We start from the raw sequence: 56,339 nt of genomic DNA on the forward strand, positions 1-56,339 counted from the left end.
TAGCCGGTTTTATATACGGACTCACAAAGGGTCCCAGAGGCTGGTCGGCTTTTCTTCACTTCTACTATAAAAAAATAGTAGCACAAACCATGGCCTTGGTTTGTACTACTAATGTTAGTATGTTTTTGGTGCTTGCGGTTCTCGCAGGAGTCGAGCAACCCTTCACTACAATCAACAAGGAGGCACGCAAACAATTTACCCACTAGTTTGAATAAACCGCGCGTGGCTTTCTTTTAATAAATATGAGAATGAGCAATGCTGTAATGCCTTCAGCAACCGGGAAAGTCCACCAAATTGCTTGCGCGCCCCATAATTTAGGTAGCAATAGGAGTGCTGGAATAAATAAAATAATACTGCGTAGTAACATAATCGTTGTTGCAAGACGGATTTTTTCAATTGATTGGAAAAATTCCGCAAGCACCATATTCATACCTAAGAAAACGTAGCCAATTGCAAAATGGACAAAGCCTTGTGTTGCCATTGTGCGAATTTCAATTTTACTATCTCCAAACAGTTCCATTAATTGAGAAGGAAATAGCATCGCAATAATGGCAATGCTTAAACCGAGTATGAGAGCGGTAGCTAAGCCGATCTTCAAAAGCTCGAGTAAACGTTTTTTTAATCTGGCACCGTGGTGGTAACTGACTAGAGGTTGGAGTGCCATACCGATGCCTAAGAACACAGTTAATAATACCGTATGAATATAGTTAACCATTGCATAGGCTGTCACACCGTTTGCTCCTAAATAGTGCAGAAACGACACATTATATAAAATCACGATTAACGCCATAGAGGCTTCTACAATAAAGCTAGGTAAACCGATGGCGAATATTTTTTTCAAATCGGATACGTTGAAAAAAGTAGAGACAAATTTTAATTCAGACTGCTTTCGGAAGAAATGGAGACATAGTACCGACATGCCGATGATAGTAGAAATTGCTGTCGCTAACGCGCAACCCTTTACACCGTAATGGAGTACGAAAATAAATACGTAGTTTAAAAGGATATTTAAAATGGATGTTGTGATTAAACCCATCATGGCAAGCTTTGGGTTTCCATCATTTCGAATGAAAATGCTTAATAAATTTTCGATTGTGTAAAAGACACCGAATAACAAAATGACATGCAAGTATTCTTGGACATAAGGATAAGTCACATCACTTGCCCCAAAAATATAGGCAATTTCCTTTAAATTTAATAAAAGTAGTAGCACTAAAGTTAAAACTACTGCCAGCATCGTTGTAAACGAAAGTGTAAAAAGTTGATGTGCGCGTTTTTTATTACCTTCTCCAAGTGAAATGGAGTACAATGTTGCACCACCCATACCAATCCACAGAGATATGGATAATAAGATGGAGAAAATCGGCACGGCAATATTGACGCCTGCTAGAGCAGTTGGGCCAACGCCATGACTGACAAAAATACCATCGACTAAAATATTTACTGACATCAGTAGCATACCAATCATCGCTGGGAATAAATAAGAAAGAAATAATGGTCTTAAGGGTCTTGTTTCAATTGGATTAATGGTCGTCATGAGTACGTACCTCTCTTACCATTACTTTTTCGCCCTTTTCATCGAGTTCCCCATTAAAGACGAACCCAAATAGTTGATAGAGATGAATGGCTACTTTATTGTTGTCATAAACACTTAAAAATATTTTTTCGCAATTGTATGTTGCCTGTAAAAAATCGATTAGCTGTTGCAAAAAGTATTTTCCGAGCCCTTTATGCTGATAACGTTCATCGATTAAAAAACGGTCAAGCCATACTCGCTGTGACCCATCCTCATGAGGAAACAGACCATACATTGCGAAGCCGACTACGGTATCCTCCCTATATAATCCAACGGGTATAAAGCGTTGGTCAGACGCTGCTTCGTCTAGGCATTGCTGTGTCGTTTCAATAAAGTCCTGCTGATTAGCAGCAATGTGTAATGCTAATACGTTTTCTTTGTTTAAAGCTGTGATGTCACGTATTTCCGTGAACATAATGTCAAAACCTTTCTAAATTTATTGTGGATAGCTACAATCTAAGGTATATGGTAACTATATAGTCAAGGAAGGAAACTTAAAATGCTTAATAAAAATGTAAAATATTTTACAACTGGTGAATTTGCCAAACTGTGTAAGGTTAATAAACAAACACTGATTTACTATGATCAAATCGGTCTTTTATCACCTATTATGAAAGATCATAAAGATTATCGTTATTATACAATTGCCCAGTATGATTTTTTTAGCGTCATCGAATTATTGAAGACAGTCGGTATGTCGTTAAAAGATATTCAAAAGTATATGGCAGATAAATCACCTGAAAATTTTTTAGAGTTAATGCATCAGCAAAAAGCGCTTGTAGCAAAGAAGCGGCAAGAGCTCGAAATGATAGAGAGTATTATAGAAGTGAAAATTGAAACAACAGAGGAAGCCTTGCAGACAGATTTTGATAGTATTACGATTGGTCATTTTCCAGAGGAAACATTGTATTTAAGTAAAAATATCGAAGATGCCACTGAAGAACAGTTTGTTAAGGCGGTCTCGGATTTTATTGATGAATTGGATCGCTCGCAGCTTGATACAGGTTATCCGATTGGTGGCATTACTAGAAGAGAGCAAGTTTTAGCAGGTAACTATGATAATTATTGTTACTTGTATATGGAGCAACCACATCCGCAGGAAGGGCATCCTTATTTTAAGGCGATTGAAGGGGACTTTATTATTGGCTATCATCTCGGGCTATCAACAGAACTTGGACAAACGTACGAACGATTATTTAAGGTTATGGATGAAAGAGGCTATGAGCTGGGGCAGTACGTATATGAGGAATATATTTATGATGCGGTGATTAAAAATCGAGAAGAAGAGTATGTAACAAAAATTATGATGGAAATAACAAAAAAGGCGAACTAGCATAATGGCTGCTTACATAAAAAGAATCTACGACACTGCGGCCGCTGACCCGCAAAGTGAGTAGATTCTTTTTAGATGTAAAAGCGCTTAGCAGTTGCATGCAAGTTTATTTGTAATGGTAAGCGTTAGCTCTTGGATTGTTGCGTTGAATTTTATTAAACCATGCTTCGTCTTTTTCTTCTTGTTTTAAAGTATTAACGATGGTTGAGGCACAGTTAACACAAATTTTAGCTTGTGTAATTTTACCGCAACGTTCACATGGTGCACCGAGATTAGGGAAGATAGATGTTTTTAATTTTCCTGTCTTTACCCATTTATAAAGTAAGTCAGATGAAATACCTGTTAATGCAACAATTTCATCATTTGTTAATTGACGATTATTTTTCCGTAGTAAAAAATGATGTAATTCCGAGAAAATATCCTCTTCTCGGGCGTCTATTTTTTTTTCGAAAAGTAGCATTTTCTTCCTCTCCTTATCTAGTTATTTAATGATTTCTTCTTTATTTTCAATGTCATTGTGAGGGTGTTCGTCATATTTGTAGTTTTCCCAACGATTGCGTGCTAATTTTCGATATTTATTTGAAACACTGCGATCCGCAATCAAGCGAGAGAATCCTTTTTTGGCTTCTCCAATATCACCGAGGCGAAGGCTTAATTCTGCATGTAAATATTGAATTCGCTCGCTGCCTTCTTGATTGGATGCAAAAGATTTACTGTAAAAATCTCTCGCAGCATATAAATAGTGAATTTCAGATTCGCTTTCATTTTTTAAACGGTAAAGCCAGGCTATTTTCAGTGCGATATTGGCCATTAATAGTGCCTCTTCCATAGAAGCCTTTGCAACGAGGTAGGCTAATTTATAGCTTATGATAGCATCATCGATAGTCCGTTCTTGACAGATGTTCATGGGCTTTTGTAGTTCTTTAATATACAGTTCGTCGATAAGTAGCATGAAAGGTCCGTAAGTTCTCGTCATAGATTTATGGTAGGCATATCCGCAATGTGGGCATACGGCAACTTCATACAGCAATGGATTTAAGCCTTCGTAAACGGGCATAAAATCCGTTTGTTCTTCGATTACTTTATAACGATTCGGACGTACTTTATATGTTGTATATTGCTTTTTACAAAATTTGCAATCCACATTACTTTCGTAGTAGTAAATATTAAAACCCATATGAATCAACTCCTCTGTGTCGAGTTTTTAACATTTCTTTAGTTCTACTTAAATGGAGGTAACACTCGTTCAATATATTTAATGAATTTTCGACTATTTTAGCAATTCTATGTTTAATGATATAATCCTTTAGCATTATTAAAGTAGTGTCAAATAAATTTTTTTATTTTTATGTAAAGAGAATGTTAGTTTAAATACACTAGCAATAGTATTTATCGGTGGTATATGTGTAAAAGTTAAATAGTTACGCCTACATTGTTAAAATTACGTCAGACATACCTAGAGAGCTTTTTTATATTCTTCTTTTAGTAGGTTTATTATAATACATATAGGATAATTTTACTATTCAATAATATGCTTAATATAAAGTAACTTTGTGGACAGCTAAAAAGATTAAGGACGTTTCTGTTATGCTCTTTTTGGTGTAAAGTAATGGTAATTGTTGATGGTTAATTTAAAAGGAGCGCATACATGTATGGACTGCAAAATCGTCTTTTTTGATGTAGATGGTACATTGATTAATTATGAGGATGGTTGTATTGAAAGTAGTACAAAGAATGCTTTACATATACTAAAAAACAAAGGGATTCGGTTAGTCGCTGCAACCGGTAGACCACTGTCTATGTGTCAGGACTTACATAAATTAGGGATTGATACATTTATTACGGCGAATGGTGCTTATGTTCGGCACGGAGACCAAATCATCTATGCCAGCCCCATCGCTCAAACTATTGTACAAAGTGTTAAAGCTTTTGCTGACGACCATCATAATAGCCTGTCATTTTTCACTGAACAATTATCGATGAATAGTGTGCAGCACCCTGCAACACTAAAGGCAATGAATGAGACATTGTCTTTAAGACAATATCCGTCAGTCAATAAAAATATTTTAAATGAGCAAGTTTACTTAATGTGTTTATATGTAAATGAACAGGTAGAGAAAAAGTATAGAACACAATTTCCAAATTTGAAATTTGAAAGATGGCATCCTATGATTACGAATGTTTTACAAGAGGATGTATCAAAAGCAATTGCTGTTGAAGCTGTACTTAATTATTTCAAATTACATCCAAAAGAGGCGATTGCTTTTGGGGATGGAGATAATGATATGGATATGCTAAAGCAAGTTGGATATGGTATTGCAATGGGCAATGGAAGTGTAGCCTTAAAAAATATTGCGGATGAGGTCACGATGGCATCGAATAAAGGCGGCATTGATTACGCCTTGCGCAAACTACAGTTGATCTAAAAAGAAATGTCATCTTTGCTATTGGTAATGGCGACTCTAGCGGGATGAACATGGAGAGAAAAAAGCCCCGCAGGAAGTGAGGGTAGTAGATATCTACATACAAAGAAAAAGTGTTAGATTGACAATCAATCTAACACTTTTTTGTTGCGCCGTTGTTGTCCGCTTCGGCGGTGCTTTCCGCTCAGCACAGTAAGCCGCAACCCTCGCTAACGCGCAGGTTTGATAGCCAAAATTTATGAACACCTTTCTTCTGTTCCTTAAATTTTTTAAGTTATGCCCCAGCTTTTTTGTAACTAAGGCAAAATAGCAAATGAGCGTACGGGGAAGCCAGATGCTTTTTCAGGCTTTGGCACAATATTGAAAATGACTGCCCCCTTTGGTGGTAGTTTGTCTAAGTTTGTCATTAGCTCAATTTGGTATGTATCCTGATCCAGTACGAAGTATTCGCCATTTAACGTACCATTTTTACGGAAATCAGCCGCTGAATCTGTATCAAACGTTTCATGACCAATGGCACTTATATTTCTTTCTGTAAATAAAAACGTTAAAGCTTCTAATCCCCAACCTGGAATATGGTTGTGACCATCCTTGTCTTTATTACTAAATAATTCTTTATCCGGCCAGCGTTTACTCCAATCAGTTCGCAGTGCCACAAATGTTCCTGCTTCAATCTTTCCATATTCCGCTTCGAAGTTGAGTATATCTTGTACACTTAAAGTGAAATCATGGTTCGAAGCGGCCTCCTTGGACTTATCAATCACAATAAGTGGAAGAACAAGTTCTTTTAATGCTAATTCATCCAAGTAGCGTGCATCTGAAACAAAGTGAATGGGTGGATCAATATGTGTACCATATTGCCCGGGAAACGTAAATTGTTGTGCAAAGAAACCATCATCATGGGAAAATAACGTTTCAAACTTCGCATCATCAAACATAAAGAAATGTGGCGAGTTAGGTCCGAAAGTATGTGTTAAGTCAACCCATTGTTTTGATTTTAATAGTTGCAGTGCTTGTAAAAGTTCATTTGTCATTTTTATTCCCCGCTTTCTCTGACTATGTGTAGTGTAAAAAAACAAAAAAGAGCCCTACTTGTAGAAGAGGACTCTCGTGTAACTGAAGTCAATCTTCTCATCTTTTGCGAATCTCGCACTTGGAATTAGCACCATGCCTTAGACTGGTTGCTGAGACTTCATAGGGCCAATCCCTCCATCTCTCTTGATAAGAAAAATATATGAATTTTCAGAATTAGTAATACCAACTACTTTAGCATAATCATCTATAGTTTACAAGTTCTATAGGAATATATGGATATAAATATAGCAATATAGATAAGGATTGTCACACAGCGGATTTTCCCCATCCACTTGCAAGGACTATGCGGGGTGCTTTTTTAGTGGGAACTATATAGTAGATATTTGAATGCCTTGTGATAGAAAAATAATGCACGTATTAATAGTCAGTAAATATCAAATAATTTGAAATATGAGCAAATTAATATAAATCTTATATAATAATTAATAATTCAGTAAATATATTTATTTTGCATTATTTTGAAAATTGTAGTTAAATAACCCTGATTTTTAGCTTAATTATTGAAATGTTATCTGTGATTATTTAGAATAATTTTAACTAGATTTGAGGGGGGTGTGATACGATGGCACAACAGATTCTATGTGAAGTCAATAACTGCACGTATTGGGGTTCAGGAAACAAATGTACTGCAGAGGCTATTTACGTTGTTAGTCAAGAAGGTCAGCGGGCATCCAATAGTGAAGAAACAGGATGCAAAACATTTACACCTGAAGAGCATTAAGGCCGGTAGAAGCCGGGGCACAAGAGAAAAAGTGTTAGATTGACGACAATCAATCTAACACTTTTTTGCTTTGCGTTAATGTATGCTACGGAGGATGTTTTCAAATGTCGTAATTGGTTATATCTATTTTGTCTTGCTTGAACAATATGGTATGTGCATTTTTTCTTTTTACCCTACATAATCCAATGAGTGATACCAGCTATTTTAGCATAATCATCTATAGTTTATAAGTTCTGTCGGAATATATGGATATAAAAATAGCAAGCCTTTCTTAGTCACCAATATAACACTAGCGCTAAACTACAACACCCACCTTCTCTCAAAACAATACGAATATTATCTGGCGTAAATTTCGCTTCAAACTTCGTTGTAATTCCAGCAGAAGAAATAAGTTTTTGGACTTCATCTTGATTGGATAGCTGTGCGGCGTTTTTAAGATCATGTGCAAATTGATCAGAACCCTCAATTTTCTCTGTCAGTAATTGCGCTTGTTGCATAATTGTTTGCATCCCTTTTGCTGACGTCTTTAACTTTATGGTATTAATAGGCGGATAAGGGCTTGTTGTCGTGGTAGGCATGGCAAGTTGTCTAGGGACATGATGGGGTGTAGGTTGGATAGACATTCCCCAATTTGGATAATGGTTATAAACATAATACGGATAAGGATTGTAATACAGCTGATTTCCTCCCATCCATTTGCTAATCTCTTATGTATCTTATGTAGTTACATAACGTTTTGTGTGAGGCTGTTCTTCTTTCAAGACAGAGCATAAGGCATATATAATGATTTGCATTAAAGGGAATTAAAGAAAAAAATAGAATAAGTAATAGATATTGAGAAAAGGGGGTTATTGCATGAATCGTTTAAATTTAATTACATTGGGTGTAAAAAGTATGGTTGAGTCGCTTGCATTTTATCGTGAAGGGCTTGGTTTTGAGGTGGTTGTCTATGGAGATGAAACAAATCCTGATGTGATTTTCTTCAATAATGGAGGAACAAAAATTTCTCTATTTCCTATAGAACGATTAGCAAAGGATATAAATGAAGAAAACCCAAAAGCAGGCACCGACTTTACGGGCTTTACGCTTGCCTATAATGGAAAATCTAAAGAAGAAGTCGATGCAATCTTTTCCCTAGCAAAAAAAGCTGGAGCAAACATTGTCAAAGAGCCTGAAACGGTGTTTTGGGGAGGGTATAGCGGTTATTTCCAAGATCCCAACGGTTATTATTGGGAAGTTGCATATGGAGATACGTGGGAATTTGATGAAACGGATATGTTAATTATTAAATAATAAATAGCGTGCGTAAAATTTAACTAGTTGGACAGAGGGGTTGAGATGGTGCAGCAACCATTTTGGGAGAAAGAGTACTTAGCAGATACGCATTTCGCCTTTGGTAATCCTAGTGAGGAAGTAGTGGAATGGGCAAAAAAATTACCAGCGGATGCACGCATTTTAGATATAGGATGTGGCGATGGTAGACATGCCGTTTATTTAGCACAGCTGGGGTTTAAGGTAGAAGCCATTGATATTTCAGAGGCAGGTATTGCTAAAATAAATAGATACAAAGCGTCGCACCAGCTACATAATTTACAGGCAGATGTTCAAGATATTACTACATATCAGTTTAGTGATACTTATCATTGCATCATTTCACATGGCCTATTTCATTTTTTAGCGCGCGAAGATTGGCATCGCATTATTCAGTTAATGCAAGATTATACAAAGATAGAGGGCATCAATATTATTACTGTATTTACAGACGAAGTTGACATTCCAGAAGATTTAGCACCGTTTGTCAAAGGCATATGTCAAGAAGGTGAGATTAGAGAATTATACGAGCAATGGTCCATTGCATTTTATCGCTCCTATCAATTTGAAGATCAGCATGAAAATAATATAAGACATTGTCACGCAGCCAATAAACTAGTCGCTATAAAAAGAGCATTGTAAATACAGTGATAGTTTTACTTTAGGTTAATTTTGGGTTTATTTCTTAGCTGAAGTATTGAATACACCAATTTTGTTAAGGATAACAAAAGAGGAGGTGTGATACGATGGCACAACAGATTTTATGTGAAGTCAATAACTGCACGTATTGGGGCTCTGGAAACAAATGTACGGCAGAAGCTATTTACGTTGTTAGTCAAAAGGGTCAGCAGGCATCCAATAGTGAAGAAACAGATTGCAAAACATTTACACCTGAAGAGCATTAAGGACGGTAGAAGCCGGGGCACAAGAGAAAAAGTGTTAGATTGATTGAGGTCAATCTAACACTTTTTGCGATGTCGGAAATTTTCTAATGTCGTAATTGGTACATATCTATTTTGTCTCTCTTGAACAATAGGGTATGTGCATTTTTTACTTTTTCCTCTACATAATCCAATGAATAATTGCCAAATGCATCCGTTAAGTCACCAATGGCGCGCGATAAATTATCAATCACAGGAATTAATGTATCAAGCTCCATTGGTTCTTTCCTAGTGTTCATTTCATCCATAATTTCATGAGCAAGATGTTGAATTATTCGCAGGCGTTTGTTTTCAGCTTGCATCATATCCTCCTTTAAACAGCAACTTTTTACACTCAATCAATATATGAAGGTCGTTTACAGTTCATGAGTGATTACTTTCGCTCGAACGTATATGGCACACATAACAAGACAAGGAAAAAGCCAGACTTCATCAAAGTGAATGGAGTCTGGCTTTGTTTTTTAGTATTGAAATGTAACGCGAACAGCTGCACTAATGGTTAGTTGACCTTGCTCAATGGGGGTTGTCATAGATGAATCAGCCATTGCCATTGATTTATAAAGCACAGGGGCATGATCGTTTTCTTCGATGATTTCAATCGGTTGTGGCTGTACAGATAAGTGCATCGTTTGGGCGATTGTTTTCGCCTTCATTTGTGCATTATGAAGTGCTAAGCTGAGGGCCTGCTGATAGTATTCATCCGCATGCTCAATTTTAAATTGGATGGAGGAAATCTGATTTGCACCATTTTCGACAGCTGTATCAATAACAGCTCCTACTAGATTGGTATCAGGTATTTTTACCGTGATAGCATTTACTACTTCATAGCCTTTAAACATTTGTTTACCTTCTACATAATCATAAATAGGTGTAATCGTATAGGCGGCGGTCTGAATGTTTTCTCTTGGGATAGATAACGCCAAGAGAGCATGAATAACACGATTCATAGAGCTAGCATTTTGGTGTTGCGCTTGTTGTACACTTTCGCCTTGTGTCGTTACCTCTATTTGAAGCTGGACATAGCTAGCGTTAGCGACTACTTTTCCATTTCCGCTAACGGTCATTATTCGCGATGTACGGGGTACTTGTGGCTGGGCATGTGTGTAATACATTTGAATCCCACCTCCCGACTGGTTTTTAGCGTGTGTTAAATCATTTTTAACAATGCTTCTACACCAGTCATTCCTGCAAATATACCTAGTTGCTCCGCTTCAAATGTAACAGATTCAAGAGGGGCGGTTAATAGCTCATCTATCGTCTTCACGCCAACCGCTCGACCTGCCACAATTTTTCGATCTAATAGGCGACTATTTAAAAGACCGACATCTAATGCACCACACATGATGTAGCCTGTATCATTAGATATAGTTAATAACGTTGTTTTTGGTAAATGCACAATCACAGCAGTGAAAAAATGACCTTTAATCATAATAGGTTCAATTGTCACCATGAACATCACTCCTTTTCTCTCTATACATATGGCAATAGATAAAAAGGTGTTCAATATTTCTACTAAAATTCTAAAGCGAAAAAAATCCACTGCACTTCCGCGTGCACGAAGTAAGCCGCAGCCTTCGCTCGTGAGGCCTGTTGCGTCTTACGTATCGTGCATTTTTGCAGAAAGCTACGTGGATTTTAATTTCTCAAATAAATTGTGTCAGTGTCAGGCACTGATTATTTTGTATATGAAAGCATAGCTGTTTGTTTTATATTTTTTAACGCTAATTTAGCCTCATCTTGCGTAGTGTACTCGAACATACGGAATGTATCTTGCTCAAAAACAGTAATAACCCACATTGTAAAATCCCCTTTGTTGTCAATTTGTAATATAACAGTTGTGTTATTTTCAATAATTGTTATATATCAGTTGTGCCCTTTATTTTACACTGATTTTCAAAAAAATAAAGGGCTAAATGAAAGGTTTCACATTTCGTTCAAAATTTGACGTTGCGTAAATGAAAATTATTTAAAAATAAAGATGTTGAAATAAATTTAAGTAAAAAAACTGTGAATGATGAAGGTACTGTTTGTTAATTGGTTTTTTAACATACCTTTTTAAAGGGTTTAAGTAAAAACAGGTAGCACCTCAATAGTATAATTCAGCGGCTTTCGTAAATAGTAAGATGAGCTGAAATATGCGAATGAAACATGGGAGGTGATACTGTGATACGTAAAAATGTACTGTTTTTGACGGTTTGCTTATTATTCATGTCGATATGTTTGACAGACATGCGTACCTCTGCGGAAAAAGGACGTAGTGAATATGAGGAGGCTGGTGAAGTTGTTTGGGATATAAATACAAAGGATAAAATCGTTGCCTTAACTTTTGACGATGGTCCACATCCTAAATACACCGCAAAAATACTAGATACTTTAGCTAAGTATGAAGCAAAGGCTACATTTTTTATTATTGGTCAAAATGCAGAAAAGTATCCAGAGCTTGTTTCACGAACTTATAAAGAGGGGCATGAATTAGCCAATCATACGTACTCTCACCCGTATAAAGTTTCAATTCCTGATTTACAGGAAGAACTAAGGCAGACAAACCAGATGATTTATAGTATTACTGGCTTTTCTCCTGTTTTATTCCGTCCTGTAGGTGGCAATTACACTGAAAAGATGATCAATACTGCTGTGAAGAATGGTTATAAGGTAGTCATGTGGTCTTGGCATCAAGATACACAGGATTGGAAAGAGCCGGGGACGAGTAAAATCGTCCAAAAGGTGTTAGGCGGAACAAAACCGGGAGATGTGATTTTGTTTCATGATGGAGGCGGCAACCGCACACAAACGATTAAAGCCCTAGAAGAAATCATACCGACCTTAAAAAAACAGGGCTATACATTTGTAACAGTATCAGAATTAATTGAAAAAAAGCAGCAACAAGAGAAAATCCAATAAAAAAATAAGCCATTTCAAAATGAAATGGCTTATTTTTCTCTATAAGAAGCGGATATTCTAGGTATTTATAGATTAGAAAAATAATAAAGGTGCCAACGCAATACCGGCAATTGCTCCAAATGCAAAACCAATGCCAAGTCCAGCGCCAAATCCTGGTCTAAATCCCCAACCCCAAAGACCTAAGCCGTATCCTCTATATTGTCTATCAGGTAGAACCCATACCTGTTTTCTATCCACTTTCGTTATTTTTCCAACATGAACATTGCCAGATGTATCTGTAATTCTTACACGTTTACCGTGATATTTACAGCAAAGATTATAACAATCAGTTGGATTCACAAAAATCTCCTCCTTTCTATGTCCTTACAAGTTAATATATGCCGTTGCATACATTTATCACTAGCCGATTGTCTATTGGAAACATAAGCTATCGTAAGGGGGTGCGTGTATGTCGGTGATATCAACAGATGATTGGCTACATGAGTTCAAAACTAGTCGAAAATTGAAGCATAGTAGAGAGTTTGAAGATTTACAATGTACGATTCTTTGTAGCCGATTACTAGACCATTTTAAAGGTGGAACGCCACAACAAATCCAATTTGAATTACAGCAACAAGGGTTGTTTCGAGCGCATGAAAAGATCGATATAAAAAGCCTGCAAGCGCAAAATGCTTGGCAAATTGTACGAGAGGAATTGTTCTATTTAAAGAAGAAATGGAGTGGACCTGATATACCCATCTATATTTTTCCTCTAACACAGGAGCAAAGTGTCACAAATAAAAATGGAGTTGCCTATCCAGATGCTCTATTTTTATTTATAGGAGAATTAGAAAGGCAAGAGTTACAGGCGTTATTTGCACATGAGTATAATCATGTTTGTCGACTGCACTACTTAAACAAATCATTAGAGGAAGTAACGCTATTAGATTCATTAATTATAGAGGGCTTAGCGGAATGTGCAGTGGAGGAATTATACGGTGCTAAATGGTTAGCGCCTTGGTTGAAAGATTATTCTACGGACAAAATGTTAGCTATATGGAAGACATACTTTTTGCCTAACATGAATGTTAAAGGTTTAGATCATCATATTGAGTTTTTATATGGTGGGAGGCTTCCTTCACACATAGGATACTGTATTGGTTATGAAATGGTCCGAACATATATACAAAAGCATGCATCAAATAAGTTACATGAAAAACATTCTGAAGAAATACTTACGGGTTCTATATTTTCGTTATAACTAAAAACCAGTTGTCGATACACAAATCGACAACTGGTAACTAATTTAAATGGTAATAATCCCTATCGCTATTGCAATGCCTAGTAAAACAATGCTTAAACCCCACATCCAAAAGAAAGAGTATTTTAGGTGTTTTCCCATCTCTAAACCAGATAAGCCTAAAGCTAACCAGACAGCAGGGGCAAGTGGTGAAACAAACGTACCGACAATATTACCAATAATCATGGCATATGCAGTGGAGAGAGAGTCAATACCAAAAGATAAACCAATCTGTTCAACTACAGGAAACAAGGCGAAATAATAGGCATCCGTACTTAATAATAAATCAAAGGGTACACCTAATATACCGATAATAATATGCAAATAAGATGATAGTCCTGACGGTAAAATATTGACGGCATTATTGGCAATAGCATTTAACATGCCTGTGCCATTTAGTATGCCCAAAAATAAGCCCGCTGCAATAATAATCGACGCCATCGTTAACGCATTCGGAGCGTGTGTCCGCACGCGCTCCATTTGTTCTTTAGGTGTACGATAATTAATTGGCAGAGCAATAGCTACCCCGATTAAAAAGGCTAATGCTGCCGGTACAATACCCGCGACTAAAACCCCGATTACCATGACAGCAATTACTGCATTCACCCACAATAGTTTTGGTCGTCGTAAAGATAGGTCTACTTCTGATGACACAACACCTTGTGTAATATGTTGGTCGTCATGCGTAAAATCAAGTGTGCCGTATTGCTTCAGGATACGGTGCTTTTCTCTAAAGCCAAGGTATAAGGCTAAAGCTAACATTAATAGAACACCAATGATTTGAATGGGTATTAACGGATACCATAGTTCAGTGATATCCACCTCTAACACGGAAGCCACCCGCCCTAATGGACCTCCCCAAGGAACCATGTTCACCACTGCTGCAGCTCCAGCAATTAATAAAAGTAATAAGTATGGATTCATGCGCAAGCGTAAATATAAAGGCAATAGTGCTGGAATCGTAATTAAAAATGTAGAAGCACCAGAACCGTCTAGTTGAGCCACAACAGCAATTAGTACAGTTACAATAGCAACGACAACAATACGCCCTTTTGTAAGCGCAATCATTTTGTTGATCAATGGCTCAAATAATCCAACGTCCTGCATAATACCAAAGAAGATAATAGCAAAGATAAACATTACCGCTACGTTCATCACAGAGCTTAGTCCGGAACTAAAGAATTCCCCTAATTCCTCGAAACGAAAGCCAGCGATAAAGGTAGCGATTATCGGTGGAATAACCATTGCAACAAGCGGCGAGACACGCCCACTTATTAATAAGGCAATAATAACGATAATGGTGATGAAACCAAGGATACTTAAGCTCAAAAAAACCCCTCCCTTTAATTGAGTATTCTGACTACTAAAAGGTAGCATGCTGTTAATAGGGAGGGAATAATATGGTCATAAGTTAGATAAGATACATACTATTCATTTTGTTCATAAGTTCCATAGTATATATATTTTCTTTCAGGTCTACCAATTGTTCCGTATATCGGTTTGATGTACAAAAACTGTTCACCAACTAAGTATTCTAAATAGCGGCGGGCAGTTGAACGACTAGAACCGATTATTTCACTCAATTGTGAGGCTGTAAGTTCCTTGGTTTTTATTTTTTCGAAGACCTCTTTAACCGCCTGTAATGTGTGTAAATCAATGCCTTTTACAAAGGTATCTTCTGTAGCAGTTGATTCACGATAAAATATGGAATCAAGGTCAACTTGCGTGAAGTTTGATGTGTGTTGAAACAAATGAAATGTATGCAAATATTTTTTAAACGCTTGATGAAGTCGTTGTTGTTCAAAAGGTTTAATTAAGTAATCTAAAATGCCTAAATCTATGACATCTTTTATTAAATCTCTTTCTGTTGCAGCAGAAATAACGATTATGTTGATGGCAGGATAATGATGCCGTATATGGTGTACTAAAGAGCTCCCTTCGACATCAGGAATATACAAATCGGTTAAAATAATCGCTGGTAAGTTGGTGGATTGTTTTAGCTTTTCAATCGTTTCTTGCCCAGTCCGTAAATTTTCAGTAACGGTAAAACCACCTATTGTATGAACATAATCTGCATGAATGTTTGCTACTCTAAAGTCATCTTCTATAATCCATACACTTGTGTAGGCTGTTGTCATAAGCGCTTACCTCCTTTAGGAACGATTATTAAAAAGCACGCTCCTGATAAATCTCCAGCATCTAATAAAATATCTCCATTTATATTTTCGAGAGCTTTTTTGCTGATTGTTAAGCCATGCCCTCGATCTAAGCCTTCCTTTGTTGAAAAACCTTTTGCAAAAATTTTATCGGTCAGCTTGTGGTCAATACCGGGGCCGTTATCTTGAATCTCCAATAAATAATGATTTTTATAATCGTTAATAGATAATTGAATTATTTTATCGGAGGACGGCAAGTTTTTTAAAGATTCAATAGCGTTTTGAAGAACATTGCCAAGTGCTGTAAGAATAGCATCTTCCTGAAGTTTAGATAATTTCATAGATGGAGGAATTTCCTTCAGCTCGAGTTTAATGCCCAGTTCCGTTGCTTCTGCCAGCTTCCCTTGAATTAATGCTAGGAGTAGAGGGGATGTGCCATTATTATTTAGAAAAGCTTGATGTTTAAGATGAATATTTCGTTGTTCTTTAATGTACTCAATTGCCTGATTGTACTGTTTAGAAAATAGCAAACCTAGAATAATATGAAGCTTATTCGCAAATTCATGTGTATAGGCGCGTTGCATATTGGCATACTGTTTGACTTGTTTCAGTTCATCAATAATTTTTTGGATGTCTACTTTTTTTCTAAATGTATATAAAGAACCTATTTTCCTTTTCTTTTCCACTAAAGGTGCTTTATTTAAGATGATAATATGTTCATTGAGTGTTAGCTCTAAGTTATGAATATGTTGTTCTGCAACGATTTTAGGTGTGAAAATATGCTCGATTTTAGTTCCCATCCATGCTGAAATGGATTGATTGTGAGTAGAATCTAGCATTCCGTATGCACTTTTATTAATAGTGGTAATTTGATTTAAATGATCGACAGCAATAATCCCTTCTTCCGTCGTTTCTAAAATCACTTTGTTTTGTTGATATAATTTAGCAATTTGGATTGGTTCCATATTAAATAATAATTTTTTAATATAAAGAGAGATGGCGATTGCCCCAAGTATACCAATGAAAAGAATAATAATTGTGTAATTGAGCCACTTCATAAGATGGTCTTTGATGATTGTATCAATATGCGCGGTTAAAAAACCGACAGAAACAACACCGATAATGTTGTCGTCTATCATAATAGGGGCTTTACCTCGGATAGATTCACCTAGGGAACCAATCGTTTTAGAAATATAGGCTTGTTTATTTAGTAATGCGGCATCATTGTCCCCACCGACCATGGGATGTCCTATTCGATCTTTTGCGGGATGGGAATAACGAACACCTTGTGCATTGCCAACTACGATAAATGCTGCATTTATCTCCTCTCTTAAAGGTTCGACGATTGGCTGGATAATGTCACTTGGATTTTCATGCTCGAATGCTGTAATAATCTCCTCCATAGAAGCGATTGTTTTAGCAATATTCAATGCTTCTACGCCTATTTGCTTTTCTGTTGTATCGCGTATATGTTCTTGCAATAGATACATAAAGAGCCCACATATCATTAAAAGTAAAATCGACATTAAAAAAATCATTTTAACTGTTAGAGACTGGAATAAACTTCTCATATTTCACCTCTAGATAGTTTTCGTTTGCCATCTTGTAAAAAGAGCGTATTTGGGAATAGAATAGCATACACCAAATAAAGAGTTCGAGTTATTTTATAGTGGCTAAATTAATCATAAAAAGAATTTTGCTGTAAATACTTAGCGTTACAATAAAAGCAAGGAGAAATGGCTATGTCAAATGAAGTGAAAAATGTACTGCCACCTGTTGTTGATGCTTCAACAAAGGTGCTTATTGTTGGCTCAATGCCAGGAAAGCTCTCATTAGAGAAACAGCAATATTATGGCAATCCACGCAATCACTTTTGGGCTATTATTGGGCAAATTGTAAAGAGAACAATACCGGAAGCTTATAAAATGCGAATAGAGTTGTTAAAGGAAAATGGTATTGGTCTTTGGGATACTATCGAATCGTGCGAGCGCAAGGGTAGCTTAGATGCCGCCATTCGCAATGAAAAACCAAATGATTTTAAAACGCTTTTTAAACAGTATCCAAATATAGAACTTGTGCTTTTTAATGGTGGGAAAGCTTTTGAAGTGTTTAAAAAGCATATTGGTGTTGAGGTTTTAGATGGACGAGCCTATCAAAAGATGCCATCGACTAGCCCAATCCCTGGAAAAAATATAAAATCCTTCGACGAAAAGTTAGCGGATTGGCGAGTGATGCAATCGTATTTAACGTAAACGAGGTCATATGGTAGGCTAATTGCTCAAGCGACTTTCGCCCCCTTACATATAGTGAAATATGTAAAAGGGGGGAGTTTGTATTGAATTTATATCCAAATAATAATTATGGGGAAAATTTCAGAGGTCCGAGTTGGAATGTTCCAGGTATTCCACCAGTTGGACCACCACCAAATATGGGCCAACCACCTAACTTTGGACCACCGTCTTCTGGGCAAATGCCAATGAGTGCTCCACCAAACTTTGCTCCACCTATGCCCGCGTGGCATGGTGGCTCAAATGGCATTCAATCGTGTTTATTTAGAAACACGTATTTATGGATGAACAACGGAAGAAGTTTTTGGTTTTTCCCGACGGTCATAGGTAGAGAATTTATTGCGGGATTCCGCTGGAGTAATAGATATGGATGGCGTTTCCGTACATTAACGAGAGATCATATTCGTTCGTTTGAATGTTTTAGATAATGGATTTCAATCGTAAGGGATTCGGGTGGAGCATGTAGAAAACTGCCGAAATTTATGTGGGCATTGTGCCTTAACGATTTTCTAAAAGGCGCGAGATGAAAATACGAAGCGAATGTATTCTGTTTTTAAGTAATGGATGTTACAATAATTGTAACTAAACATGAAGGGACGATGGGTGGCTAATGATTAACTAATCTTATTTTTTGCACATGAAATGTATATTTCAATGAATCAAAAATAGGATTAGTCTGCCCATTTTCCATAAAGTACACGATTGTAGGCTCAAACGCCTGCTATTGTTGAACGTATACTAAAAATGCAAATTACCGTACGAACGCGCTTGGTGTGGCATTTTTAGTATTGGAGCATCTCATAATAAGGCTCAAACATTGAGCTTTTTTGTGTTTGATATTTCGCGACTAATCCTTCCAAAATAATTGGAGGGATTTTTTTGTCCCTCTATATAGAGAGGAACGGATGAAATGAAAGAACTTTTAAAAATACAGAATGTACAGTATGAGGTAGGAGACATACGGATTTTTGAACAGGTGACGGCAACAGTAAAACAAGGCGAAGTCATTGGTATTATAGGAAAAAATGGAGCTGGCAAATCGACATTATTACAGCTTATTCAAGGCATACTAACTCCTACGGCAGGGCAGCTAGTGCCGTTGCAACATGTTAAAATGGCCTATGTGGAACAAGAGCAAGCAACTATAGATAGTTGGGAAGTAAGCGCAGAAGAAGCGGATTTACTTGCTAAATGGCATGTACCAAACATCGAGTTTGCAGCATTAAGCGGTGGAGAAAAGTTGAAAAGGCGACTAGCAAGAGGTTTTTCACAACATGCGCAATTACTACTGTTGGATGAACCGACAAATCATTTAGATGAAACAAGTACAGCGATGCTTATCGCTCAAGTAAAAAAATATGATGGTACAATGATTGTTGTTTCTCATGATCGTTATTTTTTAGACGAGGTTGCCACTAAAATATGGTCTTTGGAAGATGGTAAACTGCTCGAACATAGTGGGCATTATACAAGTTATATAGCGGCTAGAGAGCAACAAAGGCTAGCGCAACAACGCGCCTATGATAAGCAGCAAAAGAATATTGAACGGATTGAAGCGCAGATGAACGAGCTATCCTCTTGGTCGCAAAAGGCACATGCACAATCGACCAAGCAGGAGGGCTTTAAAGAGTTTTACCGAGTAAAAGCAAAACGAATGGATGCACAAGTAAAATCAAAGAAAAAGCGCTTGGAAAAAGAGTTAGCAAAGAACAAAGTTGAGCCGCCTAAGCAAGAAGAGGAAGTGCGGTTTTCAGTAGAGACAAACCAGCGAGTAGGTAAACGGTTTTTAGAATGTAAGCATGTAACAAAATCTTTTGGTCAGCGTCTTATATTTCAAGATCTAACAATGACAATACAATTTGGTGATAAAATTGCCATTACAGGTCCAAATGGTAGTGGCAAAACGACTTTATTGAAGGTGCTGACAGGACAAGAAAAAGCAGATGGTGATCTGTGGATTTCACCAGCAGCTACTATCGGCTATTTAACGCAGGATGTATTCGATTTGCCATTGAATCTTACACCAGAGCAATATTTTCACAAGGAGACGTTCGAGGAAAGAGGGAAAGTCCGCAATGTCATGAAACATTTAGGGTTTACTGCAAGTCATTGGACAGCACCTATTGGCAATATGAGTATGGGCGAGCGTGTGAAGTGTAAGCTGATGGCGTATATTTTAGAAGAAAAGAATGTTCTAATTTTAGATGAGCCAACGAATCATCTTGATTTGCCTTCAAGAGAGCAATTAGAGAAAACGTTGGAGCTCTATACAGGTACATTGCTCGTTGTGTCGCATGACCGCTATTTTATTGAGAAAACAACAAATATTGTGTGGCAGCTTGAAAATAAAGGAATCGTGAAAAAATGGAGAGAGAGCATACCACAGCAACAAAATAATACAAGTGCACAACGGCTAAAGTTAGAAAATGAAAGACAAGAAATACTTGGCAAACTTAGCTTTCTAACCGCCAAAGATAAGGAATATGCTGTGCTTGATCGGAAATTTAATGAGTTGACGAAGCAAATTAATGAACTCCGCTAGTTTGACGTTTAAGACAGCAAAAAGTGGGGAACATTAACGTAATTTCAGTAAACAATTGCTCGCTTTTATAAGTGGGGAGACTCTTATGAATGTCATAAATCTTCGGGCACACTCGAAAAATTAGGACGTAATAGATAAAAAGCAAATATTGAGGTGTCTAGATGAAAAAATTATTTTTTATAATCATACTAACAATTAGTATCATTAGCGCATGTACTGGAAGAGATACGAATAGTAAGCAAGATACACAACAAGACCATCAATGGAACGAAAATAAACTTTGTATTTCTGAAACAACATCTAAAGACACAGTCTCTTCTTTAACGCAGGCAGGAGCATTGAAAACGATAAAGGAGCAGCTTGGAACAAAACTAGCCATTGTTTTGCCAACGAATGTTCCACTAACAGAAGGAGCTTTTTTAACCGCAACAACTAAAAGTGAAGAGCAACAAGCCGAAGTTCTATTTCTAGAAAGTAAAGAGTATCTTCCGGTTAATGATGTAAAGCTAAAAAATGCGACAGCCGCAACTGCGATTGCCAAACTTACTGTAAAGCTCTATGACAGTATAGATGAGGCAAGCGAACAGATTGCTTATGAAGAATTTAGTAAAAATGGAGGGCAACAAGTTCCGCTTGGATTCAATATGACTGGTTATCAGGATGCAGGCGAGGGCTCGTTATGGACTGGTTGGAATGAGGGAAGATGGGCAATAGCAACTCATACCCGAACAGATAATCCAGAAGCTGGAGTAGAGCTGGCAAAACAAGCAGTACAATATTTAGAATCCCATACACTTCCAATCCCACACGAACACGGTATGGTACATTTAGATGTTTATAAAACAGGAAACTTAATCGTATGGCAGGATGGAAAACTTGTCTATACGCTTGATTCCATCAAGGACCCGATGAAGGCACTTGCAATTGCAACAGCTTTTAAGCAATAATAAGTAACCCCTGAGCGCAACTACACTCAGGGGTTTTTAATGACTTATTAGCTTTTGTAATAGCCATGTTAATTATGCATTTTACCAATTCAGATGCTACAAGTTATGGGTATTTGTTGAGCAAGTATGTTTAGACTATGTAGATACTCACACACTATATGAAGAATCCGACTGTAAAGTTTTTTGGCTTGGACCCCAACGATTTGTCTGTGGCTGACTATCAAGCACTGTAAATACAAATAGTACGATTGCTCCAAAGGGGATGAAAATGATTAAAATCCATGCTCCACTGCGCCCTATATCATGAAGACGGCGGACCGTCACAGACAAACTAGGAATCATAAAGATTATTCCAAACAACGTGCTGAGTATTCCCACCTCTGGTGAAAATTTGAGATTTAGCATCTCTTCGATCATTATTATTACAAATGAAATAATAAATCCGATAAGGTAGTACATCCAATATTCTTGTCGTCGAGCGCGGCCACTAAAATTGAATGTGTTCTTCAAGGCATGTACAAACCACTTCATCAAAATGTCTCCTTACTAGAAATCTAAAATAGTTTATATTTAAGAGAGAAGGATGTATAGAGAATTAAATTGTTTCATCTAACATAGACTTTTCACTTAAGAAAGGGTTGTTGTTCCCAAAGGTTGTTAATCATCATTTTTTATTTTTAATGTTTAAAATTCAATAGATCAACTTCTTTCTCAATCTTAATAATACTTGTTATGTAATAGGTTGCATTTTTTCCTTAATATGTATTATATAGTATACTAAATGCAATATAAGTCAATTAGTATAATGTTAAAGGACTACTAGAATACCTTGTATCTATTAAAGCAGATAGATGGTTAAGCTTGTTATTGAAAAACGATTCAAGTTCTCGTATTTTTTCTTTGTTCATATAATAATATTATTTTATTAACAAAGTATTTATTGAAGGAGTGTGTATATGAAAAAATTTTTATTATATTTTAGTGTCTTATTCTGTTTGGTTTCAGTAGTAGGTTGTAACGAGCAGGACAAGGATGTAAACGGTGAGTTCCTTTTAGGTAACTTTGGCGCTGATTGGGAGGAAGAAACTTATTATTTGGTTGTTCCAATTAATTGGTCAGGAAAATCACATGTAACAATAGAATCTATGAAGTTGATAAAAAAAGATGAAAAGCCTATTACATACGAGGAAGATGGTATAAAGTATGAATTCTTTGGTGCAGAACCATTAAAGTCATCAGGGATATATGGTGAGTCAGATGTTGGAGAATTAAAAAATATAAAAGATTTAGAAATAGATAGTGATGGTAAAATTGCGCTTAAATTAGTATTAGGAGAAGAGGTTCATGAAGACAGTGAACGAAGAATAAAAATTAGTTTTAGTATCAACGGAAAAGAATATGAAAAAATTGTTGAATGGAAAACCCTTGAACAAGTAAATACGTTGTCAGAAAACAACTCAGTTATACCCTACACAACTTCGCAGAAGGAGGTATAAAAATGGGCTATCAACAAGCTTTATCACGTTATATTGACGCAACAAATACACATGATTTTAACAATGTCAAAGCATTATTACATCCACAGGCGGTTTATTGGTTTACGGATCGAACATGCACGTCGCTAGAAGAAATAGAAGCTTATTTCAAGCATGCATGGCATGTTATTCAAGATGAGGTTTATCGCGCAACCAATGTACAATGGCTTACTGCCGATGAAAATGCCGCTACATGTATCTATACATACCATTATGAAGGCTATCATAATGGCACATTTGTATCAGGTAGCGGGAGAGCAACGAATGTTTTTACTGTTATGAATAATGAGTGGAAGCTTATTCACGAACATTTAAGTAGCTAAGGCGACCTTAAAACCACTTGAATTAGTAGCAATAACAATTGCCTAACAACCTTTTTAATCTAGCTTTGCCGCATAAATGCGAGAGCTTTCTCCCCAAGGATGGTAGCCAGTACCGATATAGGAAAATCCATAGCGCTCATATAGACCGATATGATCCGTACAAAGATAGAGCTGTGGAAAACCATGTTGCTTAGCATCCTTTTTAGCTTGCTCTAATAGCAATGCACCATAGGCATGACCACGATGGCTTTCCTCAATATACACCGCACAGACCCAAGGATATAAATCCATCCGACTTATAAAGTCATTGGTAATTAAACCAGCACAGCCGATGATTTCATCATTATTCATTAATACATACCACTGTGGGAGCGGTACCTGTGCATCGATGCAATGGGCAATACAATCCTCATAGAGCATCATACTTTCCTCACTTGCCCATTTGCTCTGAATATAACGGGTCGCCATTTCAGCATAGCTTGGCTCCTTGCGTATGGAAATAATCTTCATTTTCGCCACCCCTTTGAAAAGTTAATAGATACGGTTATTATTGTAATTAATGGAAACATCAATAAGCAATAATAACTTGGGGAGGCTATAAACTTGCAGCAAGAAATCTATCAATGGGGACACGCCCAACATCCAACTTTAGTTTTTTTTCACGGTCTTGGTAGTACGGGTCTAGCATTTGGCGAACTAGCAAATTATTTACCAGCATATCATATCGTATCATTTGATTTACCCGGACATGGGTATGCATCAGCCTTGACAGAAGAAGCGGCCTATCTCCCATCAAATGTCATTGTAACAATCGGAAAGATGCTAAAACAAAAGTTAGGTAATAAAAAATTTTATCTTATCGGACATTCTTTAGGTGCAGATTTAGCTTTACATTACGCAGCTACTTTTCCAAAGCAAATAGCAGGTCTTATTTTATTGGATGGTGGCTATTTAAGTTCACAAGATATGGGGATGACAGTAGAAATGGAGTTGCAGAACATTGAAAGTTTTTGTAACGATGTTAGATTCTCCTCTTGGGATGAATTTTTTCAATCGGAAAAAGAGGAGCTTTCGCGCTGGTCTGCTGAACTGGAAGCTGCTTCGCGTGCACAAGTAAAAGCATTGGATGGCGAAATTAGACTAGCTCTTTCCACGTTTACAGCACAATCGCTAATTAAAGGGCTTGATGCTGAACCCATTCGTCACAAACTTCAGCATGTGAAGTGTCCAACTTTATTGGTAAGTGCTACAAAACCTATTGAACTGGAACAAGTAAGAAATAAAAGTATAGCGGATTTCCAAGCAAAAGTAAGCAATGTTCAGGTAGAGCCTGTCCCGAATGCAGGGCATGATATTTTCCGCGATGCACCTGAGCAGGTAGCAGAAAAAATAATTGCATGGCTTACTAATAACAATGGCTAAAGAATAATCGAAGCTGTACATTTAAAATAGGGGTTTAAATTACATGAAAAGGTTACGAACAGAACGAGATTTAATAATGTTGATTGAGTCTGATACGTGGATGATGGAAATTTTGCGCTGTGTGGAACAACAACAGTTACCCGACAGTTGGGTTTGTGCTGGCTTTATTCGTTCCAAGGTATGGGATTATTTGCATGACTATCAAGACAGAACGCCCTTAGCGGATATTGATGTTATTTATTTTGATAAGCAGCTAATTTCAGAAGAACAAGAGAAGCACTATGAACAGCATCTATTGGAACTCTTACCAAAAGAACCGTGGTCTGTGAAAAATCAGGCGAGAATGCATAGCGTAAACGCTAGTGAACCCTATCAATCTTCCGTTGATGGCATGGCACATTTTCCGGAAATCCCAACAGCAATTGGTGTAAGGCTTACAAAAGGTGTACTGGAATTGGCTGCACCTTATGGCATACAGCATTTACTGTCGGGTATTGTGGCACCGACCCCTTATTTTTATAAACATACACATTTACATGAGATTTATCAAAAGAGGATTTATAATAAACAGTGGCAATCTAACTGGCCAAAACTATTTATAACGACACGATAGGCTAAAGGGGCGAAAAGAGATTGCAACAAGAAAAAAAGCAAATACTTATGCATTATGAAAAATCTATATTGTGGTTAGAGCACCTGTTAGATGTTACGGAGCAACAGTGGCGCATGCCAATCCAGCAAGGGAAGTGGACAGTAGCAGAGGTTATTGGACATCTAATTCCTTGGGATCAATTTGTATTAAACGAACGTTTGCCCTTTTTATTTTCAAAAAATCAGCTACCAAAGGGACCAAACGTAGAACAGATGAATGCTCAAGCTGCAAGTAGTAGCCGCTTACAAAGCAAAGAGCAAATAGTGCAGACATTGTTGAAGTGCCGGCGTTTATTGTTACAAACGCTTCACGATTTACCGGATCAACAGTGGCAACAAAGTTTTAAAATCGGGTGTTCGGAACTTACACTTTACAGCTATTTTACAGGTTTAGTAGAACATGATCAGCATCATTTTTTACAAGTACAAAGTGTGCTAGGTGAAAAGCAATGGACATAAATATAAATCAAATCATTGATTATTATGCACAAGCAACTGTCAATTTTGTTGATATTTTTACCAATACGATGGAGCCAGGACGAAAGGATACAGGACGTACTACTGCGCCTGGGAAATGTGGTTTAGTTTTCCCATTGGCAGGAAGTGCGTCTTTTAGTTTTAATGGGACACCGTATGCGATGGTGCCTGGAATGGTTGTCCATGCAGGGCCACAAATGCCCATTGAAATTCAAGCGACTGGCGATAAGATATGGGAGTACACAGTGGTCCATTATATACCACCAAAAGACACGGCGCCTTTCTCATTAGCCAATCAGCATTTCGCCATCCATACTGGAGATTATTCAAACATTATTAATCTTGTACAACAGTTAAAAGAAAGCTATGCCATGCCAGGTAGTATGGCGATTTTGAAATCCAAGGCAATATTTATGAATTTAGTAGAAGCTATCTTAATTTCAGCAAAGATGAAGATTCTTGACTCGGCAAATGAAATGATGGAACAAGTCGTTCAATACATACACGAGTACTATGCGAGACCACTATCGGTATCCAATATTGCGCAAGCATTCGGTGTCGAGCGTCGAAGATTAGCTTATCTTTTTGAACAACATACGGGCATGAATCCAAGTAGCTATTTAACAGAATATCGCATACGGCGGGCAAAAGACTTGCTAAGATATTGCAATTTTACGGTGGCAGAAATTGCTGAATGTGTAGGCTATGTTGATAGCTTTTATTTTAGTCGGGTATTTAAAAAAAACACAGGCATGTCTCCAACAGCATTTCGAAAATTAATGATGGAAGAAGCCAAATATGTATAAAGCAGACGGGGAAAATCGCCAATAAAAGCACGTGAATCGCCATTAAATCAAGAGAAATCGCCAATAAAAGCACGTGAATCGCCATTAAACCAAGGGGAATCGCCAATAAGAGCCCTTGAATCGCCAGTAAACCAGCGCACAACAAAAGTGTTAGATTGATTGCAGTCAATCTAACACTTTTTCTCTTTTATTGTAGGCTTTTTGATAAATATTTTCGGCAAAAGTCCATATAGAAAACGAAATTGTCCATTCACAACTATTTTTCTCTTTGGTAGGATAGAACACGTAAATGATAATGACTATCAATTAATTGGTGGATTGCTATTGACTTATTAATGAAAATGATTATCATTATCGTTGATAGATGACCATGATGAGGAGAGATTTAATGTGAATAAATATATCAAAATGTGTGCGCCTGCACTTTTAGCACTGTCCCTTGCTGCTTGTAATACCGATAAAGCGGCAGAGTCTACAGCAGTAAAAAATGAAGCCGCTACAAGTGCTACAGAAACACAAACAGAACAAGCAACAACACAGAACATTACATATTTGGGCGAAACGTATGAACTACCAGCAAAGGTGGAAAACATTGTAGCGGCAAGTTTAGAGTCTATGGAAGATGCTGCAATGCTCGGTATTAAACCAGTGGGTGTACTCGATATTGGTGGCAAAATTCCATCCTATCTTACAAAGGAATTAGCAGGAGCCCAACTTGTAGGCAATAAAATGGAGCCAAATGCAGAGGCCATTTTAGCACTGGATCCTGACGTTATTATTGGGACATCCAAGTTCCCTGAAGAAACGGCTGAAAAGCTCAATAAAATTCAAACAATGATTCCTTACTCGCATATTTCAACAAATTGGAAGGAAAATTTAACATTGCTCGCACAGCTTACTGGGAAAGAAGAGGATGCTAAAAAAATCATTGCAGACTATGAAACGAAGGTTGCCGATGCTCAAATGAAATCAAAAGAGCAACTAGCAGACAAACAGGTGTTAATTGTTCGTTTACGTGGTGGCGTTATGTATATCTATCCTGCGGGTGTGTACTTAAATCCTGTGCTTTATGAAGACTTAGGGGCACCAGTTCCTGAAATCGTAACAACGACGAAGGCACAAGCGGAACTTTCACTTGAAACGTTAGCGGACATCAACCCGGATGCAATTTTCCTGCAATTTGAGGAATCTGAAAATACAGATGCTCCGAAAGCATTAGAAGATCTGCAAAAAAAACCAATCTTTGCAAGCCTAAAGGCAACTAAAAATGAACAAATTTTTGTTAATGCCATTGAGCCTCTAGCTCAAGGTGGTACTGCTTGGTCTAAAGTGAAATTCCTAGATGTTGCCACGGAGAAATTACTTAAATAGATGAAATAGGCTGGTAGTAGAATTGGTGGAATCACCGGGCTATTACCAGCCTTTTCATAAGATAACGAATAAATAGAAAAAGGTGTCGCAGTTGAAAAAAACAAACATAGTATCATTTTCTATATTGGTAGCTTCACCTTTCCTCATTGTGATTGTGGCTTTAATGTCTATTATGTACGGGACAAAGGATATTAGTGCCTTAACAGTGTGGCAAGCCATAACAGTATTTGATCCTGCAAATATTGACCACCAAATTATAAGGACTAGCCGTATGCCTAGAATTTGCGCCGTATTGCTAGTAGGTGCATTTTTAGCAGTAGCGGGTGCAGTTATGCAAGGTATTACTCGAAACTATTTAGCATCGCCATCCTTAATGGGCGTTAATGATGGTTCAGCCTTTGTCATTACATTAGCCATTGTATTCTTTCCTGGACTCCCAAACTATCAAATGATATTGCTATCAATGCTCGGCTCAGCATTAGGTGCTGGCATCGTTTTTGGCTTCGGTTCCCTTATTCGAGATGGGCTATCACCTGTTCGATTAGCCATTATAGGGACGGTTATAGGGACATTTTTAAGTAGTATAGCGACAGCCATTGCAATGTATTTCCAAGTATCACAAACGGTTAGCGCTTGGTATAACACAAAGGTACATATGGTCGACAATAGTATGCTCTTACTATCCATTCCTTTTGGCTTAATTGGTCTAATGCTGGCGTTATTTTCGGCAAGGGCCATTACAATCACCGCCTTAGGTGATGATATTGCTATAGGTCTCGGACAAAAAACAAAAGCAGTAAGAATGGTCAGTATGCTTGCCGTCGTATGTTTAACAGGAACTGCGGTTGCCCTTGTAGGGAAAATCGCTTTCGTAGGGCTTGTTATTCCACACATTACACGTTTTCTTGTTGGCGTGGATTACCGTTTTATTATCCCATGTGCAGCACTAATAGGTGCATTCTTCTTAGCGCTTTGCGATGTGCTCAGTCGTTTCGTTAATTATCCATTCGAAACGCCCATTGGTGTATTAACTGCACTGGTCGGTGTTCCATTCTTCTTATATTTAGTTCGTAAGCACGGAGGTGAAAAGCGTGCATAGTAGAGCTTCCCGTGTAGTCATTACGGTCATTACTATACTTCTTTTATTAATTTTAGGGGCAAGCTATCTCCATTTGACAAATGGTGTTTTTGATATGTCCGTAATGGATGTACTAAAAACACTCTTACGTATCGAACCCAATCCGAAATTTGATCTTGTTATTTTCGAATTTCGTCTACCACGAATAGTCATCGCGGCGCTTGTTGGTGTAGGGCTAGGAATGGCGGGTGTCGTGTTACAGGGTATTACACGCAATGGCTTAGCAGACCCTGGTATTTTAGGCATTAATGCTGGCGCGGGTGCAGCGGTTGTTATTTTTATGTTTTTCTTTCAGTTCCGTGTGGTCACAGCGGATATCAGTAGCTGGTTATCCATTTTAATGATGCCGATTTTCGGTTTTGTTGGTGGTACGATGGCCGCGGCTTTAATTTTCTCCTTTGCGATGAAAAATGGTCATTTAGATATGCAACGATTGATTTTAACAGGGATTGCTATTAATAGTGGTTTTGGCGCGTTATCGCTGTTTCTATCATTAAAAATGAATGCACAAGATTATGAGTCGGCTGCCGTTTGGATGGCTGGTTCTATCTACAATGCCAATTGGATTTTTGTCGTGTCGATGTTGCCATGGCTCCTATTACTAGGTTTTTATGTTTATCGAAAATCGTATTTACTCGATTATTTTCAATTGGAAGAAGACAGTATTACGAGCTTAGGCATAGCACTGGAAAAGGAAAAAATGAAGTTATTATTGGCGAGTGTCGGCTTAGTGAGTGCCTGTGTATCCGTTTCTGGGAGTATTGGCTTTATTGGCTTAATGGCGCCACATATTGCGAAACAGCTTGTCGGTATTCAACATCGTTATGTTATGCCGGTAAGTGCTCTTATAGGGGCTTGTTTACTAGTGCTAGCAGACTTTATTGGTAAAACGGTGTTTGCACCTTCAGAGTTGGCTGTAGGTATTGTTGTATCCATTATTGGTATACCTTACTTTTTGTATTTGTTAGTAAAGTCAAAAGCTTAGGGGGAAATCGTGTGCAAACTGCATTTAGAATGGAAAATTTATCTTCAGGTTATGAGCATGTTCGTGTATTTGAAGGGTTGAATTTAACGATAGAAGAGGGCAAAGTGACAACGATAATAGGACCGAATGGTTGTGGCAAATCAACCTTATTGAAAACAATTGGACGCATTTTAAAGAAGCAACAGGGAATCGTTTATTTGCAGGAACAAAATATGCAAAATTTATCGACCAAAGAAATTGCAAAAAAGTTAGCGATCTTATCCCAAACACCAATTGCTCCAGGACAGTTAAAGGTAGAGGAGCTGATTGCATACGGTCGTTATCCACATCGTCATAATGTCAATCGTTTAACGAAGAAGGATGAAAAAATGATTGAGTGGGCCTTAACAGTTACAAATACGCTGGAGTATCGCAGTCGGGAATTAGCACAACTTTCAGGAGGGCAACGACAGCGTGTCTGGTTAGCAATGGCATTGGCGCAAGAAACAAGTATTTTGTTGCTAGACGAGCCCACGACTTATTTGGATATGGCACATCAGCTAGAAGTGCTTGATATCGTAAAAAATTTAAATGAACAACATGGCTGTACGATTGTGATGGTTTTACATGATATTAACCATGCAGCGCGCTATTCAGACCATTTAATCGCTATGCGTCAAGGTGTTGTAGTGGAAACAGGTACTCCACAGGAAATTTTATGCGCGGATGTGATGCGCAAAGTGTTTAATATTTCTGCGAGAATTATGGAAGATCCAGCAACAAACACCCCTGTATGCTATGGCTATGATGTGTTAAAGGAGGCAGACAAATGACTGTTGGACAAGTAGACAGTGTATCTGATTTTTTTTGCTATGAAATGAAGTCGATGTTTACAGATTATACGTATTCGATAAATGTTTATGTACCTCAAGGGCAAGTACCTAAAGAAGGCTTTCCTATAATCTATGTATTAGACGGTTCGTCATATTTCCAGTACGTGAAGGAAGCCGTACGCCTACAAAGTCGTAATGCGCTCAAAACAGGGGTATTACCTGCCATTGTTGTCGGTATTGGCCATCGTGCTGATATGCATGAACGCCGTTTCTACGACTTTACAGCACCTGCAAAAACGTATAGTTATCCTGCCAGATTTAAAGGCAAAGGTTATCATCAGCATGGTGGGGCAGAAAACTTTAGTCGCTTTTTACAGGAGGAATTAAAGCCGCGACTTTCTGCACAATTTCATGTAAATGAACAGCAACAAACATTATTTGGTCATTCGTTAGCAGGTTATTTCGCACTATGGCAATTATTAAATAATAGAGGTAGTTTCCAACATTATATCGCTATTAGCCCCTCAACCTGGTGGAATGAACATGAGTTGTTTGCTAGAGTAAAGGCTTTTATGGAAGCGCATCAACATGTGAAGGAAACCATATTTATTGGCGTAGGAGAACTGGAAACGTTTATGGTAGAAGATGCGCGACAAATGGCGGATCAGTTAGAGAAAGTAATGGACATAGTCTTTTATGAGGCATTAAGCGAAAACCATGCATCTGTGGTCCCTACTGTTATGAGTAGAGCTATACGTTTTGTGCATAAAAATTAATTTTGTAACCGCATTATCTTAGGTAATGCGGTTTACTTTTGGATAAAAATACAATAATATGTATTTAAAATCAAAAAAGGTGTGATTAAAGTGGGCGTTGTTTTAGCAGATAGTCAACATGCACACATAGTGCATAAGGTCATGATGCAAGCTTTTAAAGAATATGAACATGCAACATCGCCGTCTAGCGCATTAAGCGAAACAGTGAGCTCAATTGAACGGGCACTACAAAATGGCGAGCAAGCTTTTATTAGTTATATGGAAAATGAACCTGTCGCGATGGTTCGATTTACATTGAATGATGAGGGGATATATTTCTTCCGATTATCTGTAGTTCCGGAAAAGCAAGGTCAAGGATTGGCCAAGATGTTAATAGCTGAAGTTGAAAATTATGCACGTGCTCAAGGCAAAAGTGTAAGCGAATGTAAAGTCCGTATGAGTGTACCACGTAATATTGCATTATATCGTGCATTGGGATATGTTATTACGAAAGAAACGATGGCAGAAAATCTTAATGGTATTTCGCTTCCTGTTGTAACAATGGAGAAGACACTGTAGGGGGCATATATTTGAAAAAAAGAATAGGCTGTTTGCATGCACATCATTCAAATATAGACTACATAGAGCAAGCATTTAATGGTTTTCAAGAGATAGAGCTAGTGCACTTTGTTGACCCGGGACTCATTCAGCATGTGACAAAGGGTACTGATCATTTGTCCTTAAAGGTAAAAGAACAATTGGAGTGGATAGCAAGCTGTAATATCGATGTCATTTTGATTACATGTACAAATTACATTGCATTGTTAAAAGAAGAGCAATTGTTATTATCTATACCGATTATAAAAATGGATGAACCTTTTTTTCAAATGATATGTGAAGAGACACAGCCCCAATTTATTCTTTTTACAAACCCTGCAACGGTAGATGGAACGATGGAGAGACTTTACCAATATGCGAAGCGCCATAAGAAGGCCATCAATGTGCAGGTGAAGGTACTAGACAATACATTTGACCTCATTATGCAAGGGAATAAGGCAGCGTATAACAATGCAATTATCCAATATTTCTGGGAAATAATGAATGATGGGCTGCGGATTGCTGTTGCTCAGCTTTCGATGGTTGAGGCCGCACAACAATTTGAAGAGGAGTTCGGTGTAGCGATTATACATCCATTGCTATCGTTAGTGGAATTTTGGAGACTCGTTGATACAAAATGTGCAAATCCCGATAAAAAATAAAATGAAATGAAACTTTTACATTGGTAGTATAATGAATTTAGAAATAGAAACGGGGGCGAGCTAAATGAACGATTTACGCTATCCAATTGGACAATTTCGATTTCCAGAAGTAGTGACCGCACAGCATGTACAGAAATGGATTGATGATATCCGTTTATTGCCGAGGCAATTAGCAGAAGCATTAAGTGGAGCAAGTGAACAATCATTAGCAAAATCCTACCGAGAGGACGGTTGGACAGTCACACAATTAGTCCATCATCTAGCGGATAGTCATATGAATAGTTTTATTCGCTTTAAATTAGCTTTAACGGAAGATACACCGACGATTAAGCCCTATAATGAAGAACATTGGGCAATGCTCCCTGATTCAGATATGCCAGTTGCGACTTCCTACAAGTTGCTTGAAAGTTTACACGAACGGTGGGTCTATTTGCTGACAAGTTTAACCGAGGAACAATTACAAAGTGCATTTCACCATCCAGACAACGGGTTTATGACGCTTGAAAAAGCACTCGCTCTGTATGCATGGCATGGAAAGCATCATCTTGCGCATATACACAATGCTCTTGCAAAATAGATAAAATAGGCGACTTTTTCTCACGTTTGAGAGAAAGTCGCCTCTTAATTTTTTTTGTTAATGCATGCTACTAAACATGCATCAAATTATACAATTGTAATACCTGCACTTGCAGTACCAGTTAATGCTTGCCCAACAGCTACACCAGTTGTAGTGATGGAGTACACCATTATTAGTTTGTCACCAGCAGAAACTGCTACCGGTGCAAAACTGCCTGAACCAAACGCTGTATCACCCAATGATATTGCTCCTGTAAATGCTGGAGCTAAGTTAACTGTAGCAGCTGTAGCAGTATAAGTCGTACTTCCAGCAGGTGCACGATAGATTGTCGCAGTAACTGTAGTAGAGCCTACTAGAGCAAGGGCAACTGTAGCAGAGAATGATGCAGATAAACCTGTAATACTACCAGCACGTGGTACTGTAAATGCTTCTGTTACAACGCCTGATAAGTTAAGCGTGTTACCTACAAGCGTTACACCAGGAACTGCAGAACCGAAACCGATAAGAGCTGGTGTAGCGATTAGCCCAGTAGCTAAAGAAGTTAACTCAACAGATGTAATCCCAGAAGAGAATGGAATAATGGAACCGCCAGTAGCTGGTTGTGATGGTGTGATACATGCAGCATCAACCGCTAAAAATGGACCTAATGCATGACATTCCATACTACCTCTAGATGAGCAACCACATCCGCTATTAGACATAGGATCATTTAAGAACATATTTACACCTCCTTTCTTCATTATTCTATTCATAGAGGAATAGAGTAAAAGGGCTATTAACTACATACATAAAGCTATTTTTATCTTCATTAAAAACTAAAGAAAGGTTTTAGAGCGTAACATGATAGTCTATCGTCTATTTGTTAAATGTCACAGCTAAAAATACGCAAACATCAATGTAAATGAGGGAAATGTGGGGACATGAAAAAGTCCAATATGTATGGTGAATACTTATTGGACCGTTTCATATAGGAATTGTAATGGCTATTTTATGGTATTGAATGGTTTTTCCTCCGAGGCGTTCAAACTAATTACGTCTACGAAATAGATTAAAAAATAAAGAGTTTTTTTCTTTTTTCTGCTCTACTTCTATTGCTTCTTCTAGTACTTCTTCTACCATTACCTTTTCAATGATTTCTAGTTGGTTGCTAGCTTCTTCATTCGTTGCTATAAGCGGCGTATGTTCTTCTTCTATAACTAAATCATTGTTGTCGAATGTTTCAGCTTCCGTAGCAGGAGGCACATTTGGAGTATCTAACGTTGCCTGAACTAATGAAGAAGATTCTGTTAGCACCAAGTCATTAGCTATTGGCGCTGTTAAACTATTCGTTTCCAAGATGCTTACAGGGACTCCCTGTGTATCTGCTGCATTTTTAAAGTGAAAAGTCGATTCTGCTGTAGTGTTTCGGTATAAACCGTTGTAAATATGACTTGGATGGGTATTAATTGATTGAAAATAATGTTGGTTAAAATGACGTTCTTCATGTTTTTTATCGGAATTAGGATTAGGTGGAAGATGCATGCCGGTGTTTATATTTGTTGCTTTGCCAGCCAAACTTTGAAGAAATTGATAAGTTGGTTCGGTCGTACGTAATGATGGTTGTACAGCTGTTTGAGCTATTTCTTCTAAAAGCTTTTTTGAAGGGTTGGCAATATTTTTTAACGAGTTTTCATCAACATTCGTAAAATGAGTATCTGTTGGCGGTGATGCTCCATTGTTATCAACCGTTATTATTTTATTTAATACGGCTAAAATTTCCTGATTCATTTCTTCTATTGTTTGATTAAGGGATTGTATTTGAATCGAAAGCTGCTTTACTTGTTCCTCGTATTCTTTAATTTGTAAGCTTTGTTTATCATCAATTGTTTCAGTTAAGCCCTCTATATGAGCGATTTGCGTTTTCAGCTCCTCAAACTCATTCTTCACAAATAGATAATCTTCAATTGAAGTACCCGCTTTTAAAGTAGTTAACGTCTCTCTATAGGAATCAATTTTTTCTTTCAATTTTTCAATGTCTTGAGTGGAGTACAACTTCGAATCTTCCATTGCATTTCACCCCTTTCAGTCCATTAGTATTTTATTAAAAAACTTTACTTTCTGTTACAAAACCATGTAATCAGCCGAGAAGAAAGCAACGTGTTCTATTCACTACACGGACAACAGCATCTCTTGAATAAATATCCTGTAAATTATTTGTTAGCCCATGCACTTAACGCTAAAAAACATATGCTACAAACGAAAGATAAAAAACTTATGGAGGTGTCAAAAGGATGCAAGATAATATGCCATCCCAGGCGCGCGAACTAATTTGTATAAATGTCGATAAGGTATATGACTGGATTGTAAAGGAAATGTCATTTGATATTTCGCCAACAGGTGCCATTACTTTCCCTGGTATAACACCAACGACAGTTTTAACAGGTGCAACTGTTACGTGTAGAGTAACTCCGGCTGCGACAAACCCAATCGTGATTCTTAATCGTGAGAATCGCCAATTCTCTATTGATGGATCAACAGTTTGTCTGCAACACTTAAATATTCAAAAGAACTTCATTCTTACAATTGTAGTTACTTTACCAAATGGTACTGTGTTTACAAGCAGTGAGATTCCGGTATCACGTTGTGAACAAGTTACATTATGTGCACCTAAAGGAACAGATGTTGAAATTCTTTATACAGATTTAGATTGCTTCGTGTGCACAACAGGTACGCTTACTGCTGGTACTGGAACAATTACATTTTCTGCGTTAACAATTACAGTAGCAGTATGTCAAAGTATTCAATCTACGTTCCCAGTTACTGTAGAGTTCTTAGCAAACTACTGCGAACCAAGAGCAGATTTACCATTCTCATGCCCAACTGCGGTTCGTCCAAAACAATGTTCCGTTATTTTCCCAACAATGGGGTAATGGTGCTAACACATAAGAAGTTGTCATAACATAAAGAGAGGATTATCCTCTCTTTTTTATTTTGGTTACTTATTATATAGGCAAGGGGGCCCGAATTATGAGTATTCATCATGAGTCTGTGCAAGAAAAAATAAGGAAGCTGAAAGAACAAACAACATTATATGTCGATGAAATGAAAAGACTGGTAAAAGAGCTCGACCAGAAAAAGGAAGTAAGTAGCGTTAGTTATTTTACAACGTCACTTAATATTTCATATGATGCTGATCAAGAAAGCCTATGTCTTGGCTCTTATCATATTCGCAATATCGGTAATCAACCACTAACAAATCCGTATATTTGTATAAAGCTGCCTGATGATTCTCCTTTTTCATTTTCAGGAAGGTATGTTTATGAGCATTTTAATCAAAATTTAAAAGTTTCCGGTAGCTGGGAACGAATACATGATACTTCTAACAAAACAGAATTTTGGCTTAAACCAATAGGGAAACAAACAATTGAGCCAAATGAGACGATTTCATTTACTAATTTCCAAATTAAATGGTCCCATCATTTATCCTATGCAGGTACAATAACGGGATTTACATATTGTGATGAGCTACAAGACGGTGTCTTAGTAATAAATCCTATTAATCTTAATGGAATGAGCAGTGCAAAGGAGGGGCAAGATGAGTGAATTAGAGGAACAAAAATTAGAGGTAGGGCTTGAGCAAATCGTACGTCAATATATGAAGGATCGGCTGATAAATGTCTCAGACTTTAAACAGGAGGAAGATAATAGTTTTGCATTTCTAGAAAAAAGCACGTTGCAACTATTGCTTGCCTCCTTGCTATCCGGAGACAAGAGAGTACCAGTAGAGAATGGCAATGGGCAATTTGAATTGAGTATTGTAAAGCAGCTAGATGAAATGATTGAGGAAATGAAAGTGCAGTTTGAGGAAGTAATGGATCTTTTGAAAAAGCTATCGTGATAGGAGGTACTAACGTGGATAATCAAAGCGTTAAAAATAACGATCCTATACAGCTACAGCAAATGATTATTTTTTTAAGAGCAGAGCTTGCGAAATATAAAAATGAAATAAATCGACTTAGAGATAGCGATTATTATTCACTCGTACTAAGACTAGAGCGAGAAAATGTCCGACTGACAAGACAAAATAAAGAACTTTCAATGGATCGTATGAAGTTAAAGAGAACGTTTGAAAGGGAGTCAAAGGCCTATGAAGAAGATAGACAAAAAAGAGAGATTCAACGACAAAAACATATTGCCTCGATAGACCTACTATTAAAAGAAATAGAGCGCTTACGTACAGAAAATAAACAGTTACAGTATACAAGTAATCAGGCCCATCAGGATATAGCAGCAGATGATAAGCGTGCTATAGAGAATCTCGAAATACAGATAAGTACGTTTACGAAAGAACTCAATGCAAAAGTGAATTCGATAATGGATACTTTACAGCGAGATGACACAAATAATGTCCATGACTATTTAGTTAAAGAACTAGCAGAGAGAAACGATGAAATCCATAGATTGTCCATAGAGTTAATGGAAATAAAAAATAAAAAAGCAAGTACGGAAGCCGTATCGAATGAAAAAGCCCTATCCGAGTTAAACGCTAAGATTGAAAAAATAATAGCTCAATCGATTGATTTTGAAGAGCAGCTAGAAAAGAAAGTACGTATACTGGATGACTTAGAGCAACAATTAAACCAGCTCGTTATAGAAATCAATGCCAATCAATCGATGTAAAATAGGTGCTGGCATCATTTAAGCGGTTTATATGTGGAATCAGGATGGATGAATCCTCTTATGTAAAATCAAAAAATATAGGGGCTCACTAGTAGTTGATTATGGAGGACATAAAAGTGCTACTCAAAATGCTCAAATGGAAGCCGCAACTAACGTGAACAAGCGAGTTGCGGCTTATCGTGTGCCTGCGTACGAACATCATGGCACAGCCTTAAGTTATTTTTTTCTATAAATGTTACGCAAAATTAAGCGCTGTTATTATTTTGTTTCTCGGTGTAATGTAACACGCTTCAAACGGGGTGAATATTTCTTTAATTCCAGTCTTTCAGGATTATTTCGTTTGTTTTTAGTTGTAATGTAATTTTTATCGCCTGTTTCAGTGCAGGCTAAAGTAACTTGAACACGCATATTATCGACTCCTTTTAAATCGTAATTATTACGCTTTAGATAATATATTGTTTACATACTAATGTCAATGTTTTGCGTTACAAAAAGTTATGCATTGCATTTTTATATTTTTTATGATTAAATTACAAACTATAAATAGTAATCATTACGATTTAGATTGATGGAGGTTGTAAAATGACAAATAAAATTCCAGTGACTGTATTAAGTGGTTATTTAGGTTCGGGTAAAACGACGATAATGAATCATGTGTTACAAAATGAAAAAAACATGCGTGTAGCTGTTATTGTTAATGATATGAGTGAAATTAATATCGATGCAGAATTGATTGCAAATGGTAGCGGTATTTCTCGAACAGAGGAAAAATTCGTAGAGCTTTCGAATGGCTGTATTTGTTGCACATTACGTGAGGATTTACTACAAGAAGTAGAGCGTCTCGCAAAGCTAGGAAATATTGATTATATTTTAATTGAGTCGACAGGTATTAGTGAACCAATACCGGTTGCACAAACCTTTAGTTATTTAGACGAGGAGCTTGGTATTGATTTAACGAAGTTCTGCAAACTCGATACAATGGTAACTGTAGTTGATGCTAATCGTTTTTGGCATGATTTTCAGTCAGGTGAAAGTTTATTGGAGCGTAAGGAAGCAGTTGGTGAATTAGATGAACGCGATGTAGCAGATTTATTAATTGACCAGATTGAATTTTGTGATGTTTTAGTGCTGAACAAGTGTGATCTCGTAACGGAAGAGGAGCTTGAAAGACTAGAACGTATTTTGCATGCACTACAACCTGAGGCAAAGCTTATTCGTACCATTAATGGGGTAATAGAGCCAAGTGAAATTTTAAATACAGGGAGATTCGACTTTGAGAGAGTTTCAGAATCGGCAGGCTGGTTAAAAGAATTAGAACTCGGCCATGAAAATCATACACCGGAGACAGAGGAGTATGGCATTGCTTCATTCACTTATAAGCGTAAAATCCCTTTCCATCCAATGCGCTTTGTAGAGTGGTGTGATAACATGCCAGAATCAATTGTCCGTGCCAAAGGTATTATTTGGAGTGCGAGGCATCAAGATGTGGCATTATTACTGTCACAAGCAGGTTCGTCTGCGAAAATTGAGCCTGTTTCTTATTGGGTAGCAGCTTTACCTACAGCACAGCAACAGGATGTCTTTTTACAAAGCCCTGAGGTATTGGACGATTGGGATGAAGAATTCGGTGACCGTATGACACAGTTAGTCATTATAGGGATAGACTTAGATCAAGAAGAAATTACAAAAGAGCTTGATGCATGCCTTTTGACAACGAATGAGTTTGCGGAGCCTTGGGAACAGCTAGAGGATCCTTTTAATTGGGAGTGGAGTTAAAGAGGCTAAATAGTGGGTTGCCTGTTCAGCTTTTTTAATGATAGGAGTTAACGAGCTATAACGTTTAATCAAAGTGAAGGGTTGCTCGACTCCTGCGGGAACAGCGTGAGCCTTAAGACCCCGCACGTAGTGAAGCGGAGGAGGAGGCTTAAGCCACGCCCGCAAAAAAGCGAGCAACCCGTAACGGCAATCAACTTGCACATAGAAAATAACTAGGAGACTCGGCGCTTGCCTATGAAAAGCGCATTGTTCGGGCTCGCTGGATTTAGTAATAATGCATGGAATTACTGTAGGAGAAACTGGATCTACCACATTACTTTTGTGGTAGATCCTTTTTAAATACATGATTATAGTCAGTCGCATCTCGTAATGCCTTTTCTTCTATTGGGATTCTTACTGATAGCATTGTAATGTTTAAGAGCGTAAAGCAAAATGCTGTAAAATAAGCCTGAAACATAATAGGCAGTAGCAGAATTTCTAAACTAACAACGGCATAATTAGGGTGACGCATAAATGTATAGGGTCCCTTCCTGACAACTTCTGCACCTGGTAAAATTAAAATTTTCGTATTCCAAAAAGGTCCTAATGACCGGATACACCAAATACGTAAAGCTTGCACTAAGAGGAATAATATGAAAAGTAACGGAAATAAGGGCGATGGTCCAAAATTATTGGAAACAACTTCAACAATCAAAAATAGAAAAAAACTAACATGCATGGTAACCATATAGGAATAATGTGATTCACCTACTTCATAGGCACCTTTTGCAAGCATCCATTTTTCATGGCGTTTGGCTATAAAAACCTCTGTTAATCTTTGTAGAATAACAAGAATTAAAATAAAGTAAAATAGCATACTACTCCCTCCATTTAAGTAATACAACTTCCGCACAGAATCCAGGGCCGAGGGCGACAAGCAACCCAATATCATCTATCTGCCCCTCGTTTAACATAAATTGTTCGAGTACATATAATACGGTAGGCGAGGACATATTACCGTGATTGCGTAATATTTCCCGAGAAATGTCGGTCTTTTGTTGAGAAAGATATAGCGCATCCTCATAGGCTTTTAACACCTTTTTACCTCCAGGATGTGCAATAAAATGATCGAGCTGTTCGCTGAAAAGATGTTGTTCAACTAAAAATTGTTCAATGAAAGGGCCTAGCCAATTCGTAATAATCGCTGGAATACTTTTTTGGAAAACGACATGAAGCCCGTTATTTTTTATATTCCAGCCCATCACATTTTCTGAATCAGGCATCCACTTCGAGCCAGTTGTAACAATCGAAGGAACTGCTTTCTTCGTCTGTATTGCTGCATCGTCTCCGCAAACGAGTATGCAAGCTGCACCATCTGCGAATAAGGATGCACCGATTAAATTACTTTTTGAAAAATCGTTTTGTTGAAAGGTTAAGCTACAAAGTTCAACACATACAACAAGCACCTTTGCTTGAGGATGTGCTTTGCAATAATCATAGGCACGACTTATGCCAGCTGCTCCACCTGCACAACCTAACCCCCATAGAGGAATACGTTTTAATCGATCTGAAAAAGGTAGTTGATTCATAATTCTGGCATCGATGCTTGGTGTAGAAATGCCCGTGCTACTTACGAAAATAATGGCATCTATTTCGTTAGGAGAAATCGGTGCTTTTAAAAATGATTCATTTTGTAAACAAGCTTGAATGACTTCAACACTATATTGCGTTGCTAACGCTATATACAGATTGTTTCGCTCTTCGAAAGTATGCTCATTGCGGTGCCATTCGGCTGGTACACAGAAATGGCGAGTCTGGATGCCACCATTATCGAATACTTTTAAATAACGCTCTAATTTGGGGATTTTTTCGTAAAATAGTTCCTTTGTTAACGCCTCTGCATTCGCTTGCTGCAATGTGTAAGGTGGTTGATATGTACTAATCGAAATAATTTTTGACAATTCAACATCTCCTTCGTAAATAAGGGTCTTGTACATTATATGCAGATAGGGAGGGCATAAATGCTTCGATAGATCAATTTGACAATTTTGAAAAAATTAGATATATTGGAAATAACTAAATTGGAAGTAGGTGATGTGACATGATGAATAGAGCCGTTTTTAACGAACTGCATTTCGGTTTGTTCAATTTCACACGCCTAAAATATACAATTTGACCTTGCTTTGTAGAGTGAAATACTACTATGTGGCAATGGCTATTTGTGTATTCCCTTAAACGTGCCTGTGAAACTTTGTAACTGCCGAAATGCAGTTGCAAAGTTTTTTTATGTTTGTAACGCATTAGATGCGTAATGGATAGACACATTTAGGAGGAATAACAATTGAATTTAATAACTTTAGGTTTTTCAACATATTTTCAAGAGCAATTCACTGCATTTAAAGAGCAAACAAAGTTAGCAAATTGCGTACCTGCAAGGGTTGCTTTGGAGCATAAACATTCATACCGTGTGTTAGCTGAAGAAGGAGAATGGTTAGCGACAATCGCTGGGCATTTTGCGTATACATCGCTCGCTAGAGAAGACTATCCAGCAGTTGGGGATTGGGTATTAGTGGAGAAGATGGCGGGAGAAGAAAAGGCAATTATTCATAAATTATTTAACCGCAAGTCTGTTTTTTCTCGCAAGGTTGCAGGATTAGAAATAAAAGAACAAATTGTCGCGTCAAATGTTGATATCGTTCTTCTTGTCATGAGCTTAAATGCCGATTTTAATATTCGCCGTTTAGAACGCTATTTAGTAGCTGCTTGGGATTCAGGGGCTAAGCCGGTAGTTGTACTAACAAAGGCCGATTTATGTGAGGATATACCGAGCATGGTACGTGAGGTTGAGCATGTCGCATTTGGAGTAGATATTTTTGTTACTAGTGCACGTTCAGGTGAAGGTATAGAAGCTATTCGGATGCTCTTTACGGATGGGGTGACGGGTGCACTGCTCGGTTCATCGGGTGCGGGGAAATCTACCTTAATGAATGCATTAAATGGAGAAGAGCTTATGAAAGTTTCAGCTATACGGGAAGATGATGCTAAAGGTCGCCATACAACAACACATCGGGAATTAATTGTACTGCCGAGTGGCGGTTGCTTAATTGATACGCCAGGGATGCGTGAATTGCAATTATGGGATCAAAGTGAAAGTTTATCTTCTAGTTTCCGTGATATTGAAGAATTTGCGACTGCATGTCGTTACAGGGATTGTACTCATCATAAAGAGCCGCATTGCGCCGTACAGCAAGCCATTTTAGATGGAACGCTTGAACCATCACGCTTACAAAGCTATTTTAAATTGCAAAAAGAACTTGCTTTTATTGAGCGGAAAACGAATGTGCAAGCAAAACTGAATGAGCAACGTAAATGGAAGCAAATTGCGAAAGGGTTAAAGAAGGGAAAGAAATAGTAGAGAAACGTTAAGGAGCAACTTCGCAATGGCTGCGGAGTTGCTATCTGATTGTTCGAGGAGATGTAGTATGGCTATACAAAATATTAATCATTTTTTATTTTCTGTTTCAAATCTAGAGCAATCGATAGCATTTTACCAACATATTTTTGACGCGAAGCTTTTAGTGAAAGGGAGAAGCACAGCCTATTTTGATGTAAATGGGCTATGGCTTGCGTTAAATGAGGAAGCGGATATTCCGCGTAACGAAATTCATCAATCTTATACACATATTGCTTTCTCTATCGATGCAAAAGATTTTGATACTATCTATGAAAAGCTTGTACATTATAAAGTCAATATTTTAGAGGGTAGAGTAAGAGATGAGCAAGATAAACAATCCATCTATTTCACCGATCCCGATGGTCATAAATTTGAATTCCATACAGGTACTTTGCAGGATCGCTTAGAGTACTATAAAAAAGAAAAAACGCATATGGAGTTTTTCAATGATTAAAAAAGGAGTGTTAGTATGAAAAAAGCAATTATATTTGATATGGATGGCACGTTATTTCAAACAAATCTTATTTTGGAGCCGGCTCTTTCTGCGACATTCGATGTGCTACGTACCAAGGGGTTATGGCAGGGGGAGACACCCATTGCCCAATATCGTGAAATTATGGGGGTTGCATTGCCTGTTGTATGGGAAACATTATGCCCTATGCACACATTAGAGGTGCGTGAAGCTAGTAATGTTTTATTTCATGAAAAGCTTATCGAGCTAATACGAAACGACAAAGGAGCATTGTATCCAAATGCAGAGCAAACACTCGCTACTTTAGCAAACGACTATCATTTATACATAGCGAGCAACGGACAAAAGGAGTACTTGCAAGCAATCGTTGAAACATATAAGCTGAACCGTTTTATCGAAGGAACATATAGTATTCAATCTATTCCAAGTGGTCATAAATCTGATTTAGTAAGAAGTGTAATCGAAGCAAACGCCATTCAAGCTGGCACTGTTGTCGGAGATCGTTCGTCGGATATCCAAGCAGCACGAGATAATCAGCTATTTTCAATTGGTGTACGCTTTGATTTTGCTCAAGAATCCGAGTTACAAAAGGCACATATTGTGATAGATAATCTACAGGAAATACCATCTGCTCTAGCGACTATTTTATAAAAATGTTTCATTGTTCTTCATCCATCTATAACAAGCTCGTAATGTTTACGTTGCATTTCATAAGGGGAAAGAGTAAAATAGTGCCAAACTATAATAAAAGCGTTGAGAAGGAAAAGTAAATTGGACAAGCATTTAATAGAGAGCCTCTGTTGGTGGAAATGAGGTAAATGAACCCTTTTGAAAATGACCTTTGAGCTTCGTACCGAAAGCTTTTTGCGAGTAGATTACGACGAGGTGGGCACTCGTTACAACAGCGGCAGTATCTCTTATATAAATGCAAGACGTACTGATTAAGGCAAATAGTGTGAGCTATTTGTAAATATAGGTGGTAACACGGGTATACTCGTCCTAATCAGTCATGATTAGGGCGTTTTTTTTATCTTCAAAAAGCGTTAGATCCTAAAAATTAGGAGAAAAATTCTAATAAGCGCCGAATGAAGATAGGAAAACATGTTATCCGCATAACAAGAAATTTGGAAGATTGAGGGGAGTAACTTAAGATGACAATTGTAATTGGAGGAGCGTGGCCTTATGCGAATGGTTCATTGCATTTAGGGCATATCGCTGCATTATTACCAGGTGATATTTTGGCTAGATATTACCGACAAAAAGGTGAGCAAGTATTGTATGTTTCAGGAAGTGATTGTAATGGTACGCCGATTTCAATTCGAGCTGCACAGGAAAATACGACGACAGAAGCAATCGCAAACCATTATCATAACGAATTTACACAATGTTTTCATGACTTAGGATTTACGTATGATTTGTATACAAGAACGGATGCAAAGCACCACCATGATGCGGTACAGTCTATTTTTTTACAACTGCTAGCAAATAATTATTTATACAAAAAGAAGATTGAACAGGCCTATTGTGAAACGGATAAACAGTTTTTACCTGATCGCTTTGTAGAAGGTATTTGTCCAAATTGCGGAGCGAAGGCACGTGGAGATCAATGTGATAATTGTTCACAAATTTTAGATCCTCTCGAATTAATCGATAAGCGTTGCAAAATTTGTGGCAATGAGCCTGTTATCCGAGAAACAGAACATTTTTACTTTACTTTTAGTCAATTTCAAGGAAGACTTGAAACGTTTTTAGCTGAAGCCAAAGCAGATAAACGCTGGCGAGACAATGCACTAGGCTTAACTGAACGTTACTTAGCGGAAGGCGTACCAGATCGTGCTGTTACCCGTGATTTACCGAACGGAGTTGACGTACCCGTTCCAGGCTTTGAAGGAAAGAAAATTTATGTGTGGATTGAAGCGGTAGCAGGATATTTAACAGCTAGTATGGAATGGGCAAAACAACACAATAGAGCACTTGAAGATTTGTGGAATGAAGAAACCATTGCTTACTATGTGCATGGCAAAGATAATATTCCATTCCATACAGTTATTTGGCCAGCAATTTTGATGGGTATTGGGGCAAAAGCATTGCCAACACATATTGTCTCAAATGAATATTTAACATTGGAAAAACGAAAATTATCTACGAGTCAAAATTGGGCCGTGTGGGTGCCATATATTTTAAGTCGCTATGATGCAGATTCGATACGATATTTTTTAACAATGAATGCGCCGGAAAACCGAGATACTGATTTTTCTTGGCGAGAATTTATTTATAGTCATAATGGAGAATTGCTAGGCGCTTACGGCAACTTTGTCAATCGCACGTTGAAGTTTATTGAGAAGTCATTTGATGGTCAAGTGCCTCAGGTGGATGTCGATGGGTCTGTAAGGAAACAAACGATTCAATTGTTTAGTGATGTCGGTGTGGCGATTGAAGCGGGGCATTTTAAACAAGCGTTAGAGGAGATTTTTGCATATATTCGCGCAGCCAACCGCTATTTTGACGAACAGCAACCATGGTTACAAGTAAAGGACAATTTGGATGATTGCCATCAAACGCTCGCAACATGCGTTTATATGATTGCAAATTTAGGTCAAGTACTACAGCCATTTTTACCGTTCTCTACAGAGAAAATTCGGGACATGTTAGGCATAACCGAATTGCTGTGGCATGAGCAAGTAGAGCTACCTAAAAGGATTACCGAAGTAACACCGTTATTTGAACGGCTTGATGTAGGGCTAATTGAAGAAGAATACCAAAAGTTAGTTAATGACAGTCAATAAAATTGTTTGAGGACTGGAATTGTATGAGTGACTGGCACTGTACCTTCCGCGGGCACACGATAAGCCGCCATATCCTCGCTAATGCGAAGTTATGGCGGCTTATGTTCTGTGTGGATTCCGCTGGAGTCTCCATGGGTTTTTCCTTAAAACATATGTGAATTGTATGAGAATTGTATGAGTGCCTGACACCTAAACAATTTAGTTCGTAACGGGTGTTAAGTTCGCTACAACAATGCTGTTGATAGCATTGATATAAGCCATTGCACTTGCTTTTAAAATATCTGTATCTGCCGCTTTTGCAATATATTTCGTGCCTTCGTGTTCAATTGTAATTTTTACTTTACCAAGCGCTTCTTTACCACGAGATACGCTGTTAATATTGTATTCCACAAGTTTTACATCTATTTGTACAATATCTGCAATGGCAGAATACAAGGCGTCAATTGGGCCTGACCCGACTGCACTAGCTTTTAATACTTCGCCACCTTTGCGGATTTTTACACTAGCAGAAGGGAAGCTTGCATTGCTGACGACTTGTAAATCGACAATGTCAAAAAATTGTTCACTATAATGAGTCGCATTGGCATGATTTGCGTCATGCTTTTCATAATAACTTTCTACAATGACATATAAGTCGTGGTCGTAAACTTCTTTTTTGGCATCAGCTAATTTTAGGAAGCCGTCAAAGATACCTTCAAATTCTTCATTCGATAGATTTGAAAAGCCTAACTTCTCCAGTGCATTTTTTACTGCATGGCGCCCTGAACGAGCCGTTAAAACAAGTTCCATATCATCCAAACCTACATCTTCAGGATGGACAATTTCATAGGCATCGCGAGATTTAAGCAGACCATCTTGATGAATACCTGAAGAGTGGGCAAATGCATTGTCTCCAGTAATGGCTTTGTTCACTTGTACATCTAAGCCCATAAAGCTAGAAACAAGGCGTGATGTGTTCATAATTTCTTTTGTGTTAATGCGCGTAGTTGCATTGTAGATAGAGCTGCGTGTTTTCAATGCCATGACAACTTCTTCGAGTGCGGCATTTCCGGCACGTTCCCCGATACCATTGATTGTACATTCGACTTTGTCTGCCCCGTTTTTAATAGCAGCAAGTGTGTTAGCTGTTGCCATTCCAAGGTCATTGTGACAGTGTACACTTAGTAAAACACTGTCATTTAGATTTTTCATGCGGTCATTCAGCTTGTAAATCATAGCGCCAAATTCCTCAGGTTCAGCAAATCCAACAGTGTCCGGTACGTTAATCATCGTTGCGCCAGCCTTCATCACTGCCTCAATCGTTTTCCATAGGTATTCAAAATCTGAGCGAGAAGCATCCTCTGTTGAATACTGCACTTGTGGTAAAAGTGTTTTTGCATATTTCACAGCATCTACGCCAATTTGTAATATTTGATCTTTCGATTTACTGAATTTCTTTTCAACATGGATATCAGAAGTGCCAAGTACCATATGAATCATTGGATTTTCAGCATATTTTACAGCGTTGTACACCGAATCAATATCAGCCTGTACTGCTCGTGCTAAAGCTGTAATCATAATGTCATTCGTATTGCCGACCTTTTGTGCGACAGCTTTTACAGCATCAAAGTCACCTTGTGATGAAGCAGGGAAACCAGCTTCGATAATATCGACGCCTAATTTTTTGAGTTGCTGTGCAATCTCTACTTTTTCGTATAAGTTTAGTTTTGCCCCTGGCACTTGTTCGCCATCACGTAAAGTTGTATCAAACACCCAAATTTTTCTTCCCATTTTCAAACACTCCTTTTGTTGTAATTAATGAAAAAATAAAAAAACCCGCCTCTATATCAAAATATAGAGACGAGTTATTGCTCGCGGTACCACTCTAATTGACCTTTTCTTTCAAGAAAAAGTCCCCTTATCGACAGCTATCACTGTCTATCCCAATAACGGTGGAAACCGACATCCCTTACGTTGAAACCGGCATTTAACTTACTAAGCATCGTATGCCTTATTCGATGAGGTTCAGGGAGTAGCTCATGGATGAGTTCAAAATGTGTGTCTACCGATTTTCACCAACCACCGGCTCTCTACAAGTACACGAGCATTTCTACTACTTCCAATCTTTGCTTACAATGTGTTGTTGAGAGTTATAATACGTGGATATTTTCAGTATGTCAACAATATTCTAAAAATTATTTGTTTTCTGTTTTAAAGACGGAATGTACTAATAGGTTTTGAATCAGCGGATTTTCACACGCTATTTTTAACAAATAAAGGTATATTTTATGAGATAATATGGGGGATTTTATATACATCGAAAGTAGGTAAAACAATGAAATTTGTATTTGATTTAGATGGCACGATTTGTTTTAAAGGTCAGCCTTTGAGTGCTGGTATTATAGCTGCATTAGAGAGTTGTCTACAGAATGGACATGAAGTAATTTTTGCCTCTGCTCGTCCGATTCGAGATTTGTTACCAATATTGCCCGAGTCGATGCATAAATTTCCGATGGTTGGAGGTAATGGAGCATTTGTTGCAGTCAATGGGGCTATAAAAGAGATAGTAGCATTCGAGGGACAAATTGTTGAAGATATTAAGCATATTATAACGGCTTATCAATTAGCTTATTTAGTGGACGGTGATTGGGATTATGCCTTTACAGGTAGTGAGACACATCCAATCTATCAAAATTTAGATCCACTCAAGCTAGCAAAACAAGTGACATTGCAAGAGCTAAAGGACATCGTAAAAATTGTATTATTCCCTGGTGCACATCACTTAGAAATATTAGCGCAGCTACAAAAGCTACCGATTTCGATATATGAACATGCATCTGAAAACATAATAGATATAAGCCCAAGCGGAATTAATAAGTGGACAGGCTTGGAGAAATTAGGCGTAGAACAAAATCAGTTTATCGCCTTTGGCAATGATGCAAATGATGCCTCCATGTTTGTAAAAGCATTAGACAGTGTTTGTGTTGGAGCGCATGAAGTAGGCCAGCTTGCAACATTACAAGTGCCAAGTGAAGAAACAGCAGTAATTGAAATAATCCAAAGGTTAAATTGTTTGAGTGTCAGTCACTGACTTGGACACAAAAAAGCCGCAACAAACGGCGCGACAGCGACAGTTGCGGCTTATTGTGTGGGTGCCAGTCACCCACACAATTTTGCTATTGAACTTTAAATTTTGAAACTTGTGATTGTAATTCTTCTGCCATTGTCGATAAAGTAGCGGCAGAAGCTGCAACCTCTTCGATTGTTGCGAGTTGTTCTTCTGAAGCAGAAGCAACATTTTGCAGGTTCGAAGATGCCGTTTGGGCAATTGTCGCAATGTCATCAAAGGATGCGTAAATTTGTTCAGCACTTGAGGACATTTCCTCTGAAACAGTTGTTGCTTCTTGTATTTGTTTGGAAACTTGCTCAATAAGGTCAACGATTTTTGAAAAGCCTTCCTCTGCCACTTTAACAACCTTCATCCCAACTTGAACTTCTTGTGTACCAGTATCCATCACAGTGACAGCACGATTTGTTTCCTGTTGAATTTCAGAAATTAAACCGGCAATCTGTTCAGCAGAGTTCTTCGATTGCTCAGCTAATTTTTTTACTTCATCGGCAACAACTGCAAAGCCGCGACCATGATCGCCAGCTCGAGCTGCTTCAATAGCAGCATTCAGCGCTAGTAAATTAGTTTGCTCAGCGATATCAGTAATAATGCTAATGATGTTGCCAATCTCTACAGAATGATTTCCTAGTTTTTTGACAACAGTTGCAGATTCCAAGACAGCTGTATTAATTGTATCCATTTGTGAAATAACGCGCTGAAGCGAATCATTTCCTTTGTTTGCCTCAGTATTGGTTTCAATAGCCAATTCAGAAACAGCAGCAGTTGTCGATGCTAGTTGTTGAATGCCATTCGTCATGTTTTTCATAGCTTGCGAGCTTTCAGTTGCATTTTTTCCTTGGGCTTCAGAGCCACTTGCCACTTCTTGCATAGCAGAAGTAATTTGTTCAGTCGCTTGAATAGTTTGATCTGCGCTAGCTGTTAATTCAGCCGCAGAGGCACTTACTTGCACCGTATTTTGACTGACATTGGTAATCAAGTTCTTTAAATTTTGGGCCATTTGATTAAAGGCTAATGCTAAATCACCAACTTCATCACGATTTTTAATGCGAATTTGCTCAGCCGTTAAATCACCTTCAGCAATTTTTTGTGCTGCCTTTGCCATACCTTTAATAGGACGAGAAATAATTGTTCCCATAATCATTGCAATTATCAGACTAATAAGTACGGCAAATATGCCAAGCAAAATCATTTGCACCTTAATGGCATCAATCTCTTTTGAAGTAGCAGCTATTTTTGCTTCTACGGCTTCACTTTGATAATTGGCAAGGTTTTCAACACGCTCATCGAATTGTTTTAAAATAAGACGTCCTTGTGTGCTATCTAATTTTTCATATTGTTCTGTTTCACCAGCATCTTTTAATGAAAACATTCGATCGGCAAATTGCTGAACATTTTGCTCACTTTTATTGACGGCTTCTAACAGTTCAATTGATTTTTTGGATTCTAGTGTAGCCATTAAACTTTCTGATTTTGTTTTAAATTCTTCACGAGCGGATTTATTACCTTCGCGATTTTGTTTATCGCCAAGTAAAAGATAGCCACGCATACTAACTATTTCTTGTTTTGCAAGTACTCTTAGTTCTTGTATACTAATAGACTTTTTAGTTTGTTCTTCGAGTAAATCTTGATAAGTGCCATTTACAGAATTAAGTTGTTTAAAATTTAGCGCAATCGTGCCTATTAAAACTAATATAACTATAAAAAAACCGAGAATTAATTTTTTATAAATCGTAAATCGCATGTTTGAAAAGTCCTTTCCTAGTAATTTTAGTAGAAATGTTACAAAAAGGTGAAATATGTATATATACCATTTATATCAGATTATATGGATTTTAAAAAGCAATATGAGTTTATTCATAGTAAAAAATATGAAATAAAGAGGGAATTAAGTTATAGATTATACTACTTAAAGCGGAGATTTATGTATTATTTTGTGTGAGTAGTGAATGAAAATACAGTGAATGGTATTAAGCTGTAATGTTTTTCATATAAATAATTGAAACTAAAAAGTTGAAACAACCGTATACATACCATAAACGTTAACCAAGGATGTGGGACAATGTATCGACCAATCTTAACATTACCAAAAACAAAGGTTGAAAAATTTTTGGACGTTATTGGTAGCGGGTTATTTACTGTATCCATCTTATTTATTATTTTACAATGGGGTAATTTACCAGAAGAAATACCTGCACATTTTAATGCTAAGGGCGAGGTGGACCGATGGGGTTCGAAAATAGAAGTATTAATTTTACCAGGTATCGGAATTTTTATGTGGATATTTTTAGGGCTTCTCGAGAAAGCACCACATATGCATAATTATCCAGCACGATTAAATGAGCGCAACGTTGAGGCATTTTATTTAAATAGTCGTAAATTATGCAATGAAGTAAAAAACTTTTGTTTAATTTTATTTGCAATCATTTCTTGTGAAATAGTACTTGTTGCATTAGGAAAGATCGAAGGATTAGGCTGGTGGTTCTTGCCAGTGGTGCTAATTGGTACAGGTATCCCAATTTTGAAAGGTCTAATTGCTTCTTCAAAGATTAAATAAATAGTGCACGAATTAATTATAAATATGGGAGGTAATAGCTTGTTACTGTTCTATTGATTTTTTGCAGCTATCTAATAGTAAAAATATTAGGAGTTGAGAAAATGATTTATAAGAATTCACTCAAAGGTATATCTGCAAATATGTTAAATGGTTTTTTTGTAGACTGGCCGAATCCACCTAATCCCCAAACACATTTACGATTGTTGCAGAATAGCAGCAAAATAGTTTTGGCAATTGATGAGCATACAAATGAAGTAATAGGGTTTATTACGGCGATAAGTGATGGTGTATTATCTGCCTATGTTCCATTATTGGAAGTATTACCTCCATACAAAAATAAAGGTATAGGCAAGGAATTAGTAAGTCGAATGCTAAAAGAACTGGATGAGATTTATATGATTGATTTATGCTGTGATGATGACCTTGTACCTTACTATGAAAAATTTGGGATGATGAAAACGAACGGTATGGTTTATAGGAACTATGCAATGCAAGCAGGAAGATAAAAAAAGAAAGAACAAAGCGCTTGGGGAATTGATCCAAGCGTTTTTTTGTATATATTTTGGACAATAGGAGTTAATTTAAATACTTTGTGATAAATTTAGGGTCAATAAAGGCTTATGTCATTGGATGAGTCATTTTCTATTGTCAGCATTAAAAAAAGACAGCAAGTAGCTAATGTGTAAGCTACTATGAATGTATGGTTCCTTTATTGCGCGCTATACTGATAGAAAATCCAAATGATGTTGCTGTTTAAGACGCGCTAACGTCAGGATATCAAAAAGATTGGGCACGATATATTTATAGTGCGAAAAAGCAAGAGACACAGCTAGCTCGTTTAGCGGAGATGCATGAAATCACAAGGGCTAGTTTTAAGATGAAAGAACACAACCGAAAGGCAAAGGGTTGAGCAGAAGGTTCTCGGGGTAAAAGCTATATGCTGTAAAACTTTTGTCGATTGTTGTAGCAATGACACTGTCACTATTGCCAACTAATAAGCTTCATACTACTATTAAGGAATATTTTTAATTCTTCTAGAAGCAAAATATTGAAAAGTGGGGGAATTTCATGCATGCATATATCGAACAAGTAGATGAAAAATGGCGAGATAGCTTTGCAAAGCTTGCGGACGTAGTAGCAACGAATATTCCTGATGGCTTTGAACAAACAATGACTTACGACATGATTAGTTATGTAGTGCCGTTATCGTCATATCCTAAAGGTTATCATGTAACAGCTAATACACCACTACCATTTATTAGCTTAGCAGCGCAAAAGCGACATATAGCAGTTTATCATATGGGTATTTATGCAGATAACGCTTTATTATCTTGGTTTCAAGAGGAGTATGCAAAGCGTGTACCAACTAAGCTAAATATGGGGAAAAGCTGTATTCGTTTTACGAGTACAAAAAATATTCCATATGATTTGATTGGAGAACTTGTTTCCAAAATGACCCCTGCACAATGGGTTAATAGATATGAGAGAGAGTTGAATATATGAAAAGTGCTACTACATTTTTAATGTTCCAAGGACAAGCGCATGAAGCTATTCTGCAATATAAGCAATGGTTCCCAGAGTTAACAATTGAAAACTTGACTTATGTGGAGGACACACAACAGATTGCCATGGCTGAAATCGATTTAAAAGGTCTGAAAATTATGATGAATGACAGTTCAATCAAGCATGCTTTTTCTTTTACCCCTGCAATATCCATCTTTTTGGCGTGTGAGACGATAGAAGAAATCGAGAGTTTAGTTGCACAAATAGTGGATGGTGGACAAGCGTTAATGCCGTTAAATAACTATGGGTTCTCTAAGCAGTTTGCTTGGATTCAGGATCGTTTCGGTGTATCGTGGCAACTTACGTATAATTAAATATCAGGGGGAGTATATATGAATCAATGGATGGAGCGAGCAGTGGAGCTTGCTCTTCAAAATATAGCACAGGGCGGTCAGCCATTTGGAGCTGTCTTGGTAAAGGGCGATGAAATCATTGGGGAAGGCGTCAATGAACTGCATTTGCGTCCGGATAGTACAGGTCATGCTGAGCTACTTGCCTTAAGACGTGCACAAGAAAAACTCGGTTCTATCGATTTGCGAGGCACGGTTATGTATGCAAGTGGGGCACCTTGTCCGATGTGCTTCGGTGCAATGGCAATGGCGGGTGTCGACAAGGCTTATTATGCTAATTCACTAGCTGATGCTATGGCAGTTGGTTTAAGTCGCTCAAGCGAGGTTTATGCAGATTTGCAGAAAATTAATGAAGAGCGTGTGTTTCGCATGATTCATATGCCAGTAGAGGATATAGCAAAAAGTCCAATGCATGTTTGGCATAGTAAAACCTAAATACGTAAAAGGAGATAAGAATATGGCAGTAACTTTAGTAAAGCATGACATAAAATATGCTGAAGCAATGCATGCATTGTCTTCAATGCCACAGGTTCGAGATGCGCTTGGGTTACCTGCTGGGAAAGTGGAAGATACCATTAATTTTATCAAACGTGAATGTGTAGACGAGGAAGAAGGAAAAACTGTTCCTCGTGTTGTGCTAAATGAGGAAGGTCGACTCATTGGTGTAACAGCATTGATGTTTATAGACCATATAAATAAGTGTTGTCATATAGGGTCATGGCTAGGATATGAGTTTTGGGGAAAAGGCTACAATGAGGAAGCGAAAAAGGCCATTTTAGAAATTGCTTTTTTTGATTTAGGGCTTGAACGCGTTTTCGCAGGAGCTAGAAAGATCAATATTCGCTCACAAAAGGCACAGGAAAAATTGCCTTTTATTCGTCTAGGCGTAGAAAAAGAGTTTCCGCAGGAACATTCTTGGTTAGAAGTGAAGGAAAAGCAACCTTGCGTATTAAACGTTTTTGAACGTGTGGATTTTGTACGTTATTATACAACAATAGAAAAAGTGGAAGGTAGCCGTGAAAGCTTCTTACCATATTTATTACTAGCGGATGAAAGTGAAATGACCGTTCGCCAATATATGAATGATGGTGAACTTTACACCATTAAATGCGGTGAAAAATTGGCAGGTACAGCCTTGCTTATTCCACAGTCAGACGCAACAATTGAGTTGAAAAATATAGCGGTTGTGGAAACATTTCAGGGCAAAGGCATTGGGAAGGAAGCTTTGAACAAAATTTTTGCTCTTTGTAAAGGACAAGGATATGAAAATATCTTAGTAGGCACAGCAAATTCTAGTATTGACAATATTGCGTTTTATCAAAAATCAGGCTTCCGGATGGACACCATCGAAAAGAATTTTTTCAGTAAGTATCCTGAACCCATTTATGAAAATGGCATACGAGCATTAGATATGATTGTCTTTGCAAAAGCATTATAAGCATTATAAAGGTAATGTCTAGAATAAAGGCTGTTATAAAGAAATACCCGACCAACAATTGTTGAGCGGGTATTTTTATTTACCAGATAACAAGGCCATTAACTTCTCCTTGGAGTGTAAAAAATCGTCAAGAGAATAGCGATCAAGGACAGCTAGATATGCTTGTAATGCCTCATAGAGGACACCTTTTAACTGGCATTCAGGTGCAATTTTACACAAGTTATTTTCTTTGTCGAAACACTCAACAAGATGAAAATCTTCTTCTGTATGGCGTACAATTTCACCAATCGTAATGGACTTTGGATCGATTGCTAAACGGATACCGCCACCTCGACCACGAATCGTTTCGATGTAACCAAGCAGCCCTAATTGGTGTGTCACTTTCATCAAATGGTTTTTTGATATATTATAGGCATCTGAAATTTCTTGAATGGTTGATAGTTGACCGTCTTCCTTCGCACCTAGATAAATGAGTGTTCGAAGGGAGTAATCTGTGTATAAAGTTAATCGCATTGGAACACCCTGCTTTCTGTAATTACTTCAATAATTATAGCATTTTTACCTTAAATTATTGT

General features: G+C 37.6%; 68 protein-coding genes, 1 riboswitch and 2 other annotated features. Of the genes, 44 read left to right on the forward strand and 24 right to left on the reverse strand.

Going from position 1 to position 56,339, the window contains the following annotated elements; genetic code table 11:
• On the forward strand, positions 1-206 hold a 206-nt coding region (locus C9J37_RS28980), incomplete at its 5' end, for a hypothetical protein (RefSeq protein WP_235617114.1).
• Here the strand turns inward: C9J37_RS28980 and C9J37_RS13875 are convergent.
• A complete protein-coding gene (locus C9J37_RS13875) occupies positions 203-1,537 on the reverse strand; it encodes an MATE family efflux transporter (protein ID WP_107895815.1) in 1,335 nt (444 codons plus the stop codon). The genes C9J37_RS28980 and C9J37_RS13875 overlap by 4 nt on opposite strands.
• A complete protein-coding gene (locus tag C9J37_RS13880; RefSeq protein ID WP_107895816.1) occupies positions 1,524-1,991 on the reverse strand; it encodes a GNAT family N-acetyltransferase in 468 nt (155 codons plus the stop codon). Before C9J37_RS13880 ends, C9J37_RS13875 begins: the two co-directional genes overlap by 14 nt.
• Positions 1,992-2,075: 84 nt before the next feature.
• On the opposite strand from C9J37_RS13880, the gene C9J37_RS13885 reads away from it, so the two are divergent.
• Positions 2,076-2,909, forward strand: a complete 834-nt coding sequence (locus C9J37_RS13885) for a MerR family transcriptional regulator (protein ID WP_107895817.1) — start codon at positions 2,076-2,078, stop codon at positions 2,907-2,909.
• 106 nt (positions 2,910-3,015) lie between these two features.
• Here C9J37_RS13885 and C9J37_RS13890 read toward each other — a convergent pair whose 3' ends face one another.
• Complete coding sequence (locus C9J37_RS13890) at positions 3,016-3,369, reverse strand: hypothetical protein (protein ID WP_024364010.1); 354 nt, start codon at positions 3,367-3,369, stop codon at positions 3,016-3,018.
• A gap of 21 nt (positions 3,370-3,390) precedes the next feature.
• A complete protein-coding gene (locus C9J37_RS13895; protein ID WP_107895818.1) occupies positions 3,391-4,086 on the reverse strand; it encodes a DUF2225 domain-containing protein in 696 nt (231 codons plus the stop codon).
• A 475-nt stretch (positions 4,087-4,561) separates the two neighbouring features.
• Here C9J37_RS13895 and C9J37_RS13900 point away from each other — a divergent pair, with 475 nt between their 5' ends.
• A complete protein-coding gene (locus tag C9J37_RS13900) occupies positions 4,562-5,335 on the forward strand; it encodes a Cof-type HAD-IIB family hydrolase (protein WP_107895819.1) in 774 nt (257 codons plus the stop codon).
• A gap of 293 nt (positions 5,336-5,628) precedes the next feature.
• Here the strand turns inward: C9J37_RS13900 and C9J37_RS13905 are convergent, their stop codons facing one another.
• The gene (locus tag C9J37_RS13905; protein ID WP_107895820.1) at positions 5,629-6,366 is read right to left on the reverse strand and encodes a cyclase family protein; all 738 of its coding nucleotides are present in this window, start codon (positions 6,364-6,366) and stop codon (positions 5,629-5,631) included.
• 94 nt (positions 6,367-6,460) lie between these two features.
• A riboswitch (SAM riboswitch) is annotated at positions 6,461-6,560 on the reverse strand.
• Positions 6,561-6,989: 429 nt separating this feature from the next.
• Here C9J37_RS13905 and C9J37_RS13910 point away from each other — a divergent pair.
• A complete protein-coding gene (locus C9J37_RS13910) occupies positions 6,990-7,148 on the forward strand; it encodes a DUF1540 domain-containing protein (protein WP_107895821.1) in 159 nt (52 codons plus the stop codon).
• Positions 7,149-7,423: 275 nt separating this feature from the next.
• Here the strand turns inward: C9J37_RS13910 and C9J37_RS13915 are convergent, their stop codons facing one another.
• Positions 7,424-7,840 carry a YuzC family spore coat inner layer protein gene (locus tag C9J37_RS13915; RefSeq protein WP_235617115.1) on the reverse strand — a complete coding sequence of 139 codons (417 nt, stop codon included), beginning with the start codon at positions 7,838-7,840 and terminating at the stop codon, positions 7,424-7,426.
• A 163-nt stretch (positions 7,841-8,003) separates the two neighbouring features.
• On the opposite strand from C9J37_RS13915, the gene C9J37_RS13920 reads away from it, so the two are divergent.
• The 3 genes from C9J37_RS13920 to C9J37_RS13930 all read left to right on the forward strand — a co-directional run bounded on the left by C9J37_RS13920 (position 8,004) and on the right by C9J37_RS13930 (position 9,364).
• Entirely contained in the window at positions 8,004-8,441 is a 438-nt protein-coding gene (locus C9J37_RS13920) for a VOC family protein (RefSeq protein ID WP_107895822.1), read from the forward strand.
• Between the two features lie 45 nt (positions 8,442-8,486).
• Positions 8,487-9,101 carry a methyltransferase domain-containing protein gene (locus C9J37_RS13925; RefSeq protein ID WP_107895823.1) on the forward strand — a complete coding sequence of 205 codons (615 nt, stop codon included), beginning with the start codon at positions 8,487-8,489 and terminating at the stop codon, positions 9,099-9,101.
• Positions 9,102-9,205: 104 nt separating this feature from the next.
• Entirely contained in the window at positions 9,206-9,364 is a 159-nt protein-coding gene (locus C9J37_RS13930; RefSeq protein WP_069508156.1) for a DUF1540 domain-containing protein, read from the forward strand.
• An 83-nt stretch (positions 9,365-9,447) separates the two neighbouring features.
• Here the strand turns inward: C9J37_RS13930 and C9J37_RS13935 are convergent, their stop codons facing one another.
• From C9J37_RS13935 to C9J37_RS29410, 4 genes are all read right to left on the reverse strand, one after another.
• On the reverse strand, positions 9,448-9,702 hold the full coding sequence (locus C9J37_RS13935; protein ID WP_024364004.1) for a hypothetical protein: 255 nt from the start codon (positions 9,700-9,702) through the stop codon (positions 9,448-9,450).
• Positions 9,703-9,861: 159 nt separating this feature from the next.
• Positions 9,862-10,512 (reverse strand): SIMPL domain-containing protein, encoded by a 651-nt coding sequence (locus C9J37_RS13940; protein WP_107895824.1) that lies wholly within the window; start codon positions 10,510-10,512, stop codon positions 9,862-9,864.
• A 35-nt stretch (positions 10,513-10,547) separates the two neighbouring features.
• The gene (locus C9J37_RS13945) at positions 10,548-10,850 is read right to left on the reverse strand and encodes a YunC family protein (RefSeq protein WP_024364002.1); all 303 of its coding nucleotides are present in this window, start codon (positions 10,848-10,850) and stop codon (positions 10,548-10,550) included.
• Positions 10,851-11,074: 224 nt separating this feature from the next.
• Positions 11,075-11,197 carry a hypothetical protein gene (locus C9J37_RS29410; RefSeq protein ID WP_255313814.1) on the reverse strand — a complete coding sequence of 41 codons (123 nt, stop codon included), beginning with the start codon at positions 11,195-11,197 and terminating at the stop codon, positions 11,075-11,077.
• Positions 11,198-11,608: 411 nt separating this feature from the next.
• On the opposite strand from C9J37_RS29410, the gene C9J37_RS13950 reads away from it, so the two are divergent.
• Positions 11,609-12,301 carry a polysaccharide deacetylase family protein gene (locus tag C9J37_RS13950; RefSeq protein ID WP_235617120.1) on the forward strand — a complete coding sequence of 231 codons (693 nt, stop codon included), beginning with the start codon at positions 11,609-11,611 and terminating at the stop codon, positions 12,299-12,301.
• A 72-nt stretch (positions 12,302-12,373) separates the two neighbouring features.
• On the opposite strand, the gene C9J37_RS13955 is transcribed toward C9J37_RS13950, so the two are convergent.
• Positions 12,374-12,640 (reverse strand): hypothetical protein, encoded by a 267-nt coding sequence (locus C9J37_RS13955; RefSeq protein ID WP_024364000.1) that lies wholly within the window; start codon positions 12,638-12,640, stop codon positions 12,374-12,376.
• A 109-nt stretch (positions 12,641-12,749) separates the two neighbouring features.
• On the opposite strand from C9J37_RS13955, the gene C9J37_RS13960 reads away from it, so the two are divergent.
• A complete protein-coding gene (locus C9J37_RS13960) occupies positions 12,750-13,541 on the forward strand; it encodes a DUF2268 domain-containing putative Zn-dependent protease (RefSeq protein WP_107895826.1) in 792 nt (263 codons plus the stop codon).
• 45 nt (positions 13,542-13,586) lie between these two features.
• Here C9J37_RS13960 and C9J37_RS13965 read toward each other — a convergent pair whose 3' ends face one another.
• The 3 genes from C9J37_RS13965 to C9J37_RS13975 all read right to left on the reverse strand — a co-directional run bounded on the left by C9J37_RS13965 (position 13,587) and on the right by C9J37_RS13975 (position 17,307).
• Entirely contained in the window at positions 13,587-14,909 is a 1,323-nt protein-coding gene (locus C9J37_RS13965) for a CitMHS family transporter (RefSeq protein WP_235617116.1), read from the reverse strand.
• 98 nt (positions 14,910-15,007) lie between these two features.
• Positions 15,008-15,718 carry a response regulator gene (locus C9J37_RS13970; RefSeq protein WP_107895828.1) on the reverse strand — a complete coding sequence of 237 codons (711 nt, stop codon included), beginning with the start codon at positions 15,716-15,718 and terminating at the stop codon, positions 15,008-15,010.
• Positions 15,715-17,307, reverse strand: a complete 1,593-nt coding sequence (locus C9J37_RS13975) for an ATP-binding protein (RefSeq protein WP_107895829.1) — start codon at positions 17,305-17,307, stop codon at positions 15,715-15,717. The genes C9J37_RS13970 and C9J37_RS13975 overlap by 4 nt, the downstream gene beginning before the upstream one ends.
• A gap of 171 nt (positions 17,308-17,478) precedes the next feature.
• Here C9J37_RS13975 and C9J37_RS13980 point away from each other — a divergent pair, with 171 nt between their 5' ends.
• From C9J37_RS13980 to C9J37_RS13995, 4 genes are all read left to right on the forward strand, one after another.
• On the forward strand, positions 17,479-17,988 hold the full coding sequence (locus C9J37_RS13980; protein WP_107895830.1) for a DNA-deoxyinosine glycosylase: 510 nt from the start codon (positions 17,479-17,481) through the stop codon (positions 17,986-17,988).
• 83 nt (positions 17,989-18,071) lie between these two features.
• A complete protein-coding gene (locus C9J37_RS13985; protein WP_107895831.1) occupies positions 18,072-18,452 on the forward strand; it encodes a hypothetical protein in 381 nt (126 codons plus the stop codon).
• A 482-nt stretch (positions 18,453-18,934) separates the two neighbouring features.
• Positions 18,935-20,566: a ribosomal protection-like ABC-F family protein gene (gene abc-f, locus C9J37_RS13990; RefSeq protein WP_107895832.1), complete on the forward strand. Its 1,632-nt coding sequence runs from the start codon at positions 18,935-18,937 to the stop codon at positions 20,564-20,566.
• A gap of 161 nt (positions 20,567-20,727) precedes the next feature.
• Positions 20,728-21,513: a hypothetical protein gene (locus tag C9J37_RS13995; protein WP_107895833.1), complete on the forward strand. Its 786-nt coding sequence runs from the start codon at positions 20,728-20,730 to the stop codon at positions 21,511-21,513.
• A gap of 147 nt (positions 21,514-21,660) precedes the next feature.
• Here C9J37_RS13995 and C9J37_RS14000 read toward each other — a convergent pair whose 3' ends face one another.
• Positions 21,661-22,044 carry a DUF805 domain-containing protein gene (locus tag C9J37_RS14000; RefSeq protein ID WP_107895834.1) on the reverse strand — a complete coding sequence of 128 codons (384 nt, stop codon included), beginning with the start codon at positions 22,042-22,044 and terminating at the stop codon, positions 21,661-21,663.
• A gap of 425 nt (positions 22,045-22,469) precedes the next feature.
• On the opposite strand from C9J37_RS14000, the gene C9J37_RS14005 reads away from it, so the two are divergent.
• Both C9J37_RS14005 and C9J37_RS14010 read left to right on the forward strand, forming a co-directional pair.
• On the forward strand, positions 22,470-23,009 hold the full coding sequence (locus C9J37_RS14005; RefSeq protein ID WP_107895835.1) for a hypothetical protein: 540 nt from the start codon (positions 22,470-22,472) through the stop codon (positions 23,007-23,009).
• A gap of 2 nt (positions 23,010-23,011) precedes the next feature.
• Positions 23,012-23,371, forward strand: coding sequence for a YybH family protein (locus C9J37_RS14010; RefSeq protein ID WP_038510005.1), 360 nt, complete (start codon positions 23,012-23,014; stop codon positions 23,369-23,371).
• Positions 23,372-23,425: 54 nt separating this feature from the next.
• Here the strand turns inward: C9J37_RS14010 and C9J37_RS14015 are convergent, their stop codons facing one another.
• Positions 23,426-23,881, reverse strand: coding sequence for a GNAT family N-acetyltransferase (locus tag C9J37_RS14015; RefSeq protein ID WP_107895836.1), 456 nt, complete (start codon positions 23,879-23,881; stop codon positions 23,426-23,428).
• Positions 23,882-23,974: 93 nt separating this feature from the next.
• Here C9J37_RS14015 and C9J37_RS14020 point away from each other — a divergent pair, with 93 nt between their 5' ends.
• The 12 genes from C9J37_RS14020 (at position 23,975) to C9J37_RS14075 (ending at position 33,624) form a co-directional block, all read left to right on the forward strand.
• A complete protein-coding gene (locus tag C9J37_RS14020) occupies positions 23,975-24,793 on the forward strand; it encodes an alpha/beta fold hydrolase (protein ID WP_167397316.1) in 819 nt (272 codons plus the stop codon).
• Positions 24,794-24,836: 43 nt separating this feature from the next.
• On the forward strand, positions 24,837-25,406 hold the full coding sequence (locus C9J37_RS14025; RefSeq protein ID WP_107895838.1) for a nucleotidyltransferase family protein: 570 nt from the start codon (positions 24,837-24,839) through the stop codon (positions 25,404-25,406).
• Between the two features lie 20 nt (positions 25,407-25,426).
• A complete protein-coding gene (locus C9J37_RS14030) occupies positions 25,427-25,903 on the forward strand; it encodes a DinB family protein (protein ID WP_107895839.1) in 477 nt (158 codons plus the stop codon).
• The gene (locus C9J37_RS14035; protein ID WP_235617117.1) at positions 25,894-26,727 is read left to right on the forward strand and encodes a helix-turn-helix transcriptional regulator; all 834 of its coding nucleotides are present in this window, start codon (positions 25,894-25,896) and stop codon (positions 26,725-26,727) included. The genes C9J37_RS14030 and C9J37_RS14035 overlap by 10 nt, the downstream gene beginning before the upstream one ends.
• Before the next feature lie 390 nt (positions 26,728-27,117).
• Entirely contained in the window at positions 27,118-28,098 is a 981-nt protein-coding gene (locus C9J37_RS14040) for an ABC transporter substrate-binding protein (RefSeq protein WP_107895840.1), read from the forward strand.
• A gap of 91 nt (positions 28,099-28,189) precedes the next feature.
• Positions 28,190-29,197, forward strand: coding sequence for a FecCD family ABC transporter permease (locus C9J37_RS14045; RefSeq protein WP_107895841.1), 1,008 nt, complete (start codon positions 28,190-28,192; stop codon positions 29,195-29,197).
• Positions 29,190-30,221: a FecCD family ABC transporter permease gene (locus C9J37_RS14050; RefSeq protein WP_025220771.1), complete on the forward strand. Its 1,032-nt coding sequence runs from the start codon at positions 29,190-29,192 to the stop codon at positions 30,219-30,221. The genes C9J37_RS14045 and C9J37_RS14050 overlap by 8 nt, the downstream gene beginning before the upstream one ends.
• Positions 30,222-30,250: 29 nt before the next feature.
• Positions 30,251-31,033, forward strand: a complete 783-nt coding sequence (locus C9J37_RS14055; RefSeq protein ID WP_137067826.1) for an ABC transporter ATP-binding protein — start codon at positions 30,251-30,253, stop codon at positions 31,031-31,033.
• Complete coding sequence (locus C9J37_RS14060; RefSeq protein WP_107895843.1) at positions 31,030-31,809, forward strand: alpha/beta hydrolase; 780 nt, start codon at positions 31,030-31,032, stop codon at positions 31,807-31,809. The genes C9J37_RS14055 and C9J37_RS14060 overlap by 4 nt, the downstream gene beginning before the upstream one ends.
• Positions 31,810-31,899: 90 nt before the next feature.
• Positions 31,900-32,367, forward strand: coding sequence for a GNAT family N-acetyltransferase (locus C9J37_RS14065; RefSeq protein WP_235617118.1), 468 nt, complete (start codon positions 31,900-31,902; stop codon positions 32,365-32,367).
• 5 nt (positions 32,368-32,372) lie between these two features.
• Positions 32,373-33,047 carry a hypothetical protein gene (locus C9J37_RS14070; protein WP_137067825.1) on the forward strand — a complete coding sequence of 225 codons (675 nt, stop codon included), beginning with the start codon at positions 32,373-32,375 and terminating at the stop codon, positions 33,045-33,047.
• Between the two features lie 64 nt (positions 33,048-33,111).
• Positions 33,112-33,624, forward strand: a complete 513-nt coding sequence (locus tag C9J37_RS14075) for a YfiT family bacillithiol transferase (RefSeq protein WP_107895845.1) — start codon at positions 33,112-33,114, stop codon at positions 33,622-33,624.
• A gap of 86 nt (positions 33,625-33,710) precedes the next feature.
• On the opposite strand, the gene C9J37_RS14080 is transcribed toward C9J37_RS14075, so the two are convergent.
• Positions 33,711-34,343, reverse strand: coding sequence for an exosporium glycoprotein BclB-related protein (locus tag C9J37_RS14080; RefSeq protein WP_107895846.1), 633 nt, complete (start codon positions 34,341-34,343; stop codon positions 33,711-33,713).
• 307 nt (positions 34,344-34,650) lie between these two features.
• Positions 34,651-35,670 carry a hypothetical protein gene (locus C9J37_RS14085; protein WP_107895847.1) on the reverse strand — a complete coding sequence of 340 codons (1,020 nt, stop codon included), beginning with the start codon at positions 35,668-35,670 and terminating at the stop codon, positions 34,651-34,653.
• Positions 35,671-35,894: 224 nt separating this feature from the next.
• On the opposite strand from C9J37_RS14085, the gene C9J37_RS14090 reads away from it, so the two are divergent.
• From C9J37_RS14090 to C9J37_RS14105, 4 genes are all read left to right on the forward strand, one after another.
• On the forward strand, positions 35,895-36,533 hold the full coding sequence (locus C9J37_RS14090; RefSeq protein WP_025220765.1) for a BMQ_0737 family morphogenetic spore coat protein: 639 nt from the start codon (positions 35,895-35,897) through the stop codon (positions 36,531-36,533).
• 97 nt (positions 36,534-36,630) lie between these two features.
• Positions 36,631-37,206, forward strand: a complete 576-nt coding sequence (locus C9J37_RS14095) for a hypothetical protein (RefSeq protein ID WP_107895848.1) — start codon at positions 36,631-36,633, stop codon at positions 37,204-37,206.
• Complete coding sequence (locus tag C9J37_RS14100; protein WP_107895849.1) at positions 37,199-37,501, forward strand: hypothetical protein; 303 nt, start codon at positions 37,199-37,201, stop codon at positions 37,499-37,501. Before C9J37_RS14095 ends, C9J37_RS14100 begins: the two co-directional genes overlap by 8 nt.
• A gap of 14 nt (positions 37,502-37,515) precedes the next feature.
• Positions 37,516-38,283: a hypothetical protein gene (locus C9J37_RS14105; protein WP_107895850.1), complete on the forward strand. Its 768-nt coding sequence runs from the start codon at positions 37,516-37,518 to the stop codon at positions 38,281-38,283.
• 258 nt (positions 38,284-38,541) lie between these two features.
• Here C9J37_RS14105 and rpmG read toward each other — a convergent pair whose 3' ends face one another.
• Positions 38,542-38,691, reverse strand: coding sequence for a 50S ribosomal protein L33 (gene rpmG / locus C9J37_RS14110; protein WP_004231780.1), 150 nt, complete (start codon positions 38,689-38,691; stop codon positions 38,542-38,544).
• Between the two features lie 174 nt (positions 38,692-38,865).
• Here rpmG and C9J37_RS14115 point away from each other — a divergent pair, with 174 nt between their 5' ends.
• Positions 38,866-40,059 carry a GTP-binding protein gene (locus tag C9J37_RS14115; RefSeq protein WP_107895851.1) on the forward strand — a complete coding sequence of 398 codons (1,194 nt, stop codon included), beginning with the start codon at positions 38,866-38,868 and terminating at the stop codon, positions 40,057-40,059.
• A gap of 313 nt (positions 40,060-40,372) precedes the next feature.
• Here the strand turns inward: C9J37_RS14115 and C9J37_RS14120 are convergent, their stop codons facing one another.
• Together C9J37_RS14120 and C9J37_RS14125 are read right to left on the reverse strand one after the other, a co-directional pair.
• Positions 40,373-40,915, reverse strand: a complete 543-nt coding sequence (locus C9J37_RS14120; RefSeq protein WP_107895852.1) for an isoprenylcysteine carboxyl methyltransferase family protein — start codon at positions 40,913-40,915, stop codon at positions 40,373-40,375.
• 1 nt (position 40,916) lies between these two features.
• Positions 40,917-41,999: a type III polyketide synthase gene (locus C9J37_RS14125; RefSeq protein WP_107895853.1), complete on the reverse strand. Its 1,083-nt coding sequence runs from the start codon at positions 41,997-41,999 to the stop codon at positions 40,917-40,919.
• Positions 42,000-42,379: 380 nt separating this feature from the next.
• Between C9J37_RS14125 and rsgA the strand changes: the two genes are divergently transcribed.
• The 4 genes from rsgA (at position 42,380) to metG (ending at position 46,750) form a co-directional block, all read left to right on the forward strand.
• Positions 42,380-43,450, forward strand: a complete 1,071-nt coding sequence (rsgA, locus tag C9J37_RS14130; RefSeq protein WP_107895854.1) for a ribosome small subunit-dependent GTPase A — start codon at positions 42,380-42,382, stop codon at positions 43,448-43,450.
• 70 nt (positions 43,451-43,520) lie between these two features.
• Positions 43,521-43,946, forward strand: a complete 426-nt coding sequence (gene fosM / locus C9J37_RS14135; RefSeq protein ID WP_107895855.1) for a FosM family fosfomycin resistance protein — start codon at positions 43,521-43,523, stop codon at positions 43,944-43,946.
• Positions 43,947-43,961: 15 nt separating this feature from the next.
• Complete coding sequence (locus tag C9J37_RS14140; RefSeq protein WP_107895856.1) at positions 43,962-44,615, forward strand: HAD hydrolase-like protein; 654 nt, start codon at positions 43,962-43,964, stop codon at positions 44,613-44,615.
• Between the two features lie 93 nt (positions 44,616-44,708).
• Positions 44,709-44,969: a binding site (T-box leader), on the forward strand.
• Between the two features lie 146 nt (positions 44,970-45,115).
• Positions 45,116-46,750 carry a methionine--tRNA ligase gene (gene metG, locus C9J37_RS14145; RefSeq protein ID WP_107895857.1) on the forward strand — a complete coding sequence of 545 codons (1,635 nt, stop codon included), beginning with the start codon at positions 45,116-45,118 and terminating at the stop codon, positions 46,748-46,750.
• Positions 46,751-46,948: 198 nt separating this feature from the next.
• Here the strand turns inward: metG and C9J37_RS14150 are convergent, their stop codons facing one another.
• Positions 46,949-48,520, reverse strand: a complete 1,572-nt coding sequence (locus tag C9J37_RS14150; protein WP_107895858.1) for a 2-isopropylmalate synthase — start codon at positions 48,518-48,520, stop codon at positions 46,949-46,951.
• A 62-nt stretch (positions 48,521-48,582) separates the two neighbouring features.
• Positions 48,583-48,865: a binding site (T-box leader), on the reverse strand.
• A gap of 199 nt (positions 48,866-49,064) precedes the next feature.
• On the opposite strand from C9J37_RS14150, the gene C9J37_RS14155 reads away from it, so the two are divergent.
• Positions 49,065-49,820, forward strand: coding sequence for an HAD-IIB family hydrolase (locus C9J37_RS14155; protein WP_107895859.1), 756 nt, complete (start codon positions 49,065-49,067; stop codon positions 49,818-49,820).
• A gap of 85 nt (positions 49,821-49,905) precedes the next feature.
• Here C9J37_RS14155 and C9J37_RS14160 read toward each other — a convergent pair whose 3' ends face one another.
• The gene (locus tag C9J37_RS14160; protein ID WP_107895860.1) at positions 49,906-51,600 is read right to left on the reverse strand and encodes a methyl-accepting chemotaxis protein; all 1,695 of its coding nucleotides are present in this window, start codon (positions 51,598-51,600) and stop codon (positions 49,906-49,908) included.
• A gap of 318 nt (positions 51,601-51,918) precedes the next feature.
• Here C9J37_RS14160 and C9J37_RS14165 point away from each other — a divergent pair, with 318 nt between their 5' ends.
• The 7 genes from C9J37_RS14165 to C9J37_RS14195 all read left to right on the forward strand — a co-directional run bounded on the left by C9J37_RS14165 (position 51,919) and on the right by C9J37_RS14195 (position 55,764).
• Positions 51,919-52,413: a DUF1648 domain-containing protein gene (locus C9J37_RS14165; RefSeq protein WP_107895861.1), complete on the forward strand. Its 495-nt coding sequence runs from the start codon at positions 51,919-51,921 to the stop codon at positions 52,411-52,413.
• 101 nt (positions 52,414-52,514) lie between these two features.
• A complete protein-coding gene (locus tag C9J37_RS14170; RefSeq protein WP_107895862.1) occupies positions 52,515-52,919 on the forward strand; it encodes a GNAT family N-acetyltransferase in 405 nt (134 codons plus the stop codon).
• 293 nt (positions 52,920-53,212) lie between these two features.
• Positions 53,213-53,323, forward strand: a complete 111-nt coding sequence (locus C9J37_RS14175; protein ID WP_235617122.1) for a hypothetical protein — start codon at positions 53,213-53,215, stop codon at positions 53,321-53,323.
• Positions 53,324-53,481: 158 nt separating this feature from the next.
• Entirely contained in the window at positions 53,482-53,916 is a 435-nt protein-coding gene (locus C9J37_RS14180) for a DUF1801 domain-containing protein (RefSeq protein ID WP_167397317.1), read from the forward strand.
• Positions 53,913-54,290, forward strand: a complete 378-nt coding sequence (locus tag C9J37_RS14185; RefSeq protein WP_107895863.1) for a VOC family protein — start codon at positions 53,913-53,915, stop codon at positions 54,288-54,290. Before C9J37_RS14180 ends, C9J37_RS14185 begins: the two co-directional genes overlap by 4 nt.
• An 18-nt stretch (positions 54,291-54,308) precedes the next feature.
• On the forward strand, positions 54,309-54,761 hold the full coding sequence (locus C9J37_RS14190) for a nucleoside deaminase (RefSeq protein ID WP_024364593.1): 453 nt from the start codon (positions 54,309-54,311) through the stop codon (positions 54,759-54,761).
• Positions 54,762-54,783: 22 nt separating this feature from the next.
• The gene (locus tag C9J37_RS14195) at positions 54,784-55,764 is read left to right on the forward strand and encodes a GNAT family N-acetyltransferase (RefSeq protein WP_107895864.1); all 981 of its coding nucleotides are present in this window, start codon (positions 54,784-54,786) and stop codon (positions 55,762-55,764) included.
• A 75-nt stretch (positions 55,765-55,839) separates the two neighbouring features.
• Here the strand turns inward: C9J37_RS14195 and C9J37_RS14200 are convergent, their stop codons facing one another.
• Complete coding sequence (locus C9J37_RS14200) at positions 55,840-56,277, reverse strand: Rrf2 family transcriptional regulator (protein ID WP_107895865.1); 438 nt, start codon at positions 56,275-56,277, stop codon at positions 55,840-55,842.
• Positions 56,278-56,339: the final 62 nt, after the last annotated feature.

Source organism: Lysinibacillus mangiferihumi (assembly GCF_003049665.1).
In the GTDB taxonomy this organism is placed as follows: domain Bacteria; phylum Bacillota; class Bacilli; order Bacillales_A; family Planococcaceae; genus Lysinibacillus; species Lysinibacillus mangiferihumi.

Bases quoted from the DNA above. Each gene is read 5' to 3' on its own strand.
- C9J37_RS14185 (WP_107895863.1), top strand. From the start codon at position 53,913: ATGAAAAGTGCTACTACATTTTTAATGTTCCAAGGACAAGCGCATGAA.
- C9J37_RS14055 (WP_137067826.1), top strand. From the start codon at position 30,251: ATGGAAAATTTATCTTCAGGTTATGAGCATGTTCGTGTATTTGAAGGG.
- C9J37_RS14095 (WP_107895848.1), top strand. From the start codon at position 36,631: ATGAGTATTCATCATGAGTCTGTGCAAGAAAAAATAAGGAAGCTGAAA.
- C9J37_RS14140 (WP_107895856.1), top strand. From the start codon at position 43,962: ATGAAAAAAGCAATTATATTTGATATGGATGGCACGTTATTTCAAACA.
- C9J37_RS13940 (WP_107895824.1), bottom strand. From the start codon at position 10,512: ATGTATTACACACATGCCCAGCCACAAGTACCCCGTACATCGCGAATA.
- C9J37_RS14100 (WP_107895849.1), top strand. From the start codon at position 37,199: ATGAGTGAATTAGAGGAACAAAAATTAGAGGTAGGGCTTGAGCAAATC.
- C9J37_RS14155 (WP_107895859.1), top strand. From the start codon at position 49,065: ATGAAATTTGTATTTGATTTAGATGGCACGATTTGTTTTAAAGGTCAG.
- C9J37_RS13960 (WP_107895826.1), top strand. From the start codon at position 12,750: ATGTCGGTGATATCAACAGATGATTGGCTACATGAGTTCAAAACTAGT.
- C9J37_RS13930 (WP_069508156.1), top strand. From the start codon at position 9,206: ATGGCACAACAGATTTTATGTGAAGTCAATAACTGCACGTATTGGGGC.
- C9J37_RS13980 (WP_107895830.1), top strand. From the start codon at position 17,479: ATGTCAAATGAAGTGAAAAATGTACTGCCACCTGTTGTTGATGCTTCA.
- C9J37_RS14075 (WP_107895845.1), top strand. From the start codon at position 33,112: ATGAACGATTTACGCTATCCAATTGGACAATTTCGATTTCCAGAAGTA.
- C9J37_RS13975 (WP_107895829.1), bottom strand. From the start codon at position 17,307: ATGAGAAGTTTATTCCAGTCTCTAACAGTTAAAATGATTTTTTTAATG.
- C9J37_RS13895 (WP_107895818.1), bottom strand. From the start codon at position 4,086: ATGGGTTTTAATATTTACTACTACGAAAGTAATGTGGATTGCAAATTT.
- C9J37_RS14010 (WP_038510005.1), top strand. From the start codon at position 23,012: ATGGGCTATCAACAAGCTTTATCACGTTATATTGACGCAACAAATACA.
- C9J37_RS13890 (WP_024364010.1), bottom strand. From the start codon at position 3,369: ATGCTACTTTTCGAAAAAAAAATAGACGCCCGAGAAGAGGATATTTTC.
- C9J37_RS13880 (WP_107895816.1), bottom strand. From the start codon at position 1,991: ATGTTCACGGAAATACGTGACATCACAGCTTTAAACAAAGAAAACGTA.
- C9J37_RS14060 (WP_107895843.1), top strand. From the start codon at position 31,030: ATGACTGTTGGACAAGTAGACAGTGTATCTGATTTTTTTTGCTATGAA.
- C9J37_RS13945 (WP_024364002.1), bottom strand. From the start codon at position 10,850: ATGGTGACAATTGAACCTATTATGATTAAAGGTCATTTTTTCACTGCT.
- C9J37_RS13900 (WP_107895819.1), top strand. From the start codon at position 4,562: ATGGACTGCAAAATCGTCTTTTTTGATGTAGATGGTACATTGATTAAT.
- abc-f (WP_107895832.1), top strand. From the start codon at position 18,935: ATGAAAGAACTTTTAAAAATACAGAATGTACAGTATGAGGTAGGAGAC.
- C9J37_RS14035 (WP_235617117.1), top strand. From the start codon at position 25,894: ATGGACATAAATATAAATCAAATCATTGATTATTATGCACAAGCAACT.
- C9J37_RS14015 (WP_107895836.1), bottom strand. From the start codon at position 23,881: ATGAAGATTATTTCCATACGCAAGGAGCCAAGCTATGCTGAAATGGCG.
- C9J37_RS13915 (WP_235617115.1), bottom strand. From the start codon at position 7,840: ATGGGAGGAAATCAGCTGTATTACAATCCTTATCCGTATTATGTTTAT.
- C9J37_RS14005 (WP_107895835.1), top strand. From the start codon at position 22,470: ATGAAAAAATTTTTATTATATTTTAGTGTCTTATTCTGTTTGGTTTCA.
- C9J37_RS14165 (WP_107895861.1), top strand. From the start codon at position 51,919: ATGTATCGACCAATCTTAACATTACCAAAAACAAAGGTTGAAAAATTT.
- C9J37_RS14120 (WP_107895852.1), bottom strand. From the start codon at position 40,915: ATGCTATTTTACTTTATTTTAATTCTTGTTATTCTACAAAGATTAACA.
- C9J37_RS14090 (WP_025220765.1), top strand. From the start codon at position 35,895: ATGCAAGATAATATGCCATCCCAGGCGCGCGAACTAATTTGTATAAAT.
- C9J37_RS14195 (WP_107895864.1), top strand. From the start codon at position 54,784: ATGGCAGTAACTTTAGTAAAGCATGACATAAAATATGCTGAAGCAATG.
- C9J37_RS14170 (WP_107895862.1), top strand. From the start codon at position 52,515: ATGATTTATAAGAATTCACTCAAAGGTATATCTGCAAATATGTTAAAT.
- C9J37_RS14200 (WP_107895865.1), bottom strand. From the start codon at position 56,277: ATGCGATTAACTTTATACACAGATTACTCCCTTCGAACACTCATTTAT.
- C9J37_RS14180 (WP_167397317.1), top strand. From the start codon at position 53,482: ATGCATGCATATATCGAACAAGTAGATGAAAAATGGCGAGATAGCTTT.
- rpmG (WP_004231780.1), bottom strand. From the start codon at position 38,691: ATGCGTGTTCAAGTTACTTTAGCCTGCACTGAAACAGGCGATAAAAAT.
- C9J37_RS13925 (WP_107895823.1), top strand. From the start codon at position 8,487: ATGGTGCAGCAACCATTTTGGGAGAAAGAGTACTTAGCAGATACGCAT.
- C9J37_RS13885 (WP_107895817.1), top strand. From the start codon at position 2,076: ATGCTTAATAAAAATGTAAAATATTTTACAACTGGTGAATTTGCCAAA.
- C9J37_RS14000 (WP_107895834.1), bottom strand. From the start codon at position 22,044: ATGAAGTGGTTTGTACATGCCTTGAAGAACACATTCAATTTTAGTGGC.
- C9J37_RS13935 (WP_024364004.1), bottom strand. From the start codon at position 9,702: ATGCAAGCTGAAAACAAACGCCTGCGAATAATTCAACATCTTGCTCAT.
- fosM (WP_107895855.1), top strand. From the start codon at position 43,521: ATGGCTATACAAAATATTAATCATTTTTTATTTTCTGTTTCAAATCTA.
- C9J37_RS13875 (WP_107895815.1), bottom strand. From the start codon at position 1,537: ATGACGACCATTAATCCAATTGAAACAAGACCCTTAAGACCATTATTT.
- C9J37_RS13970 (WP_107895828.1), bottom strand. From the start codon at position 15,718: ATGACAACAGCCTACACAAGTGTATGGATTATAGAAGATGACTTTAGA.
- C9J37_RS14160 (WP_107895860.1), bottom strand. From the start codon at position 51,600: ATGCGATTTACGATTTATAAAAAATTAATTCTCGGTTTTTTTATAGTT.
- C9J37_RS14190 (WP_024364593.1), top strand. From the start codon at position 54,309: ATGAATCAATGGATGGAGCGAGCAGTGGAGCTTGCTCTTCAAAATATA.
- C9J37_RS13995 (WP_107895833.1), top strand. From the start codon at position 20,728: ATGAAAAAATTATTTTTTATAATCATACTAACAATTAGTATCATTAGC.
- C9J37_RS29410 (WP_255313814.1), bottom strand. From the start codon at position 11,197: ATGTGGGTTATTACTGTTTTTGAGCAAGATACATTCCGTATGTTCGAG.
- C9J37_RS13910 (WP_107895821.1), top strand. From the start codon at position 6,990: ATGGCACAACAGATTCTATGTGAAGTCAATAACTGCACGTATTGGGGT.
- C9J37_RS14085 (WP_107895847.1), bottom strand. From the start codon at position 35,670: ATGGAAGATTCGAAGTTGTACTCCACTCAAGACATTGAAAAATTGAAA.
- C9J37_RS14115 (WP_107895851.1), top strand. From the start codon at position 38,866: ATGACAAATAAAATTCCAGTGACTGTATTAAGTGGTTATTTAGGTTCG.
- C9J37_RS13905 (WP_107895820.1), bottom strand. From the start codon at position 6,366: ATGACAAATGAACTTTTACAAGCACTGCAACTATTAAAATCAAAACAA.
- C9J37_RS14080 (WP_107895846.1), bottom strand. From the start codon at position 34,343: ATGTTCTTAAATGATCCTATGTCTAATAGCGGATGTGGTTGCTCATCT.
- C9J37_RS14025 (WP_107895838.1), top strand. From the start codon at position 24,837: ATGAAAAGGTTACGAACAGAACGAGATTTAATAATGTTGATTGAGTCT.
- metG (WP_107895857.1), top strand. From the start codon at position 45,116: ATGACAATTGTAATTGGAGGAGCGTGGCCTTATGCGAATGGTTCATTG.
- C9J37_RS14150 (WP_107895858.1), bottom strand. From the start codon at position 48,520: ATGGGAAGAAAAATTTGGGTGTTTGATACAACTTTACGTGATGGCGAA.
- C9J37_RS13920 (WP_107895822.1), top strand. From the start codon at position 8,004: ATGAATCGTTTAAATTTAATTACATTGGGTGTAAAAAGTATGGTTGAG.
- C9J37_RS13950 (WP_235617120.1), top strand. From the start codon at position 11,609: ATGTCGATATGTTTGACAGACATGCGTACCTCTGCGGAAAAAGGACGT.